Annotated in this window: 63 protein-coding genes and 1 pseudogene (2 of these 64 cut by a window edge); 36 read left to right on the top strand and 28 right to left on the bottom strand. The window is 61.0% G+C overall.

The window, feature by feature from the left end:
• Nucleotides 1–122, top strand: partial view of a cytochrome P450 gene (locus FFR93_RS21210; RefSeq protein ID WP_138394654.1) — the end only. The gene continues 1,216 nt to the left of window position 1, outside the view; only the last 122 of its 1,338 coding nucleotides appear in the window; its start codon lies off the left edge, out of view; the stop codon is at nt 120–122.
• 429 nt (nt 123–551) lie between these two features.
• Here the strand turns inward: FFR93_RS21210 and FFR93_RS21215 are convergent, their stop codons facing one another.
• The 4 genes from FFR93_RS21215 to FFR93_RS21230 form a co-directional block, all read right to left on the bottom strand.
• Entirely contained in the window at nt 552–1,196 is a 645-nt protein-coding gene (locus FFR93_RS21215) for an NrsF family protein (protein WP_138394655.1), read from the bottom strand.
• On the bottom strand, nt 1,193–1,741 hold the full coding sequence (locus FFR93_RS21220; RefSeq protein WP_138394656.1) for a sigma-70 family RNA polymerase sigma factor: 549 nt from the start codon (nt 1,739–1,741) through the stop codon (nt 1,193–1,195). Before FFR93_RS21220 ends, FFR93_RS21215 begins: the two co-directional genes overlap by 4 nt.
• 203 nt (nt 1,742–1,944) lie before the next feature.
• Nucleotides 1,945–2,664, bottom strand: coding sequence for a Crp/Fnr family transcriptional regulator (locus tag FFR93_RS21225; RefSeq protein WP_171049235.1), 720 nt, complete (start codon nt 2,662–2,664; stop codon nt 1,945–1,947).
• A 172-nt stretch (nt 2,665–2,836) separates the two neighbouring features.
• On the bottom strand, nt 2,837–3,349 hold the full coding sequence (locus FFR93_RS21230) for a ferritin-like domain-containing protein (protein WP_064708386.1): 513 nt from the start codon (nt 3,347–3,349) through the stop codon (nt 2,837–2,839).
• Between the two features lie 147 nt (nt 3,350–3,496).
• On the opposite strand from FFR93_RS21230, the gene FFR93_RS21235 reads away from it, so the two are divergent.
• The 3 genes from FFR93_RS21235 to FFR93_RS21245 all read left to right on the top strand — a co-directional run bounded on the left by FFR93_RS21235 (nt 3,497) and on the right by FFR93_RS21245 (nt 5,803).
• The gene (locus FFR93_RS21235) at nt 3,497–3,994 is read left to right on the top strand and encodes a DUF4142 domain-containing protein (RefSeq protein WP_138394658.1); all 498 of its coding nucleotides are present in this window, start codon (nt 3,497–3,499) and stop codon (nt 3,992–3,994) included.
• Entirely contained in the window at nt 3,991–4,974 is a 984-nt protein-coding gene (locus FFR93_RS21240; RefSeq protein WP_138394659.1) for an alpha/beta hydrolase fold domain-containing protein, read from the top strand. The genes FFR93_RS21235 and FFR93_RS21240 overlap by 4 nt, the downstream gene beginning before the upstream one ends.
• A 109-nt stretch (nt 4,975–5,083) precedes the next feature.
• Complete coding sequence (locus FFR93_RS21245) at nt 5,084–5,803, top strand: Crp/Fnr family transcriptional regulator (protein ID WP_138394660.1); 720 nt, start codon at nt 5,084–5,086, stop codon at nt 5,801–5,803.
• A 25-nt stretch (nt 5,804–5,828) separates the two neighbouring features.
• On the opposite strand, the gene FFR93_RS21250 is transcribed toward FFR93_RS21245, so the two are convergent.
• From FFR93_RS21250 to FFR93_RS21265, 4 genes are all read right to left on the bottom strand, one after another.
• Nucleotides 5,829–6,242: a DUF983 domain-containing protein gene (locus FFR93_RS21250; protein WP_138394766.1), complete on the bottom strand. Its 414-nt coding sequence runs from the start codon at nt 6,240–6,242 to the stop codon at nt 5,829–5,831.
• 103 nt (nt 6,243–6,345) lie between these two features.
• Entirely contained in the window at nt 6,346–6,528 is a 183-nt protein-coding gene (locus tag FFR93_RS21255) for a hypothetical protein (RefSeq protein WP_064708381.1), read from the bottom strand.
• Between the two features lie 13 nt (nt 6,529–6,541).
• Nucleotides 6,542–6,823, bottom strand: a complete 282-nt coding sequence (locus FFR93_RS21260; protein WP_138394661.1) for a hypothetical protein — start codon at nt 6,821–6,823, stop codon at nt 6,542–6,544.
• Between the two features lie 101 nt (nt 6,824–6,924).
• On the bottom strand, nt 6,925–7,296 hold the full coding sequence (locus FFR93_RS21265) for a hypothetical protein (RefSeq protein ID WP_064708379.1): 372 nt from the start codon (nt 7,294–7,296) through the stop codon (nt 6,925–6,927).
• Between the two features lie 270 nt (nt 7,297–7,566).
• On the opposite strand from FFR93_RS21265, the gene FFR93_RS21270 reads away from it, so the two are divergent.
• Nucleotides 7,567–7,818: a hypothetical protein gene (locus tag FFR93_RS21270; protein ID WP_138394767.1), complete on the top strand. Its 252-nt coding sequence runs from the start codon at nt 7,567–7,569 to the stop codon at nt 7,816–7,818.
• 170 nt (nt 7,819–7,988) lie between these two features.
• Nucleotides 7,989–8,228, top strand: a complete 240-nt coding sequence (locus tag FFR93_RS21275) for a hypothetical protein (RefSeq protein WP_064708377.1) — start codon at nt 7,989–7,991, stop codon at nt 8,226–8,228.
• Here the strand turns inward: FFR93_RS21275 and FFR93_RS21280 are convergent.
• Nucleotides 8,212–8,832 (bottom strand): annotated as a pseudogene (locus FFR93_RS21280) (Crp/Fnr family transcriptional regulator). The gene FFR93_RS21275 and the pseudogene FFR93_RS21280 sit on opposite strands and share 17 nt — an antisense overlap.
• Before the next feature lie 470 nt (nt 8,833–9,302).
• Nucleotides 9,303–10,676 (bottom strand): PAS domain S-box protein, encoded by a 1,374-nt coding sequence (locus FFR93_RS21285; RefSeq protein ID WP_138394662.1) that lies wholly within the window; start codon nt 10,674–10,676, stop codon nt 9,303–9,305.
• A gap of 235 nt (nt 10,677–10,911) precedes the next feature.
• On the opposite strand from FFR93_RS21285, the gene FFR93_RS21290 reads away from it, so the two are divergent.
• Entirely contained in the window at nt 10,912–11,640 is a 729-nt protein-coding gene (locus FFR93_RS21290) for a Crp/Fnr family transcriptional regulator (RefSeq protein WP_138394663.1), read from the top strand.
• 397 nt (nt 11,641–12,037) lie between these two features.
• Here the strand turns inward: FFR93_RS21290 and FFR93_RS21300 are convergent, their stop codons facing one another.
• On the bottom strand, nt 12,038–12,298 hold the full coding sequence (locus FFR93_RS21300; RefSeq protein ID WP_064708374.1) for a hypothetical protein: 261 nt from the start codon (nt 12,296–12,298) through the stop codon (nt 12,038–12,040).
• 129 nt (nt 12,299–12,427) lie between these two features.
• On the opposite strand from FFR93_RS21300, the gene FFR93_RS21305 reads away from it, so the two are divergent.
• The 8 genes from FFR93_RS21305 to FFR93_RS21340 all read left to right on the top strand — a co-directional run bounded on the left by FFR93_RS21305 (nt 12,428) and on the right by FFR93_RS21340 (nt 19,503).
• Nucleotides 12,428–13,498, top strand: a complete 1,071-nt coding sequence (locus tag FFR93_RS21305) for an Ldh family oxidoreductase (RefSeq protein WP_138394664.1) — start codon at nt 12,428–12,430, stop codon at nt 13,496–13,498.
• Between the two features lie 108 nt (nt 13,499–13,606).
• Entirely contained in the window at nt 13,607–14,365 is a 759-nt protein-coding gene (locus FFR93_RS21310; RefSeq protein ID WP_138394665.1) for a FadR/GntR family transcriptional regulator, read from the top strand.
• A 24-nt stretch (nt 14,366–14,389) separates the two neighbouring features.
• The gene (locus FFR93_RS21315; RefSeq protein ID WP_138394666.1) at nt 14,390–15,364 is read left to right on the top strand and encodes a sialic acid TRAP transporter substrate-binding protein SiaP; all 975 of its coding nucleotides are present in this window, start codon (nt 14,390–14,392) and stop codon (nt 15,362–15,364) included.
• Nucleotides 15,365–15,621: 257 nt separating this feature from the next.
• Complete coding sequence (locus tag FFR93_RS21320; RefSeq protein WP_064708370.1) at nt 15,622–16,194, top strand: TRAP transporter small permease; 573 nt, start codon at nt 15,622–15,624, stop codon at nt 16,192–16,194.
• Between the two features lie 4 nt (nt 16,195–16,198).
• A complete protein-coding gene (locus tag FFR93_RS21325) occupies nt 16,199–17,605 on the top strand; it encodes a TRAP transporter large permease (protein ID WP_064708369.1) in 1,407 nt (468 codons plus the stop codon).
• Nucleotides 17,606–17,615: 10 nt separating this feature from the next.
• Nucleotides 17,616–18,650 carry an L-idonate 5-dehydrogenase gene (locus tag FFR93_RS21330; RefSeq protein ID WP_138394667.1) on the top strand — a complete coding sequence of 345 codons (1,035 nt, stop codon included), beginning with the start codon at nt 17,616–17,618 and terminating at the stop codon, nt 18,648–18,650.
• Between the two features lie 170 nt (nt 18,651–18,820).
• On the top strand, nt 18,821–19,021 hold the full coding sequence (locus tag FFR93_RS21335) for a hypothetical protein (protein WP_064708565.1): 201 nt from the start codon (nt 18,821–18,823) through the stop codon (nt 19,019–19,021).
• Nucleotides 19,018–19,503, top strand: coding sequence for a DUF2243 domain-containing protein (locus tag FFR93_RS21340; protein WP_138394668.1), 486 nt, complete (start codon nt 19,018–19,020; stop codon nt 19,501–19,503). Before FFR93_RS21335 ends, FFR93_RS21340 begins: the two co-directional genes overlap by 4 nt.
• A 15-nt stretch (nt 19,504–19,518) precedes the next feature.
• Here the strand turns inward: FFR93_RS21340 and FFR93_RS21345 are convergent, their stop codons facing one another.
• Nucleotides 19,519–20,817: a GGDEF domain-containing protein gene (locus FFR93_RS21345; protein ID WP_138394669.1), complete on the bottom strand. Its 1,299-nt coding sequence runs from the start codon at nt 20,815–20,817 to the stop codon at nt 19,519–19,521.
• Nucleotides 20,818–20,969: 152 nt separating this feature from the next.
• Between FFR93_RS21345 and FFR93_RS21350 the strand changes: the two genes are divergently transcribed.
• The 3 genes from FFR93_RS21350 (at nt 20,970) to FFR93_RS21360 (ending at nt 23,300) form a co-directional block, all read left to right on the top strand.
• Nucleotides 20,970–22,664: a cache domain-containing protein gene (locus tag FFR93_RS21350; protein WP_138394670.1), complete on the top strand. Its 1,695-nt coding sequence runs from the start codon at nt 20,970–20,972 to the stop codon at nt 22,662–22,664.
• Nucleotides 22,661–23,017 (top strand): response regulator, encoded by a 357-nt coding sequence (locus FFR93_RS21355; RefSeq protein ID WP_138394671.1) that lies wholly within the window; start codon nt 22,661–22,663, stop codon nt 23,015–23,017. Before FFR93_RS21350 ends, FFR93_RS21355 begins: the two co-directional genes overlap by 4 nt.
• Before the next feature lie 97 nt (nt 23,018–23,114).
• On the top strand, nt 23,115–23,300 hold the full coding sequence (locus FFR93_RS21360) for a hypothetical protein (RefSeq protein ID WP_138394672.1): 186 nt from the start codon (nt 23,115–23,117) through the stop codon (nt 23,298–23,300).
• Between the two features lie 46 nt (nt 23,301–23,346).
• Here FFR93_RS21360 and FFR93_RS21365 read toward each other — a convergent pair whose 3' ends face one another.
• The 5 genes from FFR93_RS21365 to FFR93_RS21385 form a co-directional block, all read right to left on the bottom strand.
• Nucleotides 23,347–23,865: a hypothetical protein gene (locus FFR93_RS21365; protein WP_138394673.1), complete on the bottom strand. Its 519-nt coding sequence runs from the start codon at nt 23,863–23,865 to the stop codon at nt 23,347–23,349.
• Between the two features lie 117 nt (nt 23,866–23,982).
• Entirely contained in the window at nt 23,983–24,507 is a 525-nt protein-coding gene (locus FFR93_RS21370) for a GXWXG domain-containing protein (protein ID WP_138394674.1), read from the bottom strand.
• Between the two features lie 217 nt (nt 24,508–24,724).
• On the bottom strand, nt 24,725–25,651 hold the full coding sequence (locus FFR93_RS21375) for a manganese catalase family protein (RefSeq protein WP_064708360.1): 927 nt from the start codon (nt 25,649–25,651) through the stop codon (nt 24,725–24,727).
• A 91-nt stretch (nt 25,652–25,742) separates the two neighbouring features.
• A complete protein-coding gene (locus tag FFR93_RS21380; protein WP_138394675.1) occupies nt 25,743–26,240 on the bottom strand; it encodes a metallophosphoesterase family protein in 498 nt (165 codons plus the stop codon).
• Between the two features lie 37 nt (nt 26,241–26,277).
• Nucleotides 26,278–27,099, bottom strand: coding sequence for a DUF1206 domain-containing protein (locus FFR93_RS21385; RefSeq protein ID WP_138394676.1), 822 nt, complete (start codon nt 27,097–27,099; stop codon nt 26,278–26,280).
• A gap of 98 nt (nt 27,100–27,197) precedes the next feature.
• On the opposite strand from FFR93_RS21385, the gene FFR93_RS21390 reads away from it, so the two are divergent.
• A complete protein-coding gene (locus tag FFR93_RS21390; protein ID WP_138394677.1) occupies nt 27,198–27,668 on the top strand; it encodes an NUDIX domain-containing protein in 471 nt (156 codons plus the stop codon).
• A gap of 85 nt (nt 27,669–27,753) precedes the next feature.
• On the opposite strand, the gene FFR93_RS21395 is transcribed toward FFR93_RS21390, so the two are convergent.
• Nucleotides 27,754–28,749: a LacI family DNA-binding transcriptional regulator gene (locus FFR93_RS21395; protein ID WP_082928112.1), complete on the bottom strand. Its 996-nt coding sequence runs from the start codon at nt 28,747–28,749 to the stop codon at nt 27,754–27,756.
• A gap of 435 nt (nt 28,750–29,184) precedes the next feature.
• Between FFR93_RS21395 and denD the strand changes: the two genes are divergently transcribed.
• The 6 genes from denD to FFR93_RS21430 all read left to right on the top strand — a co-directional run bounded on the left by denD (nt 29,185) and on the right by FFR93_RS21430 (nt 35,486).
• Nucleotides 29,185–30,171, top strand: coding sequence for a D-erythronate dehydrogenase (denD, locus tag FFR93_RS21405; RefSeq protein ID WP_138394678.1), 987 nt, complete (start codon nt 29,185–29,187; stop codon nt 30,169–30,171).
• Nucleotides 30,168–30,941 (top strand): SDR family oxidoreductase, encoded by a 774-nt coding sequence (locus FFR93_RS21410; RefSeq protein ID WP_064712366.1) that lies wholly within the window; start codon nt 30,168–30,170, stop codon nt 30,939–30,941. Before denD ends, FFR93_RS21410 begins: the two co-directional genes overlap by 4 nt.
• Before the next feature lie 58 nt (nt 30,942–30,999).
• Nucleotides 31,000–32,067 carry a sn-glycerol-3-phosphate ABC transporter ATP-binding protein UgpC gene (gene ugpC / locus FFR93_RS21415; protein WP_064708354.1) on the top strand — a complete coding sequence of 356 codons (1,068 nt, stop codon included), beginning with the start codon at nt 31,000–31,002 and terminating at the stop codon, nt 32,065–32,067.
• 190 nt (nt 32,068–32,257) lie between these two features.
• Complete coding sequence (locus FFR93_RS21420) at nt 32,258–33,562, top strand: ABC transporter substrate-binding protein (protein WP_064708353.1); 1,305 nt, start codon at nt 32,258–32,260, stop codon at nt 33,560–33,562.
• An 81-nt stretch (nt 33,563–33,643) separates the two neighbouring features.
• Nucleotides 33,644–34,576 carry a sugar ABC transporter permease gene (locus FFR93_RS21425; protein WP_064712368.1) on the top strand — a complete coding sequence of 311 codons (933 nt, stop codon included), beginning with the start codon at nt 33,644–33,646 and terminating at the stop codon, nt 34,574–34,576.
• Between the two features lie 10 nt (nt 34,577–34,586).
• Nucleotides 34,587–35,486, top strand: a complete 900-nt coding sequence (locus tag FFR93_RS21430; RefSeq protein ID WP_064708351.1) for a carbohydrate ABC transporter permease — start codon at nt 34,587–34,589, stop codon at nt 35,484–35,486.
• Between the two features lie 75 nt (nt 35,487–35,561).
• Here the strand turns inward: FFR93_RS21430 and FFR93_RS21435 are convergent, their stop codons facing one another.
• The 7 genes from FFR93_RS21435 to FFR93_RS21465 form a co-directional block, all read right to left on the bottom strand.
• A complete protein-coding gene (locus FFR93_RS21435; protein WP_138394679.1) occupies nt 35,562–36,608 on the bottom strand; it encodes a hypothetical protein in 1,047 nt (348 codons plus the stop codon).
• Nucleotides 36,605–37,366, bottom strand: coding sequence for an ATP-binding cassette domain-containing protein (locus tag FFR93_RS21440; protein WP_138394680.1), 762 nt, complete (start codon nt 37,364–37,366; stop codon nt 36,605–36,607). Before FFR93_RS21440 ends, FFR93_RS21435 begins: the two co-directional genes overlap by 4 nt.
• A 1-nt stretch (nt 37,367) precedes the next feature.
• Nucleotides 37,368–38,390 (bottom strand): ABC transporter permease, encoded by a 1,023-nt coding sequence (locus FFR93_RS21445; protein WP_138394681.1) that lies wholly within the window; start codon nt 38,388–38,390, stop codon nt 37,368–37,370.
• 69 nt (nt 38,391–38,459) lie between these two features.
• Nucleotides 38,460–39,401 (bottom strand): substrate-binding domain-containing protein, encoded by a 942-nt coding sequence (locus tag FFR93_RS21450; RefSeq protein ID WP_138394682.1) that lies wholly within the window; start codon nt 39,399–39,401, stop codon nt 38,460–38,462.
• 95 nt (nt 39,402–39,496) lie between these two features.
• Nucleotides 39,497–40,333 (bottom strand): 3-methyl-2-oxobutanoate hydroxymethyltransferase, encoded by an 837-nt coding sequence (locus FFR93_RS21455; protein WP_138394683.1) that lies wholly within the window; start codon nt 40,331–40,333, stop codon nt 39,497–39,499.
• On the bottom strand, nt 40,330–40,641 hold the full coding sequence (locus FFR93_RS21460; RefSeq protein WP_138394684.1) for a MocE family 2Fe-2S type ferredoxin: 312 nt from the start codon (nt 40,639–40,641) through the stop codon (nt 40,330–40,332). Before FFR93_RS21460 ends, FFR93_RS21455 begins: the two co-directional genes overlap by 4 nt.
• 46 nt (nt 40,642–40,687) lie before the next feature.
• On the bottom strand, nt 40,688–41,833 hold the full coding sequence (locus tag FFR93_RS21465) for a fatty acid desaturase family protein (protein ID WP_138394685.1): 1,146 nt from the start codon (nt 41,831–41,833) through the stop codon (nt 40,688–40,690).
• A 378-nt stretch (nt 41,834–42,211) separates the two neighbouring features.
• On the opposite strand from FFR93_RS21465, the gene FFR93_RS41555 reads away from it, so the two are divergent.
• On the top strand, nt 42,212–42,784 hold the full coding sequence (locus FFR93_RS41555) for a LacI family DNA-binding transcriptional regulator (RefSeq protein WP_246661352.1): 573 nt from the start codon (nt 42,212–42,214) through the stop codon (nt 42,782–42,784).
• Entirely contained in the window at nt 42,760–43,284 is a 525-nt protein-coding gene (locus FFR93_RS41560; protein ID WP_246661353.1) for a substrate-binding domain-containing protein, read from the top strand. Before FFR93_RS41555 ends, FFR93_RS41560 begins: the two co-directional genes overlap by 25 nt.
• 75 nt (nt 43,285–43,359) lie before the next feature.
• Here FFR93_RS41560 and FFR93_RS21475 read toward each other — a convergent pair whose 3' ends face one another.
• Nucleotides 43,360–43,848, bottom strand: coding sequence for a 2,4'-dihydroxyacetophenone dioxygenase family protein (locus FFR93_RS21475; protein ID WP_064708350.1), 489 nt, complete (start codon nt 43,846–43,848; stop codon nt 43,360–43,362).
• A 14-nt stretch (nt 43,849–43,862) separates the two neighbouring features.
• Nucleotides 43,863–44,567 (bottom strand): SDR family oxidoreductase, encoded by a 705-nt coding sequence (locus FFR93_RS21480; RefSeq protein WP_138394686.1) that lies wholly within the window; start codon nt 44,565–44,567, stop codon nt 43,863–43,865.
• A gap of 341 nt (nt 44,568–44,908) precedes the next feature.
• Between FFR93_RS21480 and FFR93_RS21490 the strand changes: the two genes are divergently transcribed.
• From FFR93_RS21490 to FFR93_RS21505, 4 genes are all read left to right on the top strand, one after another.
• Nucleotides 44,909–45,823 carry a metal ABC transporter substrate-binding protein gene (locus tag FFR93_RS21490; protein ID WP_064708348.1) on the top strand — a complete coding sequence of 305 codons (915 nt, stop codon included), beginning with the start codon at nt 44,909–44,911 and terminating at the stop codon, nt 45,821–45,823.
• A 63-nt stretch (nt 45,824–45,886) separates the two neighbouring features.
• Nucleotides 45,887–46,792 carry a manganese/iron ABC transporter ATP-binding protein gene (locus tag FFR93_RS21495; RefSeq protein WP_064708347.1) on the top strand — a complete coding sequence of 302 codons (906 nt, stop codon included), beginning with the start codon at nt 45,887–45,889 and terminating at the stop codon, nt 46,790–46,792.
• A complete protein-coding gene (gene sitC, locus FFR93_RS21500) occupies nt 46,789–47,649 on the top strand; it encodes an iron/manganese ABC transporter permease subunit SitC (protein WP_064708346.1) in 861 nt (286 codons plus the stop codon). The genes FFR93_RS21495 and sitC overlap by 4 nt, the downstream gene beginning before the upstream one ends.
• Nucleotides 47,646–48,491 carry a metal ABC transporter permease gene (locus FFR93_RS21505; RefSeq protein WP_064708345.1) on the top strand — a complete coding sequence of 282 codons (846 nt, stop codon included), beginning with the start codon at nt 47,646–47,648 and terminating at the stop codon, nt 48,489–48,491. Before sitC ends, FFR93_RS21505 begins: the two co-directional genes overlap by 4 nt.
• Before the next feature lie 324 nt (nt 48,492–48,815).
• Here FFR93_RS21505 and FFR93_RS21515 read toward each other — a convergent pair whose 3' ends face one another.
• Complete coding sequence (locus FFR93_RS21515; protein ID WP_138394687.1) at nt 48,816–49,295, bottom strand: cupin domain-containing protein; 480 nt, start codon at nt 49,293–49,295, stop codon at nt 48,816–48,818.
• A 97-nt stretch (nt 49,296–49,392) separates the two neighbouring features.
• Here FFR93_RS21515 and FFR93_RS21520 point away from each other — a divergent pair, with 97 nt between their 5' ends.
• The 5 genes from FFR93_RS21520 to FFR93_RS21540 all read left to right on the top strand — a co-directional run.
• Nucleotides 49,393–50,361, top strand: a complete 969-nt coding sequence (locus tag FFR93_RS21520) for a LysR family transcriptional regulator (RefSeq protein ID WP_138394688.1) — start codon at nt 49,393–49,395, stop codon at nt 50,359–50,361.
• A 328-nt stretch (nt 50,362–50,689) separates the two neighbouring features.
• Nucleotides 50,690–51,574 carry a dihydrodipicolinate synthase family protein gene (locus tag FFR93_RS21525; protein ID WP_138394689.1) on the top strand — a complete coding sequence of 295 codons (885 nt, stop codon included), beginning with the start codon at nt 50,690–50,692 and terminating at the stop codon, nt 51,572–51,574.
• Between the two features lie 7 nt (nt 51,575–51,581).
• On the top strand, nt 51,582–52,259 hold the full coding sequence (locus FFR93_RS21530) for a GntR family transcriptional regulator (RefSeq protein ID WP_171049232.1): 678 nt from the start codon (nt 51,582–51,584) through the stop codon (nt 52,257–52,259).
• A gap of 54 nt (nt 52,260–52,313) precedes the next feature.
• On the top strand, nt 52,314–53,642 hold the full coding sequence (locus tag FFR93_RS21535) for a sugar ABC transporter substrate-binding protein (RefSeq protein WP_138394690.1): 1,329 nt from the start codon (nt 52,314–52,316) through the stop codon (nt 53,640–53,642).
• Nucleotides 53,642–53,918, top strand: partial view of a sugar ABC transporter permease gene (locus tag FFR93_RS21540; protein WP_138394691.1) — the start only. It continues 662 nt past the right edge of the window; the window shows 277 of its 939 coding nt (coding positions 1–277); the start codon lies at nt 53,642–53,644; its stop codon lies beyond the right edge, outside the window. Before FFR93_RS21535 ends, FFR93_RS21540 begins: the two co-directional genes overlap by 1 nt.

Here is a 53,918-nt window from a genome sequence, read left to right on the forward strand (position 1 = left end):
CGTTCCTATCGGCCGCCGATATTGTGCTGCTGCAACCGCCTTTGACCGTCGGCGACTTACCCGGAACCCTCAACCACTTCGACATCCGGTTAAAACTGACTGCGCGACGCAGGCAGAAATAGATGTTTACTCGATGGCAGTCGCAGAGACTGAACGTCTCTCCGTGCCGGCTCGCATCCTTGCGTTACGTCGGGGTCGAGACGTAGAGCAGAAAGGGCGAGCGACCCTTGCTGCGATAAGAGCGACTACCACCCAACGGTTTTCACGCCATTCCGCTGCCGTTCAGCACTCAGCCGGTCCGACGGATTGTGTCGTCCTTCGGCCATTTTTGTTAGGAACTCGCTCCCTTGAAATCGCGTGGATGGTCGTCGCTCTGATCGTCTAGTTCCACGAGAGCGTAGCGCCGAGCACGATCAAAAGTCCGACCAACACGATGGCTCCCAAATAGATCATAAAAGCGCGACGATCCGATTCGTGGTTCATCTTTCTCTCCTTCGGCCATCGAACCAGGCGAAACCCGGAATGTTCCGGTCAAGAAAGCAAGGCGGGATCTACCAGCGGAGCAAGCGAGGCCCGGTCACAGCGCCGACAGCACCGAGGATGAGGATGCCGAGCGTGTACCAGATCAACACGAAAGGCATACCGTTTTCGGTGCAGAACCAGGAATAGACCCAAGCGCCGGCTCCTCCTGCGGCAATACCGGCGACGAAGCCCGTCAGCCGCAGATCCACCGGCGCCGCCCGGCGCAGTGCCCAGACCGTGCCGGCATAGACGGGGAGCGCAAAAGCGACAATGAGCGGCGGGCAATGCAGCGCTGAAGAACCGAAGATCAGCAACTGATAGCTCTCGATCGGCGCCATAAGGAGCTGGGTGGCCGCGACGGCCGCCATGGCGGCGAAGATCAACGCCAGCAGACCGAAAAAGTGTCCCTCGAAACCATCGGGGCGGGCAAGCCGAAAAACGGCTGCGAAGGCGGCGGCCGCGATCAGGGCGTTATAAGCGGACTTGATCCAGAAGACCGGCAGCGTCAGCACGCCAGGCATATCGACCCGGGGACCGAGAATGATCAGCATCAGCAGCAGGGAGAGCCCGAGGGCCGGCGCTATGCCGAGCGCAAAGCGGCGCCATAGCGCGTTGCGCGGCACCGGCTTCAGGTCGCTTGCCAAGCGTTCGATGATATCGTCCGTCTTCGTCACGATGTGCCTCGCAATCTCTCTCCGAGCACCTTGAGCGCCCGATGGATGCTCACTTTCACCGCAGATTCGGACTGGCCGGTCCGGCTTGCGGCGTCGGCGACCGAGCTGCCTTGGAGCTTCACTTCTCGGATCAGTTGCTGCTGTCGCAGTGGCAAGCCGTCGAGCAACCGCTCGACATCCATGCGGGCAGTCAGCCTATCCTCGCTGAAGTCGCTTTCGATCTCGTCATCGAGCTCGGTCTCGACCAACCTGCGTCTGCCGCGGCCTCGATGATGGTCGACCAGCTTGTAGCGGGCAATCGAGAAGAACCAGGCGGTAAAAGGTCTTTCCCGGTCATAGGTGGATCGGCGGGAATGCAGTGCCAGCAACGTCTCCTGCACCAGATCTTCCATGTCCGCTCTCGTCGCCGCAGCCATCCTGCGGCTGTAGTAACCGACGAGCAGCACGCGCAAAGCCGCGAGCAAACGCCGATAGGCAGCCTCATCCCCGTCGAGGGATAGAAGCATCAATGCTTTCAGGGCTTCTTCCGTATGGGCGGTGGTCATGCTGTCAGAAGCTCATTCGTAAAATCAGGCAATCGGTTACAGCGACAACCATATTTTTTTCACTACAGCTCTATCACATGCACGTGAAATTGTAAGGCATGGCGAGGCGCCGAGAGCGATGACTGGGCGATGCAGATCACCCGAATATTGCGTCGAAGGCGGTGGATGGGATCGGCAAATGCGGGCTCGGATGGTCGATAATTTCAACGTGCAGATTTTCTGAGAGGGCCAATCAGGCGCTCATATTCCTCCTCTGCCTTGCCGTAGGCATCGGCAGCGAAGTCCTCCAGACCGGCGCGATCTCTGACGATCACGAGACCGCGGACAGAGCGGATGAAACGGTTCCCCTCGAGTAGATGCAGCGCCGTCGTGACGCTCGGCCGCCGCACCGCAAGCATCAAGGCGATGAATTCATGCGTCAGCGCGAGCTCGTTTCCGTCGATCCTGTCGTGGCACATCAAAATCCAGCGTGCCAGCCTTTCGTCGATCCCATGAACTGCGTTGGAGAGTGCGGTGAATCCGGCCTGGACCGCGAGAACATGCACGCTTTTGTGGAGCAGGTTGGCAAACACCGGCTGCGTCCGCATCAGACCGACCAACTTGCTTTGTGGCAGCCGGTAGGCGCAGCCCGGCACCTGAACAGCGACTTCCAAGATACTGACGGGCGCGTCTATCGCTGCCGCCGTTGGCGCAAACGCATCCCGCCCGAACAATCCCGCCTCAACGCGATTGCCCTCCGGAGAGACGTTGATCACCGAGCCGACTCCTGAACAGGGAAAATAGACATGCTCGATCGTCGCACCGGCTTCGACGATGATGAAACCGCGGGGTGTGGCGCAAGGTTCCAGATGAGCGACAACAGCCGAATACTCGTTCTCCGGCAGGAGTGCGAGCAGACGATTCTCCTTTGGCCGCATGTTCATATCTGCAACTGTCACTCTCCGTCAGGTGCGGGCTCTCAGATCGCGCTTACCGGCTCGCCAGCCGGCCAACCCTGACCAACTCGCAAATTTCGCTTTGGTTCCGCTCTTGCAATAGCGCGGGGCGGCATGCGATTAGGCTCGTCGGGTCGTGGCGCGCAAAATACGTTGGATTCTAAACCTTCGCTGTCTCGCCCGCTTCGCGCAGCGAGAGGAATTTTGTGGTGAGAGCCACCAGATTGTCGTTGATCCATTCCGCCATTGCCAGTTCTTCGGCCAGATTTGCCTGAAGGCCGGTTACGGCGGCGCCGTGTCCGCCGGCTTCGGCGATCACCAGCAGCGACTTGTAGGCCGCGGCCTCGAAATTCTCGAAGGCATAGTTGGCGAAGGCATTTTTCAGGATTTCATCGCCGGCGACCGTGTGGCCGAGCGCCGCCATAGATCCCGTGAAGGAAAGCGCCAGGTCCTTGAGCGTCGACTTGTCCTCGTTCAATCCGTCGAGAATTTCCTCAAGGCGGACGATCTGCCCGTCGGTTTCGCGGATATGCCGATCGAGCTTTTCGGCGACTTCAGGATAGTTCTCGATCCGCTTCAGCTGCGGCTTCATGATGCTCAACGCCTGGTTTTCCATCGCGTGCGCATTTCTCAAGCCAATGACGAAGATGTCCCGGATTTCATTCTCTGCCATGTCGGCCTCCTTTTTTTCGGAAGGCCTAACTGCAATATTTCGTCGCGGTTCCCTCGACGCCACGAAAGTGCCGGGAACTGTCGCCCGGCCCGGTGGTTGGGCTGCATCCGAAATTATCCGCCGAGCCCAACAGACCTGGAGACGATAATGAGGCTGACATCCAAGCTTTGCCTTCTCTTCCTGCTTGCCGCACCCGCCTTCGCGACCGACGGCGCTACGCGGCAAAAGGCGACCGATTTTGCCACGCGCGCCGCCCTAACGAACATGTTCGAAGTCGAATCGGCAAAGATCGAACTTGCCAAAGGCAAGGCCGAAGAAGCCAAACAGTTCGCCAGCGACATGCTGAAGGACCATGAGCGTGCGGGTTCGACGCTGGCCGATGCCGCCAAGGAGGACGGCATCGCGCTGCCAGCGGCTCTCGCCGACGAGCACAATAAGAAGCTCGAGGCGCTTAGCCAGAGCGATCAGGAAAACCTCGATCAGGCCTATCTCTCGACGCAGCTGACCGCGCATCAGGAGGCGGTGGCGCTCTTCGCGGACTATTCGCAAAATGGCCCTGACGGTGCCCTAAAGCGCGCATCGCAGAAAATCCTGCCGGATCTCAGAATGCATCTGACCAAGATCCAGGGGCTGACGTCGAAGTGAAGGCGGCGGCGCCAGGCGCAAGCGAAACGGCGTTCACCCGCGAAGAGCTCGCCGGCGCCCGCAGACTGAACGCGGTCCTCAACCTTCTTCCGCGCTATCACACCGGCCGGCGCTGGAATGCCAGGACGGTGCAGGCTGTCGTTCGCGCGATCCATTTTCTGGTTCCGGACCGACTGTCGCGCTGCGATGGAGCGATCAGCCGCACGATCGCGGCCGGCGACAGGCAGGTCGGCCTCAGGTTGACCCGTCCCGTCGGCGCCCGCCGCGGCCTCTACGTCCATTTCCATGGCGGCGCCTGGGTGATGGGCAATGCCCGCCTCGATGACGGCATCACGCGTCCGATCGCCAGAGACTGCCGCATGCTCGTGGCCGGGATCGATTTCCACAATGCCGCCGACGACCGGCTTGACCTTGCTCTTCAGGACAGCAAGGCGTCCGTCGAATGGCTGGCCGATCATCTTGCCGAGTTCGAGGTCGAGCAGATCATCCTCGGCGGCGAGTCCTCGGGCGCGCATCTCGCCGCGGAAGCACTTCTTCATCTTAGAGCACGCGGTAAGGCGGAGGCCGTTGCCGGATTCGTATCCATGTGCGGCGCGTTCGACCTCGGTGGATCCCGAAGCCTGCGGCTCTCGACCGGCAGAAGCCTGGTGATCGACCGGCCATCGGCGCTGCGCAATCTTCAGCGCTTGACGTCGAGCCTCTCCGGGCGTGAGGCGAAGGGCCCGTTGTTTGCCGATCTCTCGGGCCTGCCTCCCGCCCTGATGGTCGCCGGGGCACTCGATCCGATCCTCGACGACAGCATCTCGATGTATGAGCGATGGCAGAGCCAAAACGGCAATGCCGAGTGCGTCGTCTTTCCCGAGGCCCCGCATGGCTTCAACCGGTTCCCGACCAAGCTGGCGGCCCGAGCAAACAGCCTCGTTAGGACTTGGATGTCGCGAACACTCGACCGCAATGCAAGCGCGGGTGGTGGCCGGTAGCGCGCCGCTCGCCGGTCTGTACGCTATGGCACAATGTATTGCTCAATGATTCTAGTTGGTTAGGTTCGCCCGCAACAAAGGCCGCATTATCGCTGATGCGCGGGTGAACATGGATAATCAACACTTGAACTTTCGGAATGAACTTTTGCGCGCCATGGGGCCGCAGGAGCGGGAACTTCTGCTCCCGCATCTGGAGCCTGTCGACCTCGAGGTCCCGTTGGTTCTCGAAATGGAAAATAGTCCTGTGAGCGACGTCTATATTCTCGAATCAGGGCTTGCCTCGATCGTGGCGAGATTTCCAGGAGGGCGCGATATCGAAGTGGGAATCGTCGGCCGCGAAGGCATGACCGGTGCGGCAGTCATTCTCGGTGGCAATCAGTCCGCGAACCGGACGTTCATGCAGGTCTCCGGCCATGGTTTCAAATTGCCGGCGTCGGTTCTATCCGCAGCCATGGAGGAAAGCCGGCCCTTACGCAGCCTGCTTCTCGCCTATGTTCAGGCGCTGCTCGCGCAGACGACGTCGACGGTGCTGGCCAACGGCCATGCCAAGCTCGAAGAGCGCTTGGCGCGATGGTTGCTGATGGTTCACGACCGGACGGATGGCGCGACCATCTGGCTGACTCATGAATTTCTGGCGGTGATGCTCGGCGTGCGCCGCGCCGGCGTCACGGTCGCTCTGCACCTCCTCGAGGGCAAGGGCCTGATCCGGTCTACGCGGCGACAGATCGTCATCCTCAATCGGCCGGGATTGATCGAAGAGGCGCACGGAGCCTATGGGGCAGCCGAGGAGGAATATCGGCGGCTGATCGGCAAAGACCTCTCGCGTTGATGGACGTAACCCATCGCAGGATATCTTATTGCCGCGCCCTCCGCTGCTTTTCAGAGGCATGCCAGGCGGTATCGATACTGCCTTCTTCCGCCTTGTGGAAGAATTGCGAGCAGACGAGCCAGCCTTTCAGCGGCCTAAGAATGAGGACGCAAGCAATCACGGTGATCGGCACGGTGACGAAGAGGTGCATCCAGATCGGCGGTTCGAACGTGAACTGGAACCACAGTGCGAAAGCCAGTGAGGGGACGGCGACGATGCTCATCGCGAAGAAAGCCGGCCCATCGGCCGGATCGGCGAAGCCAAAATCCAGCCCGCAAACGTCGCAGCTCCGGGCGAGCTTGAGGTAGCCTTTGAACAGACGGCCGCGCTGGCACCGCGGGCAGCGGCCCAGAATCCCTGTGAGAGCCGGGTTGGTTGTGACCTGATGTTCGCCAGAGATATGTATTTCGGGTTCCATTCCCTTCGAACTTCGCCCGAACGAGCAGGTTCCAGAATCCCACATCATTCGGAAGCACAAATGGCGCGCTCAGGCTTTTCCGAGCTCATCCCGATCCCGGCGTAACGCTTCGCTCGTCCTCGTCAGGCAACGAGCCGGCTCCTGGCGTTTTGGTCTCGTCGATGAGATCTTTCTTGGCGTGAGGACCTGCCGGTGGATATTCCTTCACCTTGGCGGGCTGCTTTTCGTTTCCGCCAAGCTGGGTCTGCGCGCTCTTATTATCCTTCATGAGCTGCTCCTAGTCATTCGACGGATGACGGGCCGGCCGCGCCGCTTTCCGACGATCCCGCCGCAGCCGCGGACGGCGTCGTTTGCGTCAATGCCAGACGGCCGACCGACAGCAACTTGTCCTCTTCGGTGACGCCATGGCGATAAAGGCTGATCAGCAAGGCTGCGATCTCCTGCATGTCAGGGGCGCGCTGCGACTTGCCGGCCTCGCGGCAGATCTCGTTCAAGACGGCCTGCAGATGGTGGAGATCGGTTGAATCAAGCGCTTTCAGATGAATGGACTGAGAATCGAGCATCGCGTCTTCCCTGGTCCCGGAAGCTGTCATTAGGGAGCGATAATGGGACTCAATTGCGGCTGAGACAACTCCGCTTCATCAACTGTACGAAAGCGAACAACTCAGTGGTAGTAGGGCGAATCCCCCCCGAACAAGGCGCCGATCACCGCCTCGATGTCGGAACCGCGCCCACTGAGGACAAAGCCGCCGAAAGACGTTTCGGATTGCTCGCCATGGGCAAAGATGAATGGAACCCGGCGCGTCTCCAGCCATTCGTTCATCCAGAGCATGGCTTCGTCGGAAATCGTGACGTCGATAATCACGGCGTCGAACACAAGCCCCTCGCTCAGCCTCTCCATCGCGCTGGCCACGACGACGGGACCGGTGAGCAGCGCCTGGCGCGCGATCAATGCCTTTCTGGCACGATCCGAAAGGAAACCGGCTTCCCCGATGATAAGGATCGTCTTGCCGGCGGCCGAGCTGAGCGACTTCATTGGCGGACGCCTAATGTAATCCTGGCTTTAGGGTGATCATCTGTCCATGGCGGTTCAACATCAGGCGGTCCGCGCCCGCGCCATGCCTACCATACTCGAACTCGTCTTGCGACGATCATTTGTCGTGACTGCCGAACCCTATGGGGTCGTCTTGGTTCCCCGGTGAGCCGCATCCAGGCGCCGCTGGCCCCCTCGGTACGCTTCCGCACCAGCTGTTGAAATCGAAGACCCGAAGATTAGGATCACCTCATGCAATCGGGAGGAATGGGGATGATCCAGCACTCGGGAATCACCAAGCCGGCGCTGCAGCCTGATGACGTGGCGATGCTGACCGCTGTGCTTCGCGAATGGTGCCGCGAGAAATCCTACAGCATGGCCGGCCCGGAGGCGCAGCATGTCGCCAGAGAGCTCGTGTCCTGGTTCGAATGCGGCATTCGGGAGAAGCGCAGACTCTCTGGCCTGGTGCGACATATGCATCTGGATTTGGAAAATCCACCAATTGCAGCCGATGCGCCGCTTTAGCCTGTCCGAGGCGCGAAGCCAGCCAGGCGGCAGAGGATGATGGCCGGCTGGCGACTGCCAGCCTCGCCTTGATTCCGCATCTGCAAGAGGATGGCGAGGCGCGATGTTATTGCCGCCGCCGGAACCAAACCACGAGCTATGGCTTAGATTCTGCAACGGTGAGTCGGCTGATGCCAAGGTTTTACTTCAACGTCGTTTCAGAAGCAGGCACGGTCGTCGATCTGGAAGGCTCGGAACTGGCGACGCTTACGCATGCCAGGCGGGAGGCCGTCCAGGATGCACGGGCGCTGATGAGCCAGGCGGTACTTAGGGGCAAGGACATTTCGAGCAGAAAAATACATGTCTGCGATGAAGAGGGAAACGTCCTCATGATCTTGCACTTCGCTGAGACGATCAGAAACTGCGGGTAGGGCGGCGGACCGACAGCCCGATCAATCGTTTATATTCGCGTTCGGGAATGCCGCAGCTGCCGGCGGCGATCTCTTCCAGCCTTTCCCGCACGAGGATCCTGACATTGGCGCGCGTCGACTTGATCGCTCTCAGCCCTTCAATGACATGCAGCTCGTTTGTCACCCCTCGCGCGGCGCACGCCGAGCATGAGCGCGAGAAATTCCTGCGTCAGCGGCAGATCATTGCCGTTCAGCCGGTCGTTGCACATCAACAGCCAGCGGGCGAGCCGCTCGTGCATGTTATAGCGGCCGTTGGCGAGAGCCGACTGGGCGAGATGTATATCGCAGCAATGCACGTATTTCAGGAAAAGATTATTGGCGGCCAGCATGCGCTTAAATCTTTCCAGGGACACCTCAAAGCCGGCTCCCGCGACCTGGATGAAGGTCCGGTTGGGGGTCGCGTCGTCTTCAGCAAGACATGCGATCCCGCCATGCCCTCATGTCCTATATGTCCAACCTCAACGACTTCGTCTTCGGCATTCGACGCCACCATCGATGCCAGGCCGCTCTCGATGAAATAGACTTGGGCCTTGGGTTCGTCGGCTTCGACGAGGACTTGTTTCAGCGGCAGCTCGATCATATCGGCGTCAGCGACAATCATGTCGAACGCATCAGCAGGAACGGCCTTCAACAGCAGGTTTTGAATTTTGCGCTGAACCGGTGTGACCATGACCGTCTCCTGCCGGAGGGAGCCCGCGCTCATACCGACAGGTCTTCACGGTAGTGATAAATCTATGCGCCGAAACGGCATACATAGCCATCTGCCTGAGACCCTCTATGCGTTTTTGACAAAACGGACAGGCGGAGAAACTAATCGTTGTGGATAGTCAGGGATCAGCAATAGGCAAAGAAGCTACGACGGTGTGTCGCACCACTCCTCATCCAACCCTTTTGGATCCGATCTTCCACCTCGTGAGAAGCGGAGCTTGCCGCCTGTCCTGTTTCAGAAATCCGTCGAGAAGGGTCAGACGCCGCTGCGAAACGCCTCGCGGCGGCCGATGAGGCGACCTCACGGCAGGCGCTTCAAATAGTCCATCACGCTTCCCTCGGGAACCGGATCACGAAACCGGTACCGGGCTGCCTGTTTTCCATGTGAAGCTCGGCTTTCAGCTGCTGCACGAGAGCGCGGACGATCTTCATTCCGAGGCTTTTTCCGCCATTCTCAGGGGATAGCACTTCCAGAGGCAGACCTTTTCCGCAGTCAGCGACCTCAAGTACGATTTCTTCTCCGAGGCTGCGGGCGCTGACAGTGACGGTGCCTGTTCCGTCAGGATAGGCATGCTTGACAGAATTCGTCACCAGCTCGTTGACGAGGAGCGCGACCTGGATGGCGCGGTCTGCATCTACCATGCATGGATCGGCATCGACTGACATCATGTGTCGGGTGGTCGACTGCTGCAGGCGATGGCAAAGGCTCGACAGGAAATCGGCAAGGTCCACCGTTTCGATCTGCGGCTGGCGCCACAATTGGTCGTGTACCTCGGCAATCGTTCCGACACGCGCCTCCGCATCACGCAGGGCCTGTGCGACCTCCTCCTGCTTGGCCGAACGGGCCTGCATGGCGAGCATGGCCGCGACCAGCGCCAGGCTGTTTTTAACCCGATGGCTCATTTCGCGCAGCATGATTTGCTGGTGCTCTTCTGCGAAATGTCTCTCCGTATCGTCGCGGAGCACTTTGAGATAGCCGGCGCGCTGGGCACGCAGCGGCATGGTTAATCCACTGCCCCAGAATGTCGATCCATCCTTACGCAAATGAAACCGGTCATTCTCCGCGCGGCCGTGCTCGGCCGCCGCGTTCATCTCGCGCTCCAGGGCGCCACCGTTTCGATCTTCCGCGACGAAGAGAATGCGTGCATCGCGACCGAGTATCTCGCCTTCCTCATAGCCAAAGATGCGGCAGGCTCCCGTGTTCCAGCTGATGATCCGCCCCTCACTATCAATAGCGAAGATCGCATAATCGATTGCGCTTTTGAGAATGAGTTGAAGCCGCTCCTCGCTGGCGCGCAAGGCTTCGTCTTCATGGAGTCTTAGTGTCCGGTCGCGGACGATTTTCATCAGGCCGTAGACTTCGCCGGTATCGTTGCGAAGCGGCATCATCAGCCCTGACGCCCAGAATGAACTGCCGTCCTTCCTGATGTGCCAGCGATTGTCGCCGGCGCGGCCGGTTGCGAGCGCAAGCCTGATTTCCTTGAGAAGAACTCCGTCAAGCTGGTCCTCGAACGAAAAGATGACGGCACTGTTCTGCCCGATGATTTCGCCCGCCGTATAGCCGAAAAGATTCTCCGAGCCGGCGTTCCACGTCAGGACAGTACCGTCGCGATCCATCGCAAAAATTGCATAATCCCGGGCGCTCTCGACGATGTGCCGATAGATTTCCGACTCATCGCTCGGAAAGTGAAATTGATCCATGCCAGCGCCCCAGAGATTGCCGTCAGCTACATTAGCACTTGCTACAGCAATTTCTCCGCCGCGTGCGGTTGCGTACAAATCTCGCTCACGTGGACCTTCGTTCGAGGATGGCAGTTTACGCTTGGGTGCCTTGCAAACGGCCTTTCCGCAGTTCATAATTCCAGTACGGTCGAGCGCATCTTGTGGCGCTGGCGGCCGGGAGACAGTGTCCTCTTGCCAAACAAAGGGCAGAGCGATGCGAGCGTTTGAAAGCAGAAATCTCATTCTATCGCAGTTGGCGGATCCGGAGCTTCTGGCACTGGAGCGCATACTGGAACCGCTTCCTCTTCCTCGGGATTTCGAACTCGTTCATCCGGGCACGCCGGTCAGTTACTATTATTTTCTGGAGAGCGGCATCGCCTGCATGGTCGCGACGAGTCCCGAGGGCAGGAAAGCCGAAATCGGGGTGCTTGGCAGGGACGCAATGTCGCCGCCGGCCCTGACGGTGGATGCAGAGCGATTTTCGTTCGACGTGATGATGCAGGTCGGCGGTCATGGACGCCGTGTGGACGCCGGCGCGTTGGCATGTTTCCTGGTCGACCGCCCCCCCGTTCGCCGGCTGCTTTCGCACTTTGTACATGCCTTCTTCGTGCAGGTCGCCAACAACGCGCTGTCCAACGCCGTTCATAAGATCGACGTTCGCCTGGCGAAGTGGATTCTGATGTGCCACGACCGCCTGGAAGGGGAAGAGATCGAAATCACCCATGAATATATGGCGACGATGCTCGGCGTCCGGCGCTCCAGCGTTACCGATGCACTGCATGTGCTTGAAGGCCGACATTTCATCTACTCCAGCCGAGGGATGGTGATCATCCGCGATCGAGCTTCCCTGGAGGCCTTCGCCGCCGATGCCTATGACGTCCCAGGCATATCGAGCCGTGATTGGCCGCAAATCAGCCGCCGTCCCCTGGCGATATACCGCTAACCCACCTTGCGACCGCAAATCGCCGCAAACGTTTGCCTGACATACTCCAGCCGGCGAGAACGAACGCCTTATGCCGGCGCCCGCTGTCACGAGCAATCGCGGCGTATCCGGCGGGCTTCCCACTCTCTGTAAGGTCTCAACATCCTGCCCGGGATGGCGCTCTCGGCCAAAACGATCTGGGCGAAGACCGTGTCGCTCGGCGCAGCCGGTCCAAGGCTTCGCTGCGGATTTCCAACTCGGCCATGAGTTCGAAAAGCCCTTCATCGGTCATTGCCTCAAGAGCTGAAGCGAAGGCGCGCTCCGACACAGCCGCAAAATTTGTCACAATGAACCCTCCTGCCGCCGTATCTGCCCGCTCGGTCTCATCGCTCGCGCGGGAATTGGCGTCACACATACATCACTGCCCCGGCAGATCCTTCTCGGTCGTCGCTGCGCCCGGAAGCCTGTTCTGCGATCCCTCCCGGTCGGACGCGCGCATCGGGGCCGTGGGTTCGCTGGCGACGTAGACGCCGAGCCCAAGCGCGCCGATGGCAACGATAAAGGCGCCGGCGATGGCGGCGACCGACCGGCGGCCATCCTGCTTGATCATTCCGAAAGCGAGCGCAATCCCGAGAAGGGCTGCTCCTCCCGCCACGGCAAAAAGCCAGATGTAATTCATCGTCATGCTCCTGATATCAGGCCACCCAACCCGTAAAGATGGCCAAGGTTCCCGCAATTTCCGCCATTTACGGCCGGGCGGCGCTTGAGCTACATCTTAGGAAAACGCGACCGGAATGGATGAAGCAGCATGGCCGACAGAACCCAATCTTCCGGCATCCTGAGACCGCTTGCGGCAATCGAGGCTTTCTGCAGGCAGATCCTGACCGCATCAGGCGCCGACCGGCCAACCGCGGAGGCCGCCACCAGGGCAATGATGCATGGCACCTGTCACGGCATCGACAGCCATGGGGTGCGGTTGCTCGCCCATTATGTGAAGGGGCTGGTCGAAGGCCGTCTCAATCCGCGCCCGAAGCTGACGCTCGCCAATAGCCTTGGCGCCGTCGCCTCGCTCGACGCCGATAATGCCCATGGCGCGCTCGCGACCTACACCGCGATGGATCACGCCACACGACTGGCGGGTGAGTTCGGCATCGGTGCAATCGCCGTCCGCAATTCCTCGCATTTCGGCCCGGCGGGCGCCTATGCCATCGACGCCGCCGAACGCGGCTTCATTGGCTTTGCCTTCTGCAATTCCGACAGTTTCGTACGCTTGCATGACGGGGCGATGCGCTTCCACGGCACGAATCCGATCGCCTGCGCCGTGCCGGTGAAAGGGCAAAATCCCTGGCTCTTCGACATGGCGACGAGTGCCGTGCCGTATAACCGCGTGCAGCTCTATCGAAGCCTCGGCCGGGAACTGCCCGCCGGCGTCGCCTCCGACGAGCGGGGCTACGACACCAGAGACCCTCAGATCGCCGACATGCTGGCGCCGCTCGGCGGCGAGTTCGGCTTCAAAGGCGCAGGGCTCGCCGGCATTGCCGAAATCCTCAGCGCGGTGCTAACCGGCATGAAACTCAGCGTCGACATCGCCCCCATGCCAGGCCCTGATTTCTCGACGCCGCGCGGCCTCGGCGCTTTCGTCATCGCCCTCAAGCCCGGCGCATTTCTTGACATCGACAGTTTCGATGCGGCGATGACGCGTTATCTTGACACCTTGCGCAATTCCCCGGCACGCGAAGGCTTCAAGGTGATGGCGCCCGGTGACCGGGAATGGGCTGTGGCCGCGCAACGGCAAAAAGCGGGCGTGGAGCTTGATCCGGTCACGGTCGAATCCTTCAAGGCGCTTGGCGCTGCTTACGGGATCAACGCTCCTGTCTGAGTTTCATGCGGCGCATTGACGCACAACCCCGACGGTGATATCCATGTCTTAATTGGTCAGGCCAGTTGACCAGCTGCGCGCTTGAGGAGAAGCCGCCGGGAGGCCAGAATGTTTTCGCCCGTTGAATCGCGCCGCCTCTACAGGCAGGTGGCCGATCAGATTCGTTCGATGATTGCCAGCGGTGAGCTCGCGCTCGGCCAGAAGCTGCCGGCCGAGCGCGAGCTCGCGGAACAACTGTCCGTCTCGCGCCCGACCGTGCGCGAGGCGCTGATCGTTCTCGAGGTCGAAGGCCTTATCAACATCCGCATGGGCTCCGGCATTTATGTCGCGCACCGGCATGCCATCAGCATGGCGGCAAGCGAGAACGAGCCGGTGGAGGGGCCTTTCGAACTGCTGCAGGCGCGCGCCATCATCGAATGCGCCATAGCCGAGGAAGCGGCAACTCGAGCCGGACCGGAAGATATCGCGGTTCTCGACGAAGCGCTGCAGCGCATGAGCGGCGGCGTCAACGATGCGGCAACGGTGCTGGCGGCCGACCGGGCCTTTCACACCGGCATTGCCGCCATTATCGGCAATGCCACATTGATCCGCGTGACGGGCGAGATTTTCGACATGCGCATGACGCCATACTTCGCCAAGCTGGCCAGCCACTTCGAGGGGCCGACGACATGGCGTATCGCCGTCGACGAGCACCGGGCGATCCGCGATGCGATCGCCGCCGGCGATGGCGCAGGCGCGAAGGCTGCGATGCGCACCCATCTCACCATGTCGCAGAAAAGATTTTCCGAGAGCTTCGGGGAGGAGTTCTCGGGAGAGGAGGAGCGGGGCCGCGACAAGGCATCCGCCAAAGGAAGCACCAAGACTTAAACCCGAGTTCGGGAGGAGAGAGCGATGAAGAGCAGACTGGCAACAATACTTTGCACCGCGGCCGCGATCCTGGCGTCGACGGCGATCGCGCATGCCGAGACCGTATTGAAGTGGGCGCATGTCTATGAGACTTCCGAACCGTTCCACACGGACTCCGTCTGGGCGGCCGGAGAGATCAACAAGCGCACGAACGGGCGTTACAAGATCGAGGTCTATCCGGCCTCGCAGCTCGGCAAGGAAGCCGACATCAACCAGGGCCTCAAGCTCGGTACGGTCGACATCATCATCTCAGGATCGAGCTTTGCGGCGCGCGACTACAAGCCGATCGGCGTGACCTATTTCCCCTACATCTTCCGCAATCCCGATCACCTGATCGCCTATACCAAGAGCGATGTCTTCAAGCGTCTCGCCAAGGGCTATGAAGACAAGACCGGCAACCACATCACTGCCGTCAGCTATTACGGCACGCGCCATACGACCTCGAACAAGCCGATGGCCAAATGCGCCGACATGCAGGGCCTGAAGATCCGCGTGCCCGACGTTCCGGCTTATCTCGCCATGCCGCGCGCCTGCGGCGCCAACACGACGCCGATCGCCTTCGCCGAGGTCTATCTCGCGTTGCAGAACGGCACGGTCGAGGCGCAGGAAAATCCGCTGACGACGATCGAGGCGAAGAAGTTCTACGAAGTCCAGAAGAACATCATCCTCACCGGCCACATCGTCGATCACCTGAACACCGTGGTCTCCAAGACGCGATGGGCGAGCCTTTCCGAAGAGGACAAGAAGATCTTCGGCGAGGTCATGCAGGAGGCTGCCGAGCGCACGACCAAGACGATCGCCGGCAAGGAAAACAGCCTCGTTGCGACCTTCAAGGAAAAGGGTCTCAACGTCACCGAGGTTGATAAGAGCGATTTCGAGAAGAACGTGATGGAAAAGGTGAAGTTCGAGGACTTCGGCTACGATAAGAGCGATTGGGATGCGATCCGGGCGATTCAGTAGGAGCCTCAGAGCGCTGCCAACCCTCATCCGGCTGCCGCCACCTTTTCCCCGCCGGCGGGGAGAAGGGACAAGCTGAAAACCTTCCGCCCCCTCTTACCCCTCGCAGGGCAAGTCCCCTCTCCCCAGGCGGGGAGAGGGTTAGGGTGAGGGCGGCCTTCGGCACGAACAGGGCAGCAGCGGCACAACGCTTGTCAAAAAACTGAAGTCGCGCCGTCCACACGCCGCGCCCTTCATTCCCAACCGGAACAAGGCCGATCATGTCGCAAGAAATTCATACGCCAATCACGGCCGAGGAAATCGGTCACGAATTCGAAGGGCACGCGCCGACGGCGAACATCGCTGACTATGCCATCGAGGACTGGATCACACTGGTCGTCTTCTGGCTGATGACTGGCTGCGTCTTCCTGCAGTTTTTCACGCGTTACGTGCTGAACGACAGCTATGCCTGGACCGAGGAAATCGCGATCAACTGCCTGATCGGCGTCGTGTTCCTCGGTTCCGCCATGTGCGTGCGCATGTCGCGGCATATCCAGGTGGACGTGTTCTATCACTACATGCCGGCAGGGCTGGCGCGCGTGCTGGCAACCTTCGTCGATATCGTCCGCATCGGCTTCTTCGCCTATGGCTGCTATTTGATGTGGCGTTACGTCGACATCGTCGCGGACGAACAGATGGTCACCATCGACCTGCCGCGCAACATCGTCTTCTACTCCGTGCTTGTTGCCTTCGTGCTGATGCTGATCCGCGCGGTCATCGTCTTCATCGCCAATATGCGCCGCGGCTACTCCGTGCTGGAGCGGCCCGAAGAATTCCAGGCCGTAGAGGGGTGATCCGATGCTGCTGCTTCTTGGCTCGTTCCTGGTTCTGATGCTGGTCGGCGTGCCCGTCGCCATCTCGATGGCCGTCGCCTCCGTGCTCTATATCGTCCTTTACGGCGTGGCGCCCGATATCATCGTCGCCCAGCGCATGATCGCCGGCGTCGAAAGTTTTCCGCTGCTGGCCGTGCCCTTCTTCATCCTCGCCGGCAACCTTATGAATTCCGCCGGCGTCACCGGCCGCATCTATTCCTTCGCCGTCGCGCTGGTCGGCTGGATGAAGGGCGGGCTGGCGCAGGTCAACATCATCGGCTCCGTGATCTTCTCCGGAATGTCGGGCACTGCCCTTGCGGATGCCGCCGGCATCGGCACGATCGAAATCAAGGCGATGAAGGACCATGGTTATCCGGTCGAGGCGGCGGTCGGTGTCACGGCGGCCTCCGCCACGCTAGGACCCATCTTTCCGCCGTCTCTGCCTTTCGTCATCTACGGCATGATGGCGAATGTCTCGATCGGCGCGCTTTTCATGGCCGGTATCCTGCCCGGCATCGTGATGACGCTCCTGATGATGATCACCGTCGCCGCCTTTGCCTATCGCAGGCGCTGGGGCTCTGACGCCCCCTTCAATATACGCCAGCTCTTGTCTGCCGGCATGGAGATCGTCATCGTCCTCCTGGTACCTGTGGCGATCTATCTGATGATGCGGGCGGGTGTTTCGATGAACGCAGCGGCAGGCATCGCCCTTCTCGTGCTTCTGGCGCTCGACTGGTACTTCAGCTTCTCCGCCGTCATGGCGCTGATGACCCCGGTCATCCTGATCGGCGGCATGACCATGGGCTGGTTCACGCCGACGGAAGCCGCCGTCGCGGCCGTCCTCTGGTCGCTGTTCCTCGGCCTCGTGCGCTACCGTACGATGACGCTCTCGACGCTCGCCAAGGCAAGCTTCGACACGATCGAGACAACGGCATCCGTTCTGTTCATCGTTACCGCCGCATCTGTCTTTGCATGGCTGCTGACAGTGAGCCAGGCCGCGCAGCTGCTTTCGGATGCGATCCTGTCGATCACGGACAATAAATGGGTGTTCCTGATCCTGGTGAACCTTCTGATGCTCTTCGTCGGCTGCTTCTTGGATACGATCGCGGCGATCACCATCCTCGTGCCGATCCTTCTGCCGATTGTCGCCAAGTTCGGAATCGATCCGGTTCAGTTCGGCCTGATCATGACGCTGAACCTGATGATCGGCCTGCTTCACCCACCGCTCGGCATGGTGCTCTTCGTTCTGTCACGGGTCGCCAAACTCTCGGTCGAACGCACGACGATGGCGATTCTGCCCTGGCTGGTGCCGCTCTTCCTGGCGCTGATGCTGATCACCTTCATTCCCGCCGTATCGCTCTGGCTGCCGCAGCAGCTTGGACTGTTGAGATAGGAGAGATAGGATGCAGACGCGTCTGGCACGGCTTTACCAGAAGGGCGATCTCAGGGTCGAAACCGATACCGTTCCCGCCCCCGGGCCGGGTGAGGTGCTTCTGAAAATGGCGGCCGCAGGCATCTGCGGCTCCGACCTGCATTATTACCAGGATGGCGGCTTCGGGCCGGTCAGGGTGCGCGAGCCTATCATACCGGGCCACGAGGCCTCGGGGAGGGTGAGCCGGGCGGGCGAGGGGGTCGAACTCAAAGCGGGCACGCTGGTCGCGGTCAATCCGAGCCAGCCCTGCGGCCATTGCGAATATTGCGGCAAGGGGCTGCCGATCCACTGCCTCGACATGCGCTTCATGGGCAGCGCGATGCGCCTGCCGCATGAGCAGGGCATGTTCCGCGACTGGCTGGTGGTGCCGGCCGGCCAATGTTTCGAAATGGGAGCCGAGACGACAGCCGCCGAAGCCGCCTGCAGCGAGCCGCTCGCCGTCTGCCTGCATGCCGCATCGCGCGCCGGCGAGATACCGGGCAAACGCGTCCTCGTCACCGGCGCCGGCCCGATCGGCTGCCTGATGGTTGCCGCCGCCCGTCATTACGGCGCGGCCGAGATCGTGGTGACCGATCTGGCCGAGGCGGCGCTGGAGCGGGCCAAAGCGATGGGCGCCAGCCGCACGATCAACGTCTCCCGGGATGCGGCTGCGCTTGCCGAATTCGAGACGGGCAAGGGCTATTTCGATCTCGTCTTCGAATGCTCCGCCGCCGCACCCGCGATCCGGAGCGCAATCGCCGCCATCCGGCCGCGCGGCACGCTCGTGCAGGTCGGCGTCACGGGCGAGATCCCGGTGCCGCTCAACGCCATTGTCGGCAAGGAGCTGCATATCCACGGCACGCAGCGGTTCCACGAGGAGTTCGCCACGGCCACCAAGCTGATCGCGAGCCGCAAGATCGATGTCCGGCCGATCATTAGCCACAGCCTGCCGCTGGAACAGGCGAATGCGGCCTTCACACTCGCCGGCGACCGCACGGCCGCCTGTAAGGTGCAGCTTACGTTTTAGATGTCGCTGCGGCCCGGCCCTCGAAGGGGTTGCTCATCCCTTGCTGTGACCCTGCGCGACCGTCTCCGAGCGGAGTGCGATACCGCACGGAAACAAAATCCGGGCTGTGTTGTTAAGGATGCCGCAGGAGCATTCCCTGCAAGGAAAAGTAGTTGCATGAGAGCAAGACAATGGACACAGCAACGCAATGGGCGCTCTTCCTCGGCATATTGACCTTAGCGAGCTGGTTGGTCGGGGGCCTCGCGGCTGTCATCGGGAACGTGGAGCTTGACCCTCACCGGCAAAAAGCGGCCGAATATCTGACGTTCGGTCTGAGCGCCACCGGGTTCATCTCCGCCATCGCGATGGCATTGATCCTGGTGATCCGATGACCGCGGTCACCCGCGTGGCCGCACGGCTAGCCTTCCCGCGATCATCGGGCGTCCTGTTCGGCCTGGGGCTCGGCGGTTTCTTTGACGGCATCGTTTTCCACCAGCTTCTGCAATGGCATCACATGTTCAGCGGGTGGTATCCAGCTCCCTCAGTCGAGAACCTTCAGTCCAACACCTTCTGGGATGGGGTCTTCCACTCCGCCACCTACCTGCTTTTCCTCGCAGGCCTGCTTATTCTTTGGCGCCACGCACGCCGCCCGCATTTCGGCTGGTCGACGAGGGAGTTGATCGGCACGATTCTGATCGGGTTCGGCCTGTTCAACCTTGTAGAGGGACTTGTCAGTCATCAACTGCTCGGCATCCATCACGTGAATGAAACGGTCGATCGTTCGTTGTGGATCTACTGGGATATCGGCTTTTTGGCCTGGGGCGCGATTATGTTGGCCGCAGGCTGGATGATTGTTCGGGAGAAAGAGCTCTGATCAAACTGGCTACCGCTACCCCTGGCGTCGGGCAGCGATCTGGCCGGCAGCTGACAGCCGACGAAAGACCGAGACCTGGTTGCGTCCGGCTTCCTTGGCGCGATAAAGCGCCATGTCGGCTTCGTGCTGGAGATTGGCCAACGAAACATCCTTGTCGAGAACCGACTTGAACGCCACGCCGACGCTCAGCGTCACTGAGGGGCCGACGCTAGAGGCTGGGTTCGGCAGGGCGGCGGCTTCCACGCTCTCGCGTATTCGCTTGGCAACCGCGACGGCCTCTTCTTCATCTACATCCGGAAGCACGATGAGAAATTCCTCGCCGCCATGTCGCGAGACGAGATCGCGATCGGCGCGCACACAGCTCTGGATGATGCCGGCGACCTTAACGAGGCAGCGATCTCCTTCGCTATGTCCAAGCCGATCGTTCAGCGCCTTGAAATGATCGATGTCGCACATCAGCATGGCTGCGACGACCCCGGTTTCACGGCCATCGCGCCACAGGCCCTCGAGGGTTTCCATCATCCAACGGCGGTTGGCAATTCCTGTCAGCGGATCGGTTCTGGCCAGCCGCTCCAATCGGGCGTTCGCGTCTGCAAGCTCCGCGACACGGCGCTGATCCCTGCAGTCCAGGAGAAATGTCTTCTGCGCCAGGATGTTCATCGTCCGCCTGGCGACCACCGTCGCGATGATCCCACAGGAAAAGAACAGGGTGGCGGCGATGACGCTGCCCGCTTCCAAAAGCGGGTTGTGCCATTGAAGGATGAAATAGAGACAAAGGGCATAACAGGCGATTGCGATCGTCAAGGCCAACGGCACGCTGAAGATAGTGATTGCGCTCGTCGCGACGAACAACATTATGCTTAAATGCCGCTCGTAATATTCACCGCCAGCAAAAACGCCGACGAGCGCGACCGAGAGGAGAATGAGGAACATTCCCACAAGCAGCGACGCCTGCTGAACGACGGCCTGTCGCGGCTTGCTCCAAACAACCGCGGTCAAAATCGCCGCCGGCGGCAAAAGGCACGCGGGCGCGATCATCGAGAGGACGACCTCATGGGGAAGCAGGATGGCGTTCAGCGCCAGCGTCAGGACATCGACGAAGGCGACCCAGATCATCCAGGAGCGGATGACCTTCGACGTCTGTCGCCATAACCGTTCTTCGAATCGGCCGCGCAGCTCACCCTTCAGGCGAATATCGCGGGTGCGGCCTGACAAGAGACGTTCGACCTCATCGGCCATTGCGCCAGTGAGCGGCCGTGGCGGCACAGACCCGGCGGGAGAGTTTTCAGAGGAAGTGCTTTTGGCATCACTCATCTTCGACTTAACTAGCCGCGATGCGAAGCTCGGCAAGGCTTAAGCACAGGCATCGGGATTCGTATGTTGATATTTTGTAAACAAGATTCCCCGCGCGGTCTGGGCCAGATCGTCTCGATCATGCTACCAACCCTTTTCCGAGAGGGGACAGGATGAGACTCAAACTGGTTGCGGTTGCGGTCGCGGCGCTGGCGCCTGTGGTTGCGATGCTCTTCTACAACGAAGTCGCGCTCCGCCATCAGCGCAATGAGGAAGTGCGCACCTCCGCGGCACAGGCGGCGAGGCAAGCGTCCTCAGAAGTCGAACGAATCATTGAGGGGCTGCACGCCCTTCTCGTCTCCGTGTCCGCCATGCCTTCCGTCAGGCACCTCGACGTCCAGCTTTGCAACGACGCCCTGAAATCGGTCGCCGAAAGCATTCCGAACATCCGCACGATCTTCGTCGCCGGCATCGATGGGCGGCCTATCTGCGGAAGCATGGCTTTTCCCGAGGGCGTGGTCTTTTCCGATCGCGATTACTTCCGGCAGACCCTGGAAACCAAAGACTTCTCCGTCGGCACCTACACGCAGAGCCGCCTTTCCGACCGCCCAGTGCTGCCGCTTGCGATGCCTTTGATGGAAGGCGATACCATCAAGGCCGTCATCATCAGCGGAATCCGGCTGGACTGGCTGCAGAACCGCATCACCGAGCGTGGCGTTGCTCCCGGCAATGCCGTGACCATCGCCGACGGCAAGGGAACCATCGTCGCGCACGTTCCCTCTCCCGAACAGTTCGTCGGCACGGTGGTGCCCGAGGAATACCGACGGCTGATTCACGCCGAACAACCTGATGTGATCGAAATCACCGGTCAGGACGGAACAGCGCGCATCCTTGGTTATCGCCCGATAGCCTTGCCTTCCAACCCCCTCTATGTCAGCGCCGGCTTCTCGAAACCGGAAGCCTTCGCGCCGATCGACCGGGCGACGCTGATGAATACGCTCGCCATCATCGGCGGCGCGCTCTTCGCCTTCCTCGCCGCGATCTTCATCGGCAATCGCTTCATCCTGGCGCCGATCTCCAGGATCGCGGATGTGATGGAGAAGTGGCGCAGCGGCCAGACGACGGCGCGGACAGGCATGAAGGGACCGGACGAGCTGGGGCTCGTCGGCGCAACCTTCGACCGGCTGCTCGATGAACTCGAAGAGCGCAGACGCCAGAACCAGGAGGCGGAGGAAGAGCGGAGCCTTCTCGTCCGCGAGCTGGCGCATCGCGTCAAGAATGGCTTTACACTCGTGCAGGCGATAGCCCGGCAAACGTTCTCGCGCTCCGATCCGGAGAGATACAGTTCCTTCGCCGAGAGGCTCGCAGCCCTCGCCGGCACTTATGACCTCATTCTGTCCCGGGAGGGGTCGGCTTCCCCCGTCCGGGAAATCGTATCCGCAGCACTGCGAGCGCATGTCACCTCGCAAACCGAGCGCATTCGTCTCGACGGCCCGGACGTGGTTCTTCCCGCCGAAACCGCCCTGCCGCTCTCGCTCGTCATTCATGAGCTGGCGACCAATGCAACCAAGTATGGAAGCCTCGGCAGCGACAATGGAACAGTCACCATAGAGTGGAGGCACGATGATGGACGGGTCCGTCTCCTGTGGACCGAAGCGGGCGGACCGCCAGTCTCGACGCCAACGAAAAAAGGCTTCGGCTCCGTGCTCATAGAACGTGCCTTCCCGTCGAAGGCGCAAGCGCGATCCCACGCTGACTATCGGGCCGAAGGTCTCGTGTTCCAAGTTATATTTTCGATCGGGGAACCGGTTGCCAAAGGCGAAGTTGATCCACTGAGCCGGGACGTAAAGCATACGAGCCAGACATGAAAACGAAGGTAGTCGTAGTCGAGGACGAAGCTCTGCTGCTGATGATGGCGGTCGCGATCGTCGAGGAGGCGGGCTTTGAAGCGCTCGAGGCACACAATGCCGACGAGGCGCTCATGCTCTTCGAAAGAGTGCCGGGCATCCGGATCCTGTTTACCGACATCGACATGCCGGGGAGCATGGACGGTTTGATGCTGGCAAGGGCCGTCCGTGACCGCTGGCCGCCCGTGGAAATCATCATCGTCTCCGGCATGAAGCAGCCCAACGCGGGTGATTTGCCCGAGCGCGGCCTCTTCTTCTCCAAGCCCTATGATACCCGTCAGCTTTCCGACGCGCTCGTCAGGATGGCCGCGTAGGCGTCCGCGGCAGAAGCTGCGCGTCGGAAATGACGCCGGGCGATGCATCCTTTTGGAATCTCGTGCGTTTTCACTGCTCCAACAGCAGGAGACCACCATGTCCAAGCGCGAACTCATCGATACAGGCACAGACAAGCGCTACGTCCGCCGCGACGATAACGGCCGCTTCACCGAGTCAGCCGACGTCGGCCGCTCGCTGTCGGCAGACAAGCGGCGGCGCGCAAAAAATGATGCGAAGCCCGGAGAAGGCGACCGCGGCGACCATCGCGCCAAAAAGCACTGAAGGTGGCGATCGAGCCGCCGCTCCGCCGAGAGCAGCGGCCCGGCTGCTATCTTTCTGCCAGGGAGGGCCGCTGCAAATCGATCCGGCTGGTCACGACCGGCTGCCCGGAAGCGGGGTCCTGGTCGACGGTCTGCAGTCGAAGCCTGTTCTGCCCGATTTTCTCGATCAGCAAAATGGCATCTCGATCCCCGTTGACCATCCGCGCCCAGGTCACACGCAGGTTAAGGGCGGCGCCTTTCCTGCTTCCTGCAAGCTTCGAAGGCAGTCCTGATGGTCCGACATACTTACCGGTATAGCCATTTCCGGCGGCCTTTACAGTCGCCGAGAAGGTTCTGGTGAAAACCGCAAGGCCGCGACACGTCCCGTTCATCGAGACGGCAGATGCACCCGCATCGGATCGGAGGGTGCAGGAGACCTTGAGGTTCGTGCCGCCTATCTTGGTGAGCACCATGCCGGTTCCGCTCCAGTCGCCGGCCAGAGACTGCAGAAATCCTGCCTCCGACGCTATTGCCTTGGCCGGCAAGCAGGAGAGCGAGAGCATAATGGCGATCAGAGCAGCACGCATGAAATCCCCCGGGTTGCGTCACGCTTTAACAGACGAGCAAGGCAGATTGTTCCCACCTCGGGCGCTCGTGCAGCCATTGCATCCGAGTGGCATCCTGCTTCCTGTTCATTCACCCTGTCACTGCGATGGGGCGTCGATCCTCCGCAGCGTGAAAAAATAGCGACGGGCATCGCCGTCGACGCACATCATACCGGCCACCTCGTCGTCCCCCGTCCTGCGGAAGTAGTCGGCGATCGGCTGCCGGTCGTAGACCATCGCGGCAGTGGAAACACTCTCGAACGTCTGAAGCTTCAGAGACGCTGTCGTACCCCGCGCCCGCAGTGCCTTCTGGAGATAGGAGAACCAGTTCCGCGCGACCCTGGTGCGGCCGAACGGTGCTGCCTTGATCGCCAGTCTGATTGGAAAGATCCCGGGTTCGATCGCCACGAGCCGATCCGACCGCCACTGGAACAGGAGGGCGTCCGCGCGCATATCCTCATGAAACCGCTTACCGAACCAGCCCAGATTCTCGAGAACGCCGTCGAGCGGGTGGTCCGATGGGATGCCCGCGCCTCGCCACAGGCCGATCATCTCGATCGGCCGGACAGGCGCCAGCGAAGAGAACCACTCCTTGACCTCTTTCTGCCGCTCCGTGCTTTTCATGCATTTTCCCTAGAGCAATTCCAGGAAAACTGCGAAGCGGTTTTCCGTCCGGAACTGCAAAAAATACAAAAGGTCAGACAGGTTCTGCGCTTCGGTGAGAAACTGAACCGCTTTAGCCACGCCATCGAACCTCTCGCCTCGGCGAAAGAAAAGGCCGACACCGCGTCGGCCTTAAGCACTTGTTCCCGCTCGAGGGCATCACCTGCCAGTCGTCTGCCTACAGCGATTTCTTGTACAGCTTCTGGGCGATCTCGAACATCTCTTCCGGCGCGTAGTCGGGCGTGAAGGCGGAGGGAACACCGACAAGCTGGTGGATCTTACCGCCTTCCGGCATGCCCTCGACGACTTCGAGCTCGCCCGGCGGATCGTCCGGCAGCGCGACTTCGTCGTTGCTCCAGATGCCGGCGATTTCCTTGTAGTCGTTCGGGCTCCAGGTGTAGAGGCGGCGATGCGATCCTTCGTCGAGATATTTCTGCGCCTCCGGAATGTTGGCGAGCGGGATGTTGGGGCAGGGGAGAAACTTCTCGATCTCGACGCCGGTGATCTTCTTCAACGCAAGCGCATAGGCATGCGCATGCACCGAGCCGCGAACAAGCAGATATCCGCAGACTTCGCGCCCTGTCGGGTCCGTAACAGTTTCGTAGACCCTGAGCTTATGAAGTCTGGCGCCGCATTCGAGATGAAAGTTGTGCAGCAGGTCGAAGACGATGTTGCCGGTCGTGGTGATGAAGTCGTTGTTCCACGGGGCGCCGTTGCTATTGACCGGCATTGCGCCGCCGCCGCCCGACAGGAAGCTCGCGGCAAGGCGGATGTCCTTCATGTCCTCGAAGGGCGCGCCGGAAATGTCGCCGCCATCGCCTGCGTCGCCATCGGGCATGTCAGGGCCGTTGGCAAGCATGGCGACGCCGTTGCTGACAAGCTCGACATGGCCGAGCTCCTCCGCGGTAATACTGGCGACCAGGCTGTAGAACGGCCGGAGCTTCGATTTGGAGCGAAAGTTGAAACTCTGGAACATGTAGTTGCCGAGAGTCGACATCTCTCCGTATTTGCCGCCAAGCAGCTCCTGGAGGGCTGCGGCCGCATTTGGGTCTGCGGCCTTTGGCGCGGGCAATTCCGCCTGCAATTGATCGACGCGCATAAACATCAGGAAGTTCCTTTGGTTGAGAAAACACTGCCCAACCTCGCCGGGCGGCGCCGGTTCCCGCCTAAATGGAAATGTTCCCGATGGGGCGGGATCACGGCCCTCGCTTCGTTGACAACAAGGATTGCAGCGATACGGGCCTGAGGCCCTGGGCATCGACCCCGACGTCGTACTGGCGCGGCAGGGGCTTCAGGCGACCATGGGAATGTCCGTGCAGATTGATCGACTTCTTGCCCATCTTGTTCCATGTGCGGAACGGATAGTGGCAAAGGATCAGCAGATGATCGTCCAGCGTCATCTCGCTATAGTGCTGAACGCTCGCCCACCCCGTCGCCTCTGTCGTCGTCGGAGGGTCATTATTGCCGATGATGAGGTGCTTTCGCCCGTTCAGCATCGAAAGGAGCTGGTCACAGTCCCCGCCGCGGAAAGACATGAAGTCGCCGAGATGCCAGATGTCGTCCTGCGGATCAACGATCTCGTTCCAGTTCCTGATCAGCGTCACGTCATGGGAAGTCATGTCGGGAAAGGGGCGTCGGTCGATGCGAAGGACGCGAGGATCTGCAAAGTGGGTATCGCCGGTGAAGTAGATCATTTGACAGAGATGGCGCAGCCCGCTCGGTTGGAAAGCGCTAGTGGCCAGGTGTCGGGATCGAAGCTTTCACGTCATCGAGAGACGGGCTTCGCACAATACGGTAGCGCGCTTCAATGAGATTGTAGACGCCGAAGGCTGCCAGTCCGATCGCAACGGCGATATAGAGGATCGAGCCGAAAGGCATCTGCCTCACCCATTCAAGCGCGTCCGCCATGCTGCCAGCCTGTTGAGGGTCGACGCGAAAACCCGCATAGGCGAAAAAGAGCCCTGTGATCGCGAAGACGACGCCGCGTGCAACGAGGCCGTATATGCAGACGGTGGTCACTACGCCGCTGGCGTCGGCGAGCCTGAGATAGCGCCTGAATTTCTTGGTAATGCCCTTGGCTGCCGTCACGACCCCGCCGATGATGAAGCCGAGGCCGACGGCTACGGCAAGATAGGCGCCGAACGGCTGCGACATGATCCATTGGGCCAATCCCTTCTCACCCGATCCTTGGCTTCCGCCGCCGCTGAAGAGTGCGTGTCCCAGCGCGTATCCGGCAAGTCCGAGGTAGACCACGGCGCTGCCGAAGAGAACGGTGCGGATCGCGACGCCCTTGGTATCGCTGCCATGGCCGTCGCTGTCCGCCAAGGACTGCGCCAGTCGCCAGCCGACGAAACCAAGAAGGCCGATGCCGATAAGCCCGACCCAGACGCGGCCGAAGGGCTGTGCGAGAAGCGTCGAAAGTGCCGATTTCGTTTCCGGCTCACCTCCGGCGACGCCGGAGAAGAGGGCCAGGCCTGCCACAAGAAGGAACACGGCGCCGCGCGCCACATAGCCGCTCTTGGCAAGCAGGTCGAAACGAAATCCTTTGGGCATGATATTCTCCGCGCGTCTGTGTGGCTGTCACCTCTAACGCGCCACCGCGCGGAAAGTTGTCGTCTGGGGAAAGAGCATGATCATCCGGGGAGTTACCGATGCCTGTCCGTAGCGCCGGGCTTCTTATCTACCGGCTTCTCGAGACGAGGCTGGAAATCCTGCTCGTCCATCCCGGCGGTCCCTTCTGGGCGAAGAAGGACGAGGGCGCCTGGTCGATCCCGAAAGGATTGATCGAAGCCGGTGAAGACGAACTGTCGGCAGCGATCCGGGAGGCGCAGGAGGAGCTCGGCGCCGAACTTCAAGGAACCTTCGCCCGGCTCGGAGAATATCGCCAACCCGGCGGAAAGGTGGTGGTCGTCTGGTCGGTGGAGGCGGACGCAGCGCTTGATGTCGAGACGGTCCGGAGTTCAGAGTTTCAGATCGAATGGCCGCCGCGATCGGGCCGGATCCAAAGTTTTCCCGAGGTCGACCGCGCCGGATGGTTTGCTACTGCGGAGGCTGAGATCAAGATTCTCAAGGGCCAGCTCCCCATGCTTGCCGATCTGGTAAAACAGCTCGGTCGAGTCTAGGAACCGGGTCTCTGCCATCGTTCTCTTTCGACAGCAATAAAGGAACGGCCGGGCCAGCGCATTGGAGGCGAGCACGAGGCATTCCTCAATAGACTCCGGTGATCTCCGGAGTGAAGGCAATTACTTTTTCGGATATCTGACTTTCACCGCTGCTCGCAGCGAGCAGAAGCGCGGCGGCCACTTCACCCATCTGACGCCGTGGCGAGATCGAGGTTGCGATCCTGACGGGGAGGGCGCTGGCGACATCCAGCCCATTGAATCCGGCTATCAGGATTTCCGCAGGGCTGGGAATGCCGAGTTCCAGGCAGGCGAAGACGCCGCCCGTTGCCATGTCATCGTTGGAATAATAGATGCAATCGAGATCCCTGGTCGCCGCCAGCATCGACATCGATAGCCGCTTGCCGTGCGCCACCGAGGAGTAGGCGGCGTTGATCCGCTCGTCGACGAAAGAAAGGCCGCTCTCGCGCAGCACCTTCTCGAAGCCGGCCTTTCGCTTGCCGGCGCGCAGATCCCTGTCGGTCGCGCTGCCGATATAGCCGAACCGCCGCCGGCCGGCCGCCAAAAGCGCTTTTGCCATCTCTTCTCCAGCCTTGCCGTGCGAAAGGCCGACGTTGAAATCAATCGGCGTGCCGTCGAGGTCCATCAGCTGGATGACCGGGATGGCTGCATTCTGCAGCATTCTGACTGTTTCTGCCGGCTGATCGAGACCCGTCACGATGATGGCGGCAGGCCGCCAGGAGAGCATGTCGCGAATAATCTCGCGTTCTTTCGTCATATCGTAATCGGAGATGCCGAAGACCGCCTGCATGCCGGATCCTCGCAGCCCGGCCGAAATGCCCGCCAACATTTCGGGAAAGACGATGTTCGACATGCTGGGAACGACGACGGCGACGAGGTTCGTGCGCTGCGAAGACAGTGAGAGCGCAAGCCGGTTGCCGACATAGCTTAGCCGCTCGGCCTGCTCAAGCACTTTTTCGCGGGTCTCCTTGGAGACGTCGGCGGCGCCGCGAAGTGCGCGCGATGCCGTCATCTTGCTGACGCCGGCCGCAGCGGCAACTTCTTCCAGTGTGGATTTACGCATCGCACCGACCCCATCGTCGAATTGCCCCGCCACCGGGCAACGTCAGATTCATAGGCTCTTTTCTCAAAAAGGAAAACACTCACTACTTGACATACACGTCAAAAATAGGCGTTGTTACCGATACCGGTATCGATAACAGTGATCGGAAACGGGGAGAGAAGCCAGCGGGAGATAGCGAAGGCAATGGTTATCGGATCGGGGTTGACGGGCTGAAGGGGAGGGCTTCGAAACAGCCGACAACTCATGTTCGATTACAATCACCTGCGGATCAGGAAAGGTGACTTGACCCGCCGGTTGCAAACCTATCTGAATTCGCTCTGGCATGTGCCGACCGGGCCGCTTCCCGAGCGCCCGGCTCGGGCCAAGGGTCCGCAAGGACAATGACGAGCAGTGCGATTTTGAGCGAGACGCCGGCCGACGGGAGGAAGAGCCGATATGCATGTGATGATTTTGGGCGCGGCCGGCATGATCGGCCGCAAGCTGGTCGAGAGGATCGCGCGCGAGCCGCTGGTTTTCGACCGGCCCGTCACTCGCCTGACGCTGGTGGACGCCTTTCAGCCGCCGGTGCCGGAAACGCTCCGGTCCGTCTCCACGGCGATGACGGTCGACCTCTCCGCGGTCGGCGCGGCCGACAAGCTCATCGAAAACCGGCCGGACCTGATCTTCCATCTCGCCGCAGTCGTTTCCGGCGAGGCCGAGGCGGATTTCGACAAGGGTTACGCCGTCAATCTCGACGGCACGCGCGCGCTTTTCGACGCGATCCGCCAATTCGGCCTGAAGAGCGCCTATGTACCGCGGGTCGTCTTCGCCTCCTCGATCGCTGTCTTCGGCACGCCGTTCCCGGAGGTCATTCCGGACGAGTTCTTCACAACGCCGCTGACGAGCTACGGCACCCAGAAGGCGGTCGCCGAACTGCTGCTTGCCGATTATTCCCGTCGCGGCATCTTCGACGGCATCGGCATCCGGCTGCCGACGATCTGCGTACGCCCCGGCGCACCGAACAAGGCGGCCTCGGGTTTCTTTTCCAATATCCTGCGCGAGCCGCTGGTCGGCAAGGAGGCCATACTGCCAGTCAGCGACAGCGTGCGGCACTGGTTTGCAAGTCCGCGCGCGGCCGTCGGCTTCTTCGTCCATGCCGCGACGATCGATACGGCGAGGATCGGCGCGCGGCGCAACCTCACGATGCCGGGGCTCTCGGCGCTGGTCTCCGAAGAGATTGAAGCCTTGCGCCGCGTTGCCGGCGACAAGGCGGTCGCCCTCATCAAACGCGTGCCTGATCCGGTGATCGAGCGCATCGTCGCCGGCTGGCCGACCCAGTTTAATGCCGAGAGGGCCTCTTCCCTGGGCTTCAAGGCGGAGACAAGCTTCGACGAAATTCTGCAGGTGCATATCGAGGATGAACTCGGCGGGAGGATTGCGTGAGCTTATCGGCGAGCGGAGAACCAAGGATCGCGCTTGTTACCGGCGGTGGCACCGGCGTCGGGCGTGCCATATCAAAGGGACTCGGCGCTGCCGGCTACAGCGTCGTGATTTCAGGACGACGGGCCGATGTGCTTGAGAAGGCGGCGAATGAGCTAGGCAGAGAAACGGAGGCCGAGTTTTCCGCGGTTCCCGCCGATGTCGGGGACCCCGCTTCGGTGCGGGCTCTGTTCGATGCGATCTCGGAGAAATACGGGCGGCTGGACCTCTTGGTCAACAATGCCGGCGTCACCGTGCCGGGAGTGCCGCTCGAGGAGGTTTCCTTCGAGCAATGGGGTGCCATCGTCGCCGCCAATCTCACCGGCGCCTTCCTCTGCACGCAGCAGGCCTTCCGCCTGATGAAGAGCCAGAACCCGCGCGGCGGGCGCATCATCAACAACGGCTCCGTCTCGGCGACGACGCCGCGCCCCAATTCAGCTCCTTATACGGCAACCAAGCACGCCATAACCGGGCTGACGAAATCCACTGCCCTTGACGGGCGCGAATTCGACATCGCCTGCGGCCAGATCGATATCGGCAATGCCGCAAGTGACATGACGACGAGAATTGCCGCCGGCGTGCTGCAGGCGAACGGCAGCATCGCCGCGGAGGCGACGATCGACCCGGCCCATATCGCCGACGCGGTCGTCTACATGGCTGGCCTGCCGCTCAGCGCAAATGTGCTGACCATGACTGTCATGGCGACGAAAATGCCCTTCGTCGGACGGGGGTAAGGAGACAGGCAGCCGCCGGCGACATATATGCAGTGCTTATGATCTGGGAGGAGGGAGTATGGCAAACGTTCAATTCGAAGACGTCCGGAAATCATTCGGTGCGCATCCCGTCATCAAGGGGGTGGACATCGATATCGCCGACGGCGAATTCGTCATCCTCGTCGGCCCCTCGGGCTGCGGCAAGTCCACGCTTCTGAGGATGCTGGCCGGGCTCGAGAACATTTCCGGCGGCGAGATCAAGATCGGCGGACGCGTCGTCAATACGCTGCCGCCGAAGGATCGCGACATTGCCATGGTGTTCCAGAATTATGCGCTCTACCCGCATATGACGGTGGAGCAGAACATGGGCTTTTCGCTCATGCTCAACAAGGCGCCGAAGGCGGAAGCCGAAAAGCGGGTGAAATATGCCGCCGGCATCCTGGGCCTCGACAAGCTGCTCGATCGTTATCCACGTCAGCTTTCCGGCGGCCAGCGCCAGCGCGTCGCCATGGGCCGAGCCATCGTGCGCGACCCGGAAGTCTTCCTGTTCGACGAGCCGCTGTCCAACCTCGATGCGAAACTGCGCGTCGCCATGCGCGCGGAAATCAAGGAACTGCACCAGCGCCTGAAGACGACGACCGTCTACGTCACCCATGACCAGATCGAGGCGATGACGATGGCCGACAAGATCGTCGTCATGCATGACGGCATCGTCGAGCAGATCGGCACACCGCTCGAGCTTTACGACCGCCCCGCCAATCTCTTCGTCGGCGGCTTCATCGGCTCGCCGGCAATGAACATGATCCATGGCCGGCTCGATCCGGAAGATCCCAGCCAATTCGTCGCGGCCAACGGAACGCGGCTGCCTGTCTCCAATCCGCCGGCGAGCGCTATCGGCCGCGATCTCGTCTACGGGCTGCGACCCGAATATATCTCGCTCGATCCCAACGGGCTGCCGGCCGAGATCGTGGTGATCGAGCCGACCGGCTATGAGACGCATCTGACTGTCCGCCTCGGCGGCAGCGATGTCAGCTGCGTCTTCCGCGAGCGTGTCGATGCCCGCCCGGGCGAAGCCATCCGTGTGGCTATCGACGCCAAGCATGTCCATCTCTTCGACGCCGAAGGCGGCAGGAGATTGACCGACTGAGGCTATCCGGCGGGACCAGGGGGAGGAGGAGTCTTCCATTCCGCCGGAGCGCAAGCATTCGAGGGGCGAGTTTCTCCACGGGGCGCAGCCTCCCTGGGGAGCTTGCGCCCCCGGGATGCCAGGCCGCCATTCACCAAGCGGGAGGTGGATGCCGGAGAATGCTCCCGCTGTTTCAATCAGGAGGAATCTCATGACGATCAAGAGACGTGAATTTCTTGCCGCATCGGCAGCCGTCGCCGGTGTCGCCGGCCTTGGCATCAAGCCATCCCTAGCGCAGGCCGAACCGACCTATACGCCGGAAAGCGGCGCGAGCCTGCGGCTGCTGCGCTGGACGCCTTTCGTGAAGGGCGACGAGGATGCCTGGATCGCCAATACCAAGAAGTTCACCGAAGCCACAGGCGTGGAAGTGCGCATCGACAAGGAGAGCTGGGAGGATATCCGCCCGAAGGCAGCCGTTGCGGCCAATGTCGGCTCGGGCCCCGACCTCATCATGTGCTGGTTCGACGATGCGCATCAATATCCTGACAAGCTGGTCGATCTCACCGAACTCGGCAACTATCTCGGCAACAAGTATGAGGGCTGGTACGACGGCCTCAAGGGATACGCTACACGCGACGACAAATTCATCGCCATGCCGCTGACGACGATCGGCAATGCCGTCGTCTATCGCGACAGCCACGTCAAGGCGGCCGGCTTCAACGAATTTCCGAATGATACCGCAGGCTTCCTCGAGCTATGCAAGGCCATGAAGGCGAAAGGGACGCCCGCCGGCTTCCCGCACGGCAAGGCAGTCGGCGACGGCAACAACTACGCCCATTGGCTGCTCTGGAGCCATGGCGGCAAAATGGTCGATGAAAGCGGCACGGTAACGATCAACAGCCCGGAAACGCTCGCCTCGATCAACTATGCCAAGGAGCTCTACGCGACCTTCATTCCGGGCACGGAAAGCTGGCAGGACGTCAACAACAACCGCGCCTTCCTCGCCGGCCAGGTATCGCTGATCGCAAATGGCGTCTCGGTCTATTACACGGCCAAGAACGATCCGAAGCTCGCCGAGATCGCCAAGGACATGCGCACGACAAACTTCCCGATCGGACCGGTCGGCAAGAGCGTCGAGCTTTTCCAGACGAGCTCGCTGCTGCTCTTCAAGCACACCAAATATCCGGAAGCGGCCAAGGCATATATCAAGTTCATGATGGAAGCCGACCAGATGAACGCCTGGATCCAAGGCTCCAGCGCCTATTGCTGCCAGCCCCTCAAGGCCTTTGCCAAGAACCCGATCTGGACCGCCGATCCGGTCCACGCACCCTATGCGCGCGCATCGGAAAGGCTGCGTCCGAACGGCTATGCCGGCCCGCTCGGCTACGCCTCGGCGGGGACCATGGCCGATTATGTGCTGGTCGACATGTATGCCGCCGCCGTTACCGGCCAGAAGTCGCCCGAGGACGCAATGAAGGAAGCCGAACGCCGGGCGAACCGCTACTACCGCGTCTGATCCAGAGCCGAGACCTGCGGCATGCCGGGTTTGAGGCATGCCGCGAGCTCCTCAGGACTGAATGCAATCTGGAGACAAGCAATGTCGACCTTGAAATCCGGGGATACGCGCGGCCCGATCTCCTCGCTCATGCAGAACAACAACGTGCTCGGTTTCCTGTTCATGCTCCCGGCCGCGGTGTTCCTCGTCTGCTTTCTCACGTATCCATTGGGGCTCGGCGTCTGGCTAGGCTTCACCGATACCCGGATCGGCCGGGACGGCATCTTCATCGGCTTGGAGAACTATCAGTTCCTGGCCGATGACGCGGTCTTCTGGCTATCGGTCTTCAACACCATCCTCTACACACTGATCGCCTCCGTGCTGAAATTCGCGCTCGGCCTCTGGCTGGCGCTGCTTCTGAACCAGCACCTTCCGTTCAAATCCTTCTTCCGGGCGATCGTCCTCCTGCCCTGGGTGGTGCCGACGGTGCTTTCGGCGCTGGCCTTCTGGTGGATCTACGATTCCCAATTCTCGATCGTCTCCTGGTCGCTGATGAAGCTCGGGCTGATCGACGCGCCGATCAACTTCCTCGGCGATCCCACCAACGCACGCATCGCCGTGATCGTCGCCAATGTCTGGCGCGGCATTCCCTTCGTGGCGATCTCGCTGCTCGCCGGCCTGCAGACCATCCCGGCCTCGCTGCAGGAGGCGGCCTCGCTCGACGGCGCGACCAGCTGGCAGCGCTTCCGCTATGTGACGCTGCCGATGCTGACGCCGATCATCGCAGTCGTCATGACCTTCTCGGTGCTCTTCACCTTCACGGACTTCCAGCTGATCTACGTGCTGACCAAGGGCGGGCCGGTCAACGCCACGCATCTGATGGCGACCCTCTCCTTCCAGCGCGGCATTCCAGGCGGGCAGCTCGGCGAGGGGGCAGCCATCGCCGTCGCCATGGTGCCATTCCTGCTCGGCGCCATCATGTTCAGTTTCTTCGGTCTGCAGCGCCGCAAATGGCAGCAGGGCGGACAGGATTAAGGAGGAAGCCATGTCGACCAATCTGAAAACGGCCGATGAGGTCCTGACCGACAATGCCGAAGGCATGAGCTATCTGAACCGCCTGCCGCGGCGCGTGGTGATGCTCTACCTGCCGATGGCCGTCTTCGTCTTCGTGCTGCTCTTTCCCTTCTACTGGATGGCGATCACCGCCGTGAAGCCGAACGAGCAGCTGACGGATTACAGCAACTACAGCCCGTTCTGGGTGATCGGGCCGACCCTCGATCATATCAAATACCTGTTCCTCGAGACATCCTATCCCGGGTGGCTGTGGAATACGATGCTGGTCGCTGTGGGGTCGACGGCGCTGTCGCTGGTGGCCTCGGTCTTCGGCGCCTATGCGATCGAGCGTGTGCGCTTCACCGGCTCGCGCCAGATCGGCCTCGTCATCTTTCTCGCCTACCTCATTCCGCCGTCCATCCTCTTCATCCCACTCGCCTTCATCGTCTTCAAGCTCGGAATCTACGACTCGCGCCTGGCGCTGATCTTCACCTATCCGACTTTCCTCATTCCCTTCTGCACATGGCTGCTGATGGGCTATTTCCGCTCGATACCCTTCGAGCTCGAGGAAAGTGCACTGGTGGATGGCGCCAATCGCTGGCAGATCCTGGTGAAGATCATCCTGCCGCTTGCGGTGCCGGGCCTTATCTCGGCCGGCATCTTCGCATTCACGCTGTCCTGGAACGAGTTCATCTACGCGCTGACATTCATTCAGTCCTCGGAGAACAAGACCATTCCCGTCGGCGTCCTGACAGAACTGGTTCGCGGCGACGTCTTCGAATGGGGGTCGCTGATGGCGGGCGCACTGTTCGGCTCACTGCCTGTGGTCATCCTCTATTCCTTCTTCGTCGACTATTACGTGTCTTCGATGACGGGCGCGGTGAAGGAGTAGCGCGCGGGCCGGCCTTATCAGCAACCGGCAGGGCAAGTCGTTGGCTGCCCTGCCATCGATCTTGCGTCCTTCGCCTCAATCGAGAAAGTGCCTGCGAAAAGCCAGGCGCCGCAAACCTCCTCGATCGCCGCACACTTCGATGGCATGGTCCACTATGCGGACATCCTTGACCCGCTCGCCCGAAGGCCAGCGGACGGCGCCTATGACATGCCTGACTTCGGTTTCGCCATCCCGGATCAAGGTGAGTGCACCCGGACCAGAGAGGTCATCTTCGCTGGAGTGGCTGAGTAAGACTGCCGCGGCGCTCTCCTCGACCCCCAAACAGCCAAAGTGGCGACCAGACCAGGGAGGATAGTCGCGGCCGCCGTTGGAATGCCAAAGGACCGTCGTTGGCAAGCGTCTGGCATTCCGGAGAGACAGGAACAGATCGCCCTCAACCGGCCGCGTCACCGCCGTCCAGCCCAAGCTGTGCTCTCGGGCTTCGATGCCGGTGACGACGTCTTCATGTCGCGGGTTCCACGGGAACCGAGTGAGATCGACCGACCCGTCGATCCCGGGAAACCGGTCGGGCATCGTTGATCGCTCCGGGTAGCGCAGACCGGAACGCCCGCGCGCGGGATCGGCTTCGGGCGGTGCCGGTGGCGTCTCCCAGGCCAATTTGGGCGAGCAACTGATCAATCCGCCCCGGGGCAGCGACACATTGGCATGGTTCGAAATGGCAATGCGGCCACTGCCGCCTGTGAAGACATGGCGCTGGTAGACGAACGGGTGCCCGTCTTCGACCTCTAGTTCCTTGCTGACGATAGCGCCGTAGACGGTGCGCAGTAGCCTCGCCCGGAGCCACGCGCCCCCTCGTTCGACGACGTTCCAGGGCGAATTGGCCGTCCAGCCATGAAGCGGCGATTCCTCTTCGCTGCCCGCGAACGGGGCGCAGAAGAAATCGCCGCCGAGCGTCGCAAGATGCGGCGGTGTGCCAGGCGGCATTACCTCCCCGGTGCCGACCCAAGGAGCGCGGTGCAATGGAGCAATCTCGTGTCCCTCGTCTTCCACCGTGAAGCCGTCGAGGAGACCGGTCCGTCCATCAAAGCCGAAGCGGATTCCCTTGGCGCCGATCTCGATCATGCCGCCATATGTTCGCCGGTGATGATGTTTTCTACCTCCTGGATCGATGAGGTAGCAGGGCTTAGATCGTCGGCGACGACGCTGCCGCGCCGCATCACCACCATGCGGTCCACCACCTGGAAGACATGATGGATGTTGTGAGCGATGAAAATGCAGGAGTGGCCGGTGTCGCGCGCCTCGCGCACGAAGCGCAGTACCCCTTGGGTTTCAGCCACGCCGAGATTATTGGTTGGTTCGTCAAGCACGATCAGGTCGCTGTCGAAATACATGGCGCGCGCGATGGCCACGGCCTGCCGTTCCCCCCCGGAAAGCGATCCGATCGGCGTGGTGGGCGGAATGTTCTTGGATATGCCGACGCGCCTCAGCAGATCGGCGGCAACCGCGTTCATCCGCTCCTGGTCCAGCCGGTCGAGGAAGCGGGGGCCTGTTCTGAGCTCCCGTCCGAGAAAGAGGTTCCGAGCGATGGAAAGCTGCGGGACCAGCGCGGAGTCCTGATAGATGGTCTCGATGCCGCTGCCGATTGCATCATTGGTACTGCGCAACCGCACTTCGCGGCCCTTGATGAATATCTGGCCGGAGGTGTAGGGAACCGCGCCCGACAGAACCTTGATCAGGGTGGACTTGCCCGCGCCGTTATCGCCGAGAAGGCCGACGATCTCGCCCCTCCTTATCGTGAGGTTCACGTCGCGCAAAGCGTGGACCCGGCCATAGAATTTCTCGATATGCCGCATTTCGACCAGAGTTTCGGTACCGCTCATCTCAGATCCCCGTATTATGCCGGCGTTCGAGGCCGGCATGGAGCGCCATCATCGCCAGGATGATCGCACCGATGAAGATGTTGTAGGCGAGACCAGGCACCCCGATCAGCACGATCCCGTTTCGCATAAGTCGCAGGATCAGCACGCCGATCATGGTCCCGAGGATCGTCCCGCGGCCGCCGGTCAACACTGTGCCGCCGATCACAACCATCGCGATGACCTCGAGCTCATAGCCCGTTCCGGCATTCGGGTTGGCGGCCGAGACCCGGATCGACGAGACGATGCCGGCAAAGGCCGCCATCGCCGCCGACAGCATGAACAGGATCACCTTGACCCTGGCAGTCGGCACGCCGCGGTTTCGAGCGGCATTGGGATTCCCGCCGGTCGCCTGAATCCAGTTACCGAACCGCGTGCGGGTCAAGACGTAGTGGAGCGCCAATGCCAGCGCCACGAACCAGATCAGGCTCATGAAGACACGCAGGTTTCCGATATAGAAGTCGCCGACCAGCAATTGCGCCAACCATTGTTCGCCGGCGTTCCAGGTGCGCTGCGGAAAGCCTGCCGTCAGCCACAAGGCCGTGCCGCGGATGACCAGCAGCGTTCCCAGCGTCACCAGGAATGAAGGGATAGCGAGACGGGTGACAAAGAGGCCGTTGAAAAGGCCGATCGCCAGAGCGACGGCCATTCCCGCAAGGAACGCGAGCGGCAGGGGAAGCAGGTCCGCGTTGAACAATGTCCACATCACCACGGGAGCAAAGCCGAAGACGGAGCCGACCGAAAGGTCAAATTCCCCAGCGGTCATCAGAAGCGTCATCGCTAGCGCAATGAGGCCGAGTTCGACGGTGAAAGTGAGGGCATTGCCGATGTTGATCAGCGACAGAAAGGCGGGGTTGATCGCCGTGAAAACAACCAGCATCGCGATCAGAAGGACGAAAGGCCCGAATTCCGGATACGCGATAAAGGCCCTGACAGGGCTCGGACTTTCAGGTGACGGGGTGAGAGCATCGCTGCTTTGCTCGATCATGGTGCGCACTCGCTTTAGGGCTGGAAAGGGCATCCGCGATAATGTACCGCGGATGCCGAGATGGCATGCTTATTTGCCGCCCATGATCTTGGCGTAGAAAGGCGCCTTGTCGGCTTCGTAGAGTGCACCGGTAATGATGTCGAAGTTGATCGGAATACCGCTCGCTTCAGACATTAGCGCCGAAAGGCACATGTAGGACGTCGCCAATGGATCCTGCCACATGCCGGCATTCACATAACCTTCGCTGACCTCTGACGTCGTATCTAATGAGTTGCCCCATCCCACCACCGGAATCTCGCCCTTGGCAATGCCGGCCTGGTCCCAGACGCGTTTGATCGAACCGGTTACGAGATCGCCGAGACCGATGACGGCATTGATCTTTTTGCGGTTGGCGGTGACGTAGTCGGTCATCCGGTTGATGGCCTCCGCCTGGTCGTAGGAGGCGTCCTGGATTTCCCAGGTAATCCCGAGCGGCTTGAAGACTTCGTCGGCACCCGCCGATTCCTCTTCGCCGTAGCCTGCGCCCGGAACTTCGAGCGGCATCCAGACGAAGTCGCCCTTCTTCACCAGCTTATGGTCGACCAGATACTGCGCCCAGGTGCGGCCGACGACCTTGAGATCGACGCCGACATAGGCTCTCCAGGCCGGCGCCGGGTCCTTGGTGTTGAAGTTGATGACCGGAATGTTCGCCCGGTTGGCCTCGTTGACAACGTCCACCAAAGTGCCAGGCCCCGGGCTCGTCGTGCAGATACCGTTGGCGCCGGCGGCAATGGCGGCGCGGATGGCTTCCTGATGGCTCGGTACGTCATTCGAATGGAACGAGGTGTTCACCTTCACACCGGTATCGGCAGCGAATTTCTCGGCTCCCTGAAGAAAGTAGGTCCAGACCGGATCGGTCGGCGAGCCGTGCGAAATCCAGTAAAAGGTTTTGTTCGCGGCATCCTGCGCCACTGCAACTGCTGGCATCAGCGCCAATGCGGCCACCGCGCCCAGAAAAGTTCGTCTCAGCATGTCCTGTCTCCTCCCGTTGGTGGCCGGTCTCTATGCTCCTTCCGGCCGGTGAAATCTGTTGTGTTACGAGCGACGTGTTGGCTCGGTCGGCCTCCTCATTGCCGATCGACCCCGTCGATGAATTTCTCCAGTTCGCGCGGATCCATGCGGATCAGATGGCGGTCCTGCGGGAAAGTGCCGTCGGCGACATCCGCGGCATATTCGCTGAAAGCCGCGATCCGCTCGCGTTGCAGCCGCGCATATTCCGCACCGAAATCGCGATAGGCCCGGGCGTGGCGCGGAACATGACCTTCGGTGTAGCCCAGTATGTCGTTGGCGAAGAGATATTGCGCGTCGCAACCCGGCCCGGCGCCCATCGACCATAGCAGGATTCCGACTCGCTTGCTGATCTCGGCCGCAACCTCCGCAGGCACGACCTCGATTTCGACCGCGAAGGCACCGGCGCTCTCATAGGCCTTGACTTCCTCGAAGAGCCGCAGCGCCGCCTCGGCAGTCTTTCCGACCGCTTTGAAGCCACCGCTCCAGGTGGCGCGGGCAGGAACCAGCCCGACGTGACCAACGACAGGGAAATATTCATGGGAGAGCTTTTCGACCGTCCTCAGCGAGCCCGAACAGTAGACTGCGTCGGCACCCCGGTTCAGCGCATTGCCACACCAGCGGAGATAATCGTCCGAGGTGCCCATCTCGAGATGGGTCTGCCCGGTCATCGAAAAGACCGTCGGGGCAACCGCGCGGTAGCGCGGATCAAGGACGATCTCGGCCGGCACGGAGGCGATGTCGATCCCCGCTGCTTCGGCGGCTGCCGCCTCATCGAGGCTGAAATAGCGCAGCATGGTCAGCTGGCGCCGGCCCTTCAAGGCGCGCAGGTCCGCCACCGTCGGCAAACGGCGTGATGTGGCACCCCGGTTCACATGTCTCGTAACCTCTGTCATTCGACCAACACCAGGACTTGCCCGTCCTCGCGACGGACAGAATAGGTTCGCAGGTTCTCGCAGGCAGGCGAGCGCTTGGCCTCCCCTGTGCGATAGTCGAATTGGCCATTGTGTTTCGGACACTCGATCACATAGTCGAGCACCAGTCCGTCTGAAAGCTCCACCTGCTCGTGAGTACAGAGCCCATCGGTGCAAAAGAATTCGTCGTCAGGGCTCCGAAAGATAGCAAAGCTCCGTCCGCCATGGACCCAGCCCAAAACGTCTTCCTTGTCGATCTCGTCTTCGGCGCAGGCAGCTACCCAGGGCATATCATCCTCGTCTCGATCTTGATTGATAATCTCTGATGGCGCGCGATCATGCTGGGGATCTTTCCGGCACCGCCGCATGCAGCTCTTCGCGATAGGGTTTGGCCCCTTGCGGCAAGGTACGCTTGAGGTAATAGCCGGGCTCTCGCCTCTGCCGCATGATCGCCTGAAACATCTCGCGATAACCGTCCCAGATCGAGGTGTTGGCGGGCGGCAGGTCGTGCTTGATCACCTCGTGCAGCCTTGCCAGCGCATGGTAAGGCACCATCGGGAACATGTGGTGCTCGACGTGATAGCCCATGTTCCAATAAATGAAGCGACTGATCGGGTTCATATAGACGGTGCGCGAGTTAAGCCGATGGTCGAGCACATCCTCCGCAAGCCCCCCGTGCTGCAGGAGCCCGGTCATCACCATATGCCAGCAGCCATAGATGCGCGGACCGCCGATCAGCAGAAGCGGGATCGTGGCCTTCCAGCCTGCACCGGCCATAAGCATGCCCATCGAACTCAGCACAGCGGCGGCGTAGATTGCCATATGCACCCGCGCCCAGAACACTGCTTTCCGCCATTCGCTTTCGGGCACATAGTCCTTCTCGTCTGGCGAAAGGGTCCCGGCCGCATTGCGAGCGAGGGTCCTGAGGTTTTGCCAAACCTCGACCACGCCGGTATAGGCAAGCGCTTTCAGCGTCAGCGCAATCGGATGCATCCAGGCGATCTCGGGATCGCGACCGACGATGATCGTGTCGGTATGGTGGCGGGCGTGGCTCCAGCGCCAATTCACCGGATTGCGGGCCACCTGGAACGAACAGATGTGGTAAAGCACGTCGTTCATCCAGCGGGTGCGGAAGGCGGTGCCGTGGCCGCATTCGTGCCAGCGCGCATCGCAGGCCGAGCCATACATCACCCCATAGGCAAACCAGAACGGCACCGCCCACCAGCTACCCCAGAACCAGATGCCGCCAGCGGCAAAAGCCACGTGGAGAATGGCCCATAGGATGGTGTCGCGGATCGCCGGCTGGTCGCTGCGCTGCATCAATTCCTTCATCAGCTTGCGCGGCACTTCGGTATGGTACCATTCGGCCGCAGCAAGGCCGGCCTCAACGGCTCGCAGAGAGGAAGGCCCGGTCAAGCTGTAATCTCGAGGGGGTGCTGGATCCGGCCCAACCCTTTCGACATCGGTGGAAGGAACGCTCATGCGATCGCCTCTGGCTTTGAGGACAAACGGCGGGTGCGGAAGACGGCTCGACCGGTGTCACGCGCGCAGGTTTCATGTGTGCTGCCTCGCTCCGAACCCGTCACCCCTTTGTTCCTCCAGACGATATTTGCCCATCACGTCGAGCAGCGAACCCGCGGCGATTACCTTCATGCCGTGGATGCAGCTACTGATCCCGAGCCTGGCGCGTGGGTCGGACGTCCGCAACTCGATATCACATCAAATTACATCAGAAGATTCTTGGCTCTTATGATACTCGTGGCAGCAGGTTTCCAAAAAAAGTCAGATTTTTACGCCAGTTATGAATTTGTATCGGAAAAACTTCGGTGATGTAATTTAGTCGTGTCTGCTGATGCGATGATGGATTTTGCAGTATGCGGCATCTTCGGTGGAAGCCTGAGGGAGATCATGAAGAAAGCGACGATTACGGATATCGCTCGAAAGTCCGGTCTCTCGACTGCAACGGTCGATCGGGTACTGAACGACCGCGGGGGCGTCAGTGCAGCCAATCGCCAGAGGGTGCTTCGCGCCGCAAAGGAACTGGGCTATCTCCCGAGCGAGGGAATGCTCGCCTTGCCTTCCCGCCCGGCGCATCTGGAGTTCTTCATTCCGTTCGGGCACAACTCGTTCATGCAGGATGTCGCCAGGAAGATCACAGCCTTCGCATCGTCCCTGCCGCTCGTGGCGTCGTGCAATGTCACGGCGCTCGACGGCATTGATCCCGACGCGCTCGTGACGGCGCTCGAAGATCTTCCGCTCCAAACCAATGGCGTCGGGGTAATTACCGTAGACCATCCCAAAACGCGGCACGCAATCCGGCGCCTGTGCGAATCCGGCGTCCGCGTCGTCACCATCGTGAGGACGTTCTCTCGACCCCACGCTCCGCGTTCGTCGGCGTCGATAACCTGGTGGCGGGCCGAACCGCGGCGTTGATTATGGGGCTCATGTCACGGAGGGCGACGGGATCGATAGGCCTCTTTCTGGGATCGCGAACGCTCCATGGGCACCAACAGCGGGAATATGGATTCCGGACCCTTCTGGAGGAGCAGTTCAAGCATCTGACGATCCTTCCTGCAATCGAAACCCGTGACGAGAACAAGCTGTCCCGGCCGGCGATGGAACGGATACTACGCGACACCGCCGATCTCGTCGGCGTCTATTGTGTCGGCGCAGGCAGGGCTGGCATCGCCGAAGTGCTGCAAGCGGCGACAGGAACAAGACGTCCCTTCGTGATCATGCATGACCTCACCGACGCCACGCGGACATGGCTGGCCGAAGATCTGATCGACGTCGTGATCGACCAAAATGCGCGCCTGATCGGCGAGCAGGTCGTCATAAGGCTTCTCGGTTCGATCGCAGCAAGCACGCCAACCCTATCTTTGAAGAACATCGAGCCACGGATCATCTTTCGCGAGAATATTCCGGTCGTGTAGCGCGGAAAGTGCTTGCATAAGCGGCATCCCTTGGCCGTTTTCGGCGGCGGGAGTGGTTAGGATTTCACCCTCGCCCTATCGGACGAACTGGTTCACGAAATCGGCGCCGAGGCCGACCTTCTGATAATGGGCGGCGCACATGTCGATCTTGGTGAAGACATCCTCGAAGCCGGTGTGATCGCCGTTTTCATCGACATAGTACATACAGCCTGAAATGTTGAAGAACGTGATCATCTCCTCGACATCGTCAGGCACGGTCAGCGTATGCGTCTCGCCCGGCGGTTCGAAGACGTAGGATCCTTCGGTGGCGATCCAATCATGTTCGAGGTAGCGCCAGCGGCCCTTGATGACATAGCCGTGGACTGGTCCGGGGTGCCGATGACGGCTGAGAATGCCCGCGCGCCGCACCCGCAGGAGATTGCACCACCCGCCCTGCAGCGTGTTCAGCATCAGCGGGCGGAACCAGACATCGGGGGCCTGGGGAACCCAGATCCGTTCATCTTCGGGAACCGCCGCGACGACGATTTCGGGCGGCGACATAGGGTGGACAGATTGGTAGGCCATGGAACCTCTCTTTTTTAAGCTGCGGCATAGCCGCCATCGACCGGCAGGATGACGCCGGTCATGAAGCCAGCCGCTTCCGAGCACAGGAAGACGATCGGGCCGGCGACGTCTTCCGGTTTGCCCCAGCGGCGCATCGGGGTGCGCTGCAGGATGGGCTCTGCTCGGCTTGCGTCTTCGTAGAGGGGACGGGTCAGCTCTGTGGCAATCCAGCCGGGCGCCACGGCGTTGACCCTGATCTTGTCCGCCGCCCAGGCGACGGCCAGCGATTTGGTGAGCTGTGCGATGCCGCCTTTGCTGGCGGTGTAGGCAGGCACGGCAGGTCCGCCGAAGAAGGACAGCATGGAAGCGGTATTGACGATCGCGCCGCCCTCGCGCGCCAGCAGCGGCTTGGCCGCGACGCAAACTCGCATCGTGCCCGAGAGATTGACGTCGATGACCTCCGCGAAGGTGGCGGGATCGAATTCCGCGCCTCCGCGCCGGATGAGGCCGGCGCAGTTGACGACCCCATCGAGCCTGTCGAAGGAAGCGATCAGCCTCTCGACGGCGGCCTGATCGCGCACGTCGAGCACGACGCCGGCAAGTCCTTCCCTCTTCGGCATGGCATCGATTTCGGCGGCATCGATCCCGGTCGCCGTCACACGATAGCCTGCGTCCCGAAGCGCCAGGGCGGCCGCAAGACCGATGCCGCGACCGCCACCCGTCACCAGTGCATGTTTCATACGCCAACCTCTTTGCTCAGACATGCCAGAACCTCTTTTCTCACGGGAACAGGCGCTACCGCGCCATAGCCCCGCGTCGAAAGTGCCGCGGCTGCATTGGCATATCATGGGGCTCGCATCTCGATCCAAAAAAGTCCGCGCGGAGGATCGAGCCGCGTCACTGCCAATTTAGAACCATCTTGAGGGCGGCGTCGCAATCATTTTGCGTCCGACTGCGAAATCTTTATTGCAATTCATTCGCAATTGCAGAATATGGAAGACTGGAGTCATCTCTTTGCAGAGTCACGGGGAAGGCTCGAACCGCCAACTGCAATTAACTCTTAATAGCACCGGAGATATTCATGCTCGATAAGGTAAGACGGTCGATCCTGACGGGGATGATGGGAGCGGCGTTTGCGGCCGTGCTGACAGTCGTTCCGGCGTCGGCGCAGGAAAAATTCAAGGCGGTAACGACATTCACCGTCATCGCCGACATCGCCAGGAACGTTGCGGGTGACGCGGCTGTCGTCGAATCCATTACCAAGCCCGGCGCCGAGATCCACAATTACCAGCCGACGCCGGGCGATATCCAGCGCGCCCAGGGCGCGCAGCTCGTCCTGTGGAACGGCCTCAATCTGGAGCGTTGGTTCGAGAAGTTCTTCCAGAACCTGAAGGACGTGCCTGAAGTGGTGGTCTCGACAGGCGTCGAGCCGATGGGCATTGCCGAAGGACCTTATCAGGGCAAGCCGAATCCGCACGCCTGGATGTCGCCGGCGGCGGCACTGATCTATGTCGACAATATCCGCGATGCCTTCGTGAAGTACGATCCTGCCAATGCCGCGATCTACAAGACGAATGCCGAGGCTTACAAGGAGAAGATCAAGGCGACCGTCGAGCCCATCAAGGCACGGCTTGCCGCCGTACCTGAGGCCAAGCGATGGCTGGTATCGAGCGAAGGCGCCTTCTCCTACCTTGCCCGCGATTTCGGTTTGAAGGAACTGTACCTGTGGCCGATCAATGCGGATCAGCAGGGAACGCCGCAGCAGGTGCGCAAGGTGATTGACGCCGTTCGCAAAAACGGCATCACCGTCGTCTTCTCCGAGAGCACGATCTCGTCCAAGCCTGCCGAACAGGTGGCGCGTGAGACAGGCGCCAAATATGGCGGCGTTCTTTACGTCGATTCGCTGAGCGAGGCCGATGGTCCGGTTCCGACCTATCTCGATCTCCTCAAGGTCACGTCGGAAACCATCGCCAAGGGCCTGGCGTCCTCGTCCTGATCAGGCGACAGGGACCTCGCCCGCGGGCGGGGTCCAGATTCACGTGTTCATGGGGGTGTTTCAATGAGTGTTCAACCCGGCCGGCAGAAGCAGGTCGACTCCGGCTTCGAGGGGACCGGGATTCTGGTGGACGGCGCGACCGTCACCTATCGCAACGGCCATACGGCATTGCGCGACGCGAGTTTCGTCACCCCCACCGGCACGATCACCGCATTGGTCGGCGTCAACGGCTCGGGAAAATCGACCCTCTTCAAGTCAATCATGGGCTTCATCCGCCTCGCCAAGGGCGATATCCGCGTGCTCGGCATGCCGGTCAAGGACGCGCTGCGAAAGAACCTCGTTGCCTATGTGCCGCAGTCGGAAGAGGTCGACTGGAACTTCCCCGTTCTGGTCGAGGACGTCGTGATGATGGGTCGTTACGGCCATATGGGCATTATGCGTATCCCCAGCGCCGCCGACCACCAGGCGGTGGCGGCGGCACTTGCCCGCGTCAACATGAGCGAATTCCGCAAACGGCAGATCGGCGAGCTCTCCGGCGGCCAGAAGAAGCGGGTCTTCCTCGCCCGCGCGCTGGCACAGGACGGAAAAGTGATCCTGCTCGACGAGCCGTTTACGGGCGTGGACGTCAAGACCGAGGAGCAGATCATCAAGCTGCTTCGCGAACTGCGCGACGAGGGCCGCGTGATGCTGGTTTCGACGCATAATCTCGGCTCCGTGCCCGAATTCTGCGACCGGACCATCCTGATCAAGGGCACGGTACTCGCCTATGGCCCGACCTTCGAGACCTTCACCCAGGAAAACCTGGAGAAGGCATTCGGCGGCGTGCTGCGCCATTTCGTCCTGAACCAAGCCCCGAGCGGCAGACCGACATCGATCGGCCTGATCAGCGACGACGAACGGCCCCTGGTGTTTCGCGAAGGCAAGGCGACCGCGGGCGCATCGGACGGGGAAGACGGAGGCTGGGAATGACGGCCATTCTCACCGAACCCTTCACCTACAACTACATGCTGAACGCCATGTGGGTCTCGGCCCTCGTCGGCGGCGTCTGTGCCTTTCTCTCCTGCTACCTGATGCTGAAAGGCTGGTCGCTGATCGGCGATGCGCTCTCGCATTCAATCGTCCCCGGAGTGGCGGGCGCCTATATGCTCGGCCTTCCCTTTTCCATCGGCGCCTTCTTTTCCGGCGGGCTTGCCGCCGCCGCCATGCTTTTCCTCAATCAACGCACCAAGCTCAAGGAAGACGCCATCATCGGCCTGATCTTTTCCTCCTTCTTCGGGCTCGGTCTGTTCATGGTGTCGCTGAAGCCGGCGGCTGTGAACATCCAGACGATCGTCCTCGGCAACATTCTCGCCATCACACCCGAGGATACGCTCCAGCTCGCGATCATCGGCTTCCTGTCGCTGGCCGTCCTGCTCGTCAAATGGAAGGACCTGATGGTCACCTTCTTCGACGAGAACCATGCCCGGTCGATCGGTCTCAATCCGACCGTACTCAAGATCATGTTCTTCACGCTGCTTTCCGCCTCGACCGTCGCGGCACTGCAGACAGTCGGCGCGTTCCTGGTCATCTGCATGGTGGTGACACCGGGCGCGACCGCCTATCTGCTGACGGATCGTTTCCCGCGGCTCCTGCTCATCGCGGTCACGATCGGCTCGATCACCAGCTTCGCAGGCGCCTATGCGAGCTACTTCCTCGACGGAGCGACCGGCGGCATCATCGTCGTGCTGCAGACAGCGATCTTCCTGCTAGCCTTCTTCTTCGCCCCGAAGCACGGAATGCTTGCCGCACGCCGAAGGGCCGCGCTAGCCCTGGAGGCGGCGCGATGAGTATCATCGATACGCTGCTTTCGCCTTTCCAGTTCGAATTCATGGTCAACGCGCTTGTGATCTCGATGCTGGTCGCCGTGCCGATGGCGCTTCTGTCCTGCTTCGTGGTGCTGAAGGGCTGGTCGCTGATGGGCGATGCGATCAGCCACGCGGTCTTTCCCGGCGTGGTCATCGCCTATATCGTCGGCTTTCCCTATGCCGTTGGCGCCTTCGTGGCCGGCATGTTCTGCGCCATCGCCACCGGCTTCCTGAAGGACAACAGCCGCATCAAGCAGGACACCGTGATGGGCATCGTCTTCTCCGGCATGTTCGGATTGGGCCTGGTGCTCTACGTTAAAATCCAGACCGACGTGCATCTCGACCACATCCTGTTCGGGGACATGCTCGGCGTCTCCTGGCGCGACATTGGGCAGGCGGCCGTGATCGCTGCGATCACCGCGGGCATTCTCGGCGTCAAGTGGAAAGACTTTCTGCTGCATGCTTTCGATCCGACGCAGGCAAAGGCGGTGGGACTGAGGATCGGTGTCTTGCATTATGGACTGCTTGCTCTGATCTCACTCACGATCGTCGGCGCCCTGCAGGCGGTCGGCATCATCCTTTCGATCGCCATGCTGATCGCCCCGGGCGCCATCGCATTTCTGCTGACCCGCAAGTTCAGCACAATGCTCATTCTGTCGGTCGCCATCGCCGTTACCGGCTCCTTCGCGGGTGTCTACCTCTCCTTCTTCATCGACAGCGCTCCTGCTCCGACGATCGTGCTCGTGCTCTCGATCGTTTTCGTGCTCGCCTTCCTCCATGCCACACGTCAGGCCGCCCGAGTTGACGCCACCGAAACGGTTTAGCTGTTTTGGACGGACCTTCTGAGCGGATCGAGGATCAAGCGTTTGGGCTGTGAATCTCATGCTTTGCAGATGAACTCGTAGGGTGTGAGCCCCTTGGGGATCTTAAGCCCACGGCCGAATTTGCAAACGGCGAGGAATCGGCCTGGTGCTGGCGCAGTTGCACGGCCCCTCGCCAGCGAGGTCATTGCCGGTGCCGCCGACGGCGACTTTGCCGAAGACGCGTAAGCGTCCTCTCGCGCCAATGTCCGTCGTTCGGCATTGGCTGAAGTCCGCGTCGACTTATCGCGAACTTCGAGTGTCCAGGAGGGCTGATGGGCGACCCACTCATGAGACCGGCGGCCCGACGATATCTATCTTGTTGGCCGCACAGATCGCAACCAGTCTCTCGATCATTTCGGAGCTTGGCGTCATTGCCTCCGGCAGATTTGGCCTTTCCGCGGTACGACTAGCCTGGCGCAGCATGGTCTCGAAGTCCGAGCCTTGCATAATCGTCAGGCAGTGGGCGCCCTCCGTGCTTTCGACGCGGAAGGCGTGCGGCACGCCTTTGGGCGCCATGACAGTATCGCCTGTGCCAGCAGTGATCTCCTGGTCGCCGACCCGGAAGCGCATCACGCCGCCGAGAATATGAAACACCTCATCTTCGCGCTGATGAATGTGCAATGGTGGCGCCTCGCCAAAGGGCATCCAGTGCTCGATGACAGAAATGCCATCCGATCCGGATTGGCTCGAAAGCTTGACAGAGACAACCGTATTGCCGAACCACAGCAGATTGCCGGTTGCCTGGGGATCGATATGCATGCTCATGTGCGTTCCTCTAACGATTTCGATTGCGAATGCACTGGACGTACGATCCGTCTCGGCATTGATCCAATCGAATGATCTTATGGAGACAATCCAAGCCATGAATTTCAACGCTCTCGATCTCAACCTGATCCGGGTCTTCGACGCGCTGATGCGCGAGCGAAGCGTGACGCGGGCGGGCGATCGGATTGGGCTGTCGCAGCCGGCAGTAAGCGCGGCGCTCAACCGCCTGCGGCATGTTTTCAATGACAATCTGTTCGTTCGACACGGAAGCGAAATGCAGCCGACGCCGCTGGCATCGGAATTAGGCGAGCGCGCGCGCCTGGCCTTAGCGGAGATCGAAGGCATGGTTCGCACGGTGCGCGGGCTGGAGTTGGGTGAACTCGACCGCACGTTCACGCTGATGGGCGCCGATTTCTTCTCGACCCTGCTCATGCCCTTTCTGTCGCACAAGGTCTATATGCAGGCGCCGGCGGTGAAGATGCGTCTGCTTGATAGTGCGCGCGGCGAAGTCGCCCGCCTGCTACAGGATAACGCTGTGGATATGGCGCTTGAACGGCCTTTGGACATGCCGGGATGGATATCGAAGGAACTGCTGTTCCGCTCGCCGTTCGTCATCATCGCTTCCGCGGACAATTCTGCACTCGCAGACCTTCCGGAAGGAGCGGTTATGCCTCTATCAATCTTCTCGTCGCTACCGCATGTGATCCGCTCGATAGACGGCACTTTCAGGGGTATGGTCGACGACGCGCTGGCGACGCATGGCCTGAAGCGTCAGGTCACGCTTGCCTTGCCGCATTTCCATGCTGTTGCGTCGGCGATCGCGCAAAGCGCGCACATAGCTGCCGTTCCGCTCCAATTCGCCGATGCGGTTAAGACAAATCTCCGCCTACGCTGCTTCTTGCCGCCGATCGACGTGCCGGTGCCAGATGTCAATCTCTACTGGCACTCGCGCTACGACGAAGATCTCGCGCACCGCTGGATGCGAGACCAGATCCTTCAAGCGGTGGCCGCGCTGAATTTTCCGATCAACGAAATGGGTAACGCCACGTCAGTCGAGCTGAGCTAGCACTGGGATCGCAATCCATCTGGATGCTGCAATGACCGGTGCCGGTGTCGCTTGAGAGACCTTTCTCGGCGTGCGGCGCGAACAGAGGACGAACCGCACCGGAATCGAGCCGAACACGTCAAATCCCTGTTCACTAGTTGCATCGGTACCAAGCTCGGCTACCGGGTTTCTGCCTTGGCCGAAGATAACAATCTTGCGGGGGCTGAGGACCGTTCGATGAGAGCGCGCGCCACTGCGAAGACTCTCATCGGCCTCCTGCCGCGCGTCCTCCCTTTACAACTAACATGTCAGTCTGCTACTGCTGACCAATTACCTGGGAGGAATGAGGTTGACATCAAAATTCGGGCTTTCCGTAGCCCTCGCCACGCCATTCAGCGAGAATGGAAATATTGCGATCGAGGCGATGATCGCGCAGGCTCGGCGGTGCCTTGCTGCCGGATGCTCCAGCGTGACGCTGTTCGGGACGACGGGTGAAGGCCCTTCCATCGGGAACGGCGAACGGCAGCGTGTTTTGGCCGCCTTCCTCGATGCCGGCATTGCGCCTGGCAACATCATCGTCGGCGTGCTCGTTGATGCCGCCGAGGATGCGGCGATGCAGGCCAGTCAGGCTCTTTCGCTAGGCGCCCGCAATATCCTTCTTGCCCCGCCGTCCTACTTTAAAAACGTCAGCGACGACGGCGTCTTCCAGTGGTTTACCGCCGTATTCGCCCTGCTGGGCGACAAGGCGCGCGATATCATCGTCTACAATCTTCCTTCGGTGACCATGGTGCCGCTGAGCGTGTCGCTGATCGGCCGGCTGCGGACCGCCTTTCCTCATATCGTCATGGGCGTGAAGGATTCCTCCGGGGACTGGCCTTACACCGAAGCGCTCCTGAAAGCGCATAGCGATCTCATCATTCTGGTCGGCGACGAGCGGCACCTTGCAAAGGCCGTGCGGCTCGGCGGCCGGGGTGCTATATCGGGCATGGCGAATTTTGTGCCACGCGAACTCAAGCCCATGGCCGAGGAGGGCAGGGACGACGCCCGCGTCGAGGATTTCGTGGTCGAATTGCTGAAACATCCCGTCATTTCGGCCGTGAAGGCGATGGTCGCGCGCACGACGTCGGAGGAGACTTGGATCGCGGTTCGTCCGCCGCTCATTCCGATCTCAGGCGAAGCGCAGGGGCAGCTCGCTCTGGCCTTCGACAGACTTTTCCGCTCGAAAGCCGCATAGGTCGGGCATGTTTGTGGAGGAGGCGATGGACGGAACGGAGGAGCAGCCGACACTGCGGGAAAAGGCCTATGCGAGCTTCACGCGCCATCTCCTTGCACGTGACGTGCGTCCCGGCCAGTTCGTTTCGCAACGCCGCCTCGTGGAACTGACGGGGCTGCCGCTCGGTGCCATCCGCGAGCTCATCCCCCGGCTCGAAGCCGAAGGGCTGATCAAGACCGTGCCGCAGCGCGGTTTGCAGATCGCTCACATTGATCTCAACCTCATTCGCGAAGCCTTCCAGCTGCGCGTATTCCTGGAAAAGGAAGCCGTCGCGCTCTTCACCCGGTCCGCGTCGGACGAGACGATCGCAAAGCTCCTGAAGCAGCATCGGGATATCGCCGACGCCATTCGCAGCGGCGACGGATCTCATGAGCTGGAGCTGCGGGCGCAGGCCGTCGACTGGGGCATGCATGACGCCTTTATCGATGCGCTTGGAAATACCATCATCTCGAACGCCTATCGCGTGAACTCGATCAAGATGCGCCTGATCAGCCAGGACCGCTTCCGCATCGACGGTCACGTAGGGCCCGTCATGGGCGAGCACCTGAAGGTGCTCGAGGCGATCGAACGACGCTCGGCGGAGGACGCCGTCAACAGCCTTGTCGCACACATCAATCATGCAAGGGATCGTGCGCTCGGGATATAATCGAGAATGAACAGCCGGGGATGAGGAGATCGCCGGCATAAGGAGGAGGACGACATGCCATCATTCTTCAACCCGACCAGGCGCGGCTTTCTGGCCGGCACAGCCGCTCTTGGGACCAGCAGCATGCTCGGCATGCGGCCGGCAGCCGCCGCGGTCGACTGGAAACGCTTTGCCGGCACCACGCTTGAGGTAAATCTGGTCAAGAGCCCGCGCAGCGAAATCCTGACCAAGTACCTGTCTGAATTCGAGGAGCTCACCGGCATCAAGGTCAATGCCGAAGCAACGCCCGAACAACAGCAGCGCCAGAAGACGACGATCGAGCTGAGCTCGGGGAAACCGAGCTTCGACGTCGTGCACATGAGTTACCACGTCCAGAAACGGCAGTTCGAAAAGGGCGGCTGGCTTGCCGATATCGGCGGCTTCCTCAAGGACGCCTCTCTGACGGACCCGTCTCTGGTGGAAAGCGATTTCGCCGAAGCCGGCCTGGCCTTCGCCAAGGATTCCGACGGCGTTCTGCGTTCACTGCCTTTCTCGGTCGACTACTGGATCATCTATTGGAACAAGGCGCTGTTCGAGAACAAAGGGCTTGCTTACCCTACGAGCTTCGAAGAACTGGCAACTGCGGCGGAGGCGCTGACAGATCCCTCGACCAACACCTACGGCTTCGTCGCCCGCGGTCTGAAGAACGCCAACACGCCGGTCTGGACGACGTTGCTGCTCGGCTATGGCTCGAGCCCGCTCGGCCCTGACGGCAAGCTGCGCACGACGTCGCAGGAAGCGATCGATGCGGCCAAGCTTTATCAGAGACTGATGACCAAGACCGCCCCTCCCGGCGTCTCCGGCTTCAACTGGGCCGAGGCGCAGTCGGCCTTCCTGCAGGGCAAGATCGGCATGTGGCTGGATGGCGTCGGTTTTGCGCCGCCGATCGAGAATCCGGAAAAGTCGCGCGTCGTCGGCAAGGTCGGTTACGGCGTTATGCCGAAGGGTCCGAAGGCACAGGCCGCAGGCACCTTCGGCGACGGGCTCGGCGTCGTCGCGGCGAGCCAGAAGAAGGAAGCCGCTTACCTGTTCTGCCAGTGGGCGATTTCGCATGAAATGGGCGCGCGCCTGCTGCAGGCCGGCGCCGGCGTTCCATTCCGCCAGTCCGTCCTTGCGGATGCGAAGGTCCGCGAAGGCGTGAAGATGCCGGGGGAATGGCTGGATGCAGTTGCCGGCTCCGGCAAGATCTCGCAGCTCGCGCTGCCGGTCATCATTCCGGTCACCGAGTTCCGCGACATCTATGGCGTCGGTCTCACCAACATGATCGGCGGCGCCGATCCTGAAACCGAACTGAAGACTGCAACTGCACAGTTCGAACCCGTCCTGGCGAAAAGCGAGGGATAATGGCCGCCGCAGGCATCGAAACGGCCGCTATGGCCAAGACGTCGAAAGGAAGGAGCAAACCGGATCGGTTTGCTCCCAACTACTGGCCCTTCGTCATCCCGGCGCTCATCGTCATCTCAGCCGTTATCGTCTTTCCATGGGTGTTCACCGTGTGGATGAGCGTCAACAGCTGGACGCTCGGCCAGTCGCAGGTCTTCGCGGGGCTCGACAATTATATCAGACTCGCCGTCGACATGCGCTTTTGGGAGTCTCTGTGGCACACGGTGCTCTATACGA

The organism is Rhizobium sp. MHM7A (genome assembly GCF_005862215.1).
Taxonomy (GTDB): Bacteria; Pseudomonadota; Alphaproteobacteria; order Rhizobiales; family Rhizobiaceae; genus Rhizobium; species Rhizobium bangladeshense.

What these genes read in the sequence shown, in the direction of transcription:
- FFR93_RS21220 (WP_138394656.1), bottom strand. Translation starts at nt 1,741, where the DNA reads ATGACCACCGCCCATACGGAAGAAGCCCTGAAAGCATTGATGCTTCTA.
- FFR93_RS21225 (WP_171049235.1), bottom strand. Translation starts at nt 2,664, where the DNA reads ATGAACATGCGGCCAAAGGAGAATCGTCTGCTCGCACTCCTGCCGGAG.
- FFR93_RS21230 (WP_064708386.1), bottom strand. Translation starts at nt 3,349, where the DNA reads ATGGCAGAGAATGAAATCCGGGACATCTTCGTCATTGGCTTGAGAAAT.
- FFR93_RS21235 (WP_138394658.1), top strand. Translation starts at nt 3,497, where the DNA reads ATGAGGCTGACATCCAAGCTTTGCCTTCTCTTCCTGCTTGCCGCACCC.
- FFR93_RS21245 (WP_138394660.1), top strand. Translation starts at nt 5,084, where the DNA reads ATGGATAATCAACACTTGAACTTTCGGAATGAACTTTTGCGCGCCATG.
- FFR93_RS21255 (WP_064708381.1), bottom strand. Translation starts at nt 6,528, where the DNA reads ATGAAGGATAATAAGAGCGCGCAGACCCAGCTTGGCGGAAACGAAAAG.
- FFR93_RS21260 (WP_138394661.1), bottom strand. Translation starts at nt 6,823, where the DNA reads ATGCTCGATTCTCAGTCCATTCATCTGAAAGCGCTTGATTCAACCGAT.
- FFR93_RS21265 (WP_064708379.1), bottom strand. Translation starts at nt 7,296, where the DNA reads ATGAAGTCGCTCAGCTCGGCCGCCGGCAAGACGATCCTTATCATCGGG.
- FFR93_RS21270 (WP_138394767.1), top strand. Translation starts at nt 7,567, where the DNA reads ATGATCCAGCACTCGGGAATCACCAAGCCGGCGCTGCAGCCTGATGAC.
- FFR93_RS21275 (WP_064708377.1), top strand. Translation starts at nt 7,989, where the DNA reads ATGCCAAGGTTTTACTTCAACGTCGTTTCAGAAGCAGGCACGGTCGTC.
- FFR93_RS21285 (WP_138394662.1), bottom strand. Translation starts at nt 10,676, where the DNA reads ATGGATCAATTTCACTTTCCGAGCGATGAGTCGGAAATCTATCGGCAC.
- FFR93_RS21290 (WP_138394663.1), top strand. Translation starts at nt 10,912, where the DNA reads ATGCGAGCGTTTGAAAGCAGAAATCTCATTCTATCGCAGTTGGCGGAT.
- FFR93_RS21300 (WP_064708374.1), bottom strand. Translation starts at nt 12,298, where the DNA reads ATGAATTACATCTGGCTTTTTGCCGTGGCGGGAGGAGCAGCCCTTCTC.
- FFR93_RS21305 (WP_138394664.1), top strand. Translation starts at nt 12,428, where the DNA reads ATGGCCGACAGAACCCAATCTTCCGGCATCCTGAGACCGCTTGCGGCA.
- FFR93_RS21310 (WP_138394665.1), top strand. Translation starts at nt 13,607, where the DNA reads ATGTTTTCGCCCGTTGAATCGCGCCGCCTCTACAGGCAGGTGGCCGAT.
- FFR93_RS21315 (WP_138394666.1), top strand. Translation starts at nt 14,390, where the DNA reads ATGAAGAGCAGACTGGCAACAATACTTTGCACCGCGGCCGCGATCCTG.
- FFR93_RS21320 (WP_064708370.1), top strand. Translation starts at nt 15,622, where the DNA reads ATGTCGCAAGAAATTCATACGCCAATCACGGCCGAGGAAATCGGTCAC.
- FFR93_RS21325 (WP_064708369.1), top strand. Translation starts at nt 16,199, where the DNA reads ATGCTGCTGCTTCTTGGCTCGTTCCTGGTTCTGATGCTGGTCGGCGTG.
- FFR93_RS21330 (WP_138394667.1), top strand. Translation starts at nt 17,616, where the DNA reads ATGCAGACGCGTCTGGCACGGCTTTACCAGAAGGGCGATCTCAGGGTC.
- FFR93_RS21335 (WP_064708565.1), top strand. Translation starts at nt 18,821, where the DNA reads ATGGACACAGCAACGCAATGGGCGCTCTTCCTCGGCATATTGACCTTA.
- FFR93_RS21340 (WP_138394668.1), top strand. Translation starts at nt 19,018, where the DNA reads ATGACCGCGGTCACCCGCGTGGCCGCACGGCTAGCCTTCCCGCGATCA.
- FFR93_RS21345 (WP_138394669.1), bottom strand. Translation starts at nt 20,817, where the DNA reads ATGAGTGATGCCAAAAGCACTTCCTCTGAAAACTCTCCCGCCGGGTCT.
- FFR93_RS21350 (WP_138394670.1), top strand. Translation starts at nt 20,970, where the DNA reads ATGAGACTCAAACTGGTTGCGGTTGCGGTCGCGGCGCTGGCGCCTGTG.
- FFR93_RS21355 (WP_138394671.1), top strand. Translation starts at nt 22,661, where the DNA reads ATGAAAACGAAGGTAGTCGTAGTCGAGGACGAAGCTCTGCTGCTGATG.
- FFR93_RS21360 (WP_138394672.1), top strand. Translation starts at nt 23,115, where the DNA reads ATGTCCAAGCGCGAACTCATCGATACAGGCACAGACAAGCGCTACGTC.
- FFR93_RS21365 (WP_138394673.1), bottom strand. Translation starts at nt 23,865, where the DNA reads ATGCGTGCTGCTCTGATCGCCATTATGCTCTCGCTCTCCTGCTTGCCG.
- FFR93_RS21370 (WP_138394674.1), bottom strand. Translation starts at nt 24,507, where the DNA reads ATGAAAAGCACGGAGCGGCAGAAAGAGGTCAAGGAGTGGTTCTCTTCG.
- FFR93_RS21375 (WP_064708360.1), bottom strand. Translation starts at nt 25,651, where the DNA reads ATGTTTATGCGCGTCGATCAATTGCAGGCGGAATTGCCCGCGCCAAAG.
- FFR93_RS21380 (WP_138394675.1), bottom strand. Translation starts at nt 26,240, where the DNA reads ATGATCTACTTCACCGGCGATACCCACTTTGCAGATCCTCGCGTCCTT.
- FFR93_RS21385 (WP_138394676.1), bottom strand. Translation starts at nt 27,099, where the DNA reads ATGCCCAAAGGATTTCGTTTCGACCTGCTTGCCAAGAGCGGCTATGTG.
- FFR93_RS21390 (WP_138394677.1), top strand. Translation starts at nt 27,198, where the DNA reads ATGCCTGTCCGTAGCGCCGGGCTTCTTATCTACCGGCTTCTCGAGACG.
- FFR93_RS21395 (WP_082928112.1), bottom strand. Translation starts at nt 28,749, where the DNA reads ATGCGTAAATCCACACTGGAAGAAGTTGCCGCTGCGGCCGGCGTCAGC.
- denD (WP_138394678.1), top strand. Translation starts at nt 29,185, where the DNA reads ATGCATGTGATGATTTTGGGCGCGGCCGGCATGATCGGCCGCAAGCTG.
- ugpC (WP_064708354.1), top strand. Translation starts at nt 31,000, where the DNA reads ATGGCAAACGTTCAATTCGAAGACGTCCGGAAATCATTCGGTGCGCAT.
- FFR93_RS21420 (WP_064708353.1), top strand. Translation starts at nt 32,258, where the DNA reads ATGACGATCAAGAGACGTGAATTTCTTGCCGCATCGGCAGCCGTCGCC.
- FFR93_RS21425 (WP_064712368.1), top strand. Translation starts at nt 33,644, where the DNA reads ATGTCGACCTTGAAATCCGGGGATACGCGCGGCCCGATCTCCTCGCTC.
- FFR93_RS21430 (WP_064708351.1), top strand. Translation starts at nt 34,587, where the DNA reads ATGTCGACCAATCTGAAAACGGCCGATGAGGTCCTGACCGACAATGCC.
- FFR93_RS21435 (WP_138394679.1), bottom strand. Translation starts at nt 36,608, where the DNA reads ATGATCGAGATCGGCGCCAAGGGAATCCGCTTCGGCTTTGATGGACGG.
- FFR93_RS21440 (WP_138394680.1), bottom strand. Translation starts at nt 37,366, where the DNA reads ATGAGCGGTACCGAAACTCTGGTCGAAATGCGGCATATCGAGAAATTC.
- FFR93_RS21445 (WP_138394681.1), bottom strand. Translation starts at nt 38,390, where the DNA reads ATGATCGAGCAAAGCAGCGATGCTCTCACCCCGTCACCTGAAAGTCCG.
- FFR93_RS21450 (WP_138394682.1), bottom strand. Translation starts at nt 39,401, where the DNA reads ATGCTGAGACGAACTTTTCTGGGCGCGGTGGCCGCATTGGCGCTGATG.
- FFR93_RS21455 (WP_138394683.1), bottom strand. Translation starts at nt 40,333, where the DNA reads ATGACAGAGGTTACGAGACATGTGAACCGGGGTGCCACATCACGCCGT.
- FFR93_RS21460 (WP_138394684.1), bottom strand. Translation starts at nt 40,641, where the DNA reads ATGCCCTGGGTAGCTGCCTGCGCCGAAGACGAGATCGACAAGGAAGAC.
- FFR93_RS21465 (WP_138394685.1), bottom strand. Translation starts at nt 41,833, where the DNA reads ATGAGCGTTCCTTCCACCGATGTCGAAAGGGTTGGGCCGGATCCAGCA.
- FFR93_RS41555 (WP_246661352.1), top strand. Translation starts at nt 42,212, where the DNA reads ATGGATTTTGCAGTATGCGGCATCTTCGGTGGAAGCCTGAGGGAGATC.
- FFR93_RS21475 (WP_064708350.1), bottom strand. Translation starts at nt 43,848, where the DNA reads ATGGCCTACCAATCTGTCCACCCTATGTCGCCGCCCGAAATCGTCGTC.
- FFR93_RS21480 (WP_138394686.1), bottom strand. Translation starts at nt 44,567, where the DNA reads ATGAAACATGCACTGGTGACGGGTGGCGGTCGCGGCATCGGTCTTGCG.
- FFR93_RS21490 (WP_064708348.1), top strand. Translation starts at nt 44,909, where the DNA reads ATGCTCGATAAGGTAAGACGGTCGATCCTGACGGGGATGATGGGAGCG.
- FFR93_RS21495 (WP_064708347.1), top strand. Translation starts at nt 45,887, where the DNA reads ATGAGTGTTCAACCCGGCCGGCAGAAGCAGGTCGACTCCGGCTTCGAG.
- sitC (WP_064708346.1), top strand. Translation starts at nt 46,789, where the DNA reads ATGACGGCCATTCTCACCGAACCCTTCACCTACAACTACATGCTGAAC.
- FFR93_RS21505 (WP_064708345.1), top strand. Translation starts at nt 47,646, where the DNA reads ATGAGTATCATCGATACGCTGCTTTCGCCTTTCCAGTTCGAATTCATG.
- FFR93_RS21515 (WP_138394687.1), bottom strand. Translation starts at nt 49,295, where the DNA reads ATGAGCATGCATATCGATCCCCAGGCAACCGGCAATCTGCTGTGGTTC.
- FFR93_RS21520 (WP_138394688.1), top strand. Translation starts at nt 49,393, where the DNA reads ATGAATTTCAACGCTCTCGATCTCAACCTGATCCGGGTCTTCGACGCG.
- FFR93_RS21530 (WP_171049232.1), top strand. Translation starts at nt 51,582, where the DNA reads ATGTTTGTGGAGGAGGCGATGGACGGAACGGAGGAGCAGCCGACACTG.
- FFR93_RS21535 (WP_138394690.1), top strand. Translation starts at nt 52,314, where the DNA reads ATGCCATCATTCTTCAACCCGACCAGGCGCGGCTTTCTGGCCGGCACA.